This is a genomic window from Actinoplanes sp. L3-i22 (assembly GCF_019704555.1).
Lineage (GTDB): Bacteria > Actinomycetota > Actinomycetes > Mycobacteriales > Micromonosporaceae > Actinoplanes.
Map to the genome: position 1 here is coordinate 8,682,687 of NZ_AP024745.1, position 57,671 is coordinate 8,740,357.

Consider the following 57,671-nt stretch of genomic DNA (forward strand, 5'->3'; position numbering starts at 1 on the left):
GCTGGTGGCCCAGAAACGGCTCGGCGCGGAGACCGCCCGGCTCGCCTGCTACAGCGGCACCGGCTTCGCCCCCGAGCTGGTCGAGGCGGCCGCCCGCGAACCGGAGATCGTGCTGGTCGGGCTCACGGACCTGTACCGGGCCGGGCCTACCTGACGGTCAGGGTCACGCCGAGCGCGTTGGTCCCGGTCGACGCGTTCCAGGTGCCCGGGTTGGCCAGCCGGATGGCGTAGGCCGGCGTCGACGCCAGCCGGGCCGACGGGTCCGGCAGGGACAGCGCGATCGGGTAGGCGCCCGCCTTGCGCGGGGCGGTGAACGTCGCCGTCAGCGTGACCGGCCGCGACGGTGACCACGTGCGGACGTCGGCGGCGACCGGCACGGCCTGGGTCGCCGGGCCGGACAGCACGAGACGTACCGGGCGGTTCTGGGCCGGGGCCGCGTACCCCTCGTTGGTGATCGTCAGGCGGACCGTGACCGGACCGCCCGGCGTGACCGAGGCCGGCAGCGTCGCCGAGACCAGGCGAAGGCGGTAGCCGAGCCGCCGCGACGCCTCGGCGCGACCGGCCGCGCCCCACGAGTCCAGCACGTCGGTGTTGAAGGACGGGTTGAGGTACGTCCAGTGGTACGCCGCCAGTTCGGTGGCCGCCGACGCCCAGCCGGAGCGCGCCGACGGGTCGCAGGTCTCGCCGCCGACCAGCATCGACGGGCTCTGCGCGGCCATCCAGGCGAAGTCCGTGGCGGCCGGGAACGTGCCGTAGTCGTCGGTGCCGGCCAGGAAGCAGTCGTCGTGGATCCCGACGCGGGCCGCCGACGCCGCCGGGACCAGCCGCTTCCGGATCTCCGGCGTGCGCACCTGGATCAGCGCCGGCGTCGCGGCGAGCAGCGCGGTGATCACCTGACCGCGGTCCGACCAGTCCGATGTGGTGAAGTTCGTGGTGTAGTACCACTCGCCCCACCGCCCGACGAAGCCCGCCTGGACCGCGGTGATCAGGTCGGCGTTCGTGGTCAGAATCGGACTAAGCTGCCCGATCTGCCGGACCACCCGGGCGACCGGGGCGTCCCGGTCGTCGTCGGCGCTGTAGGCGAACCGGAGGACCAGTTTCACGCCCGCCTGGCGGGCCGCGGCGAAATCCGCCGCGATCAATGCCAGATCGGCGCCGGAAATGGCGTCCAGGTCGCGGTATTTCTCCAGGTAGACGATGCGATAAACGACGCTTCGCGATTGCGACGTACGGGCGGTGGCCAGCTCACCGGCGTCGAGCGGCACCCACCCGCTGCCGTCCGCCCGCAGGTGCGTCTCCGTCCAGGAGAAGAAGCCGCGCCCCGGATTCGCGAAATCGTCACTCGACACGGCGTACGTCCGAGTCGTGGTCTTGATGGTTTTCGGGGTTGCCGCGCAAGCGGTGCCGGGCACCAGGAGAACGGCGGCCGCCGCCACGGCCGGAAGAATGCGCATGACGGCGACCATCGTCGCGCCGGGACCGGACCTGAGAACTATCCGGGCAGCGGCAGATTCCGCAGCGGCCCTTTCCGGACCTTGTTCGAACCGGTCTTCGGCAGGTCGCCGACGACGTCCACGTAGACCGGGATCTTGTATTTCGCGAGCCGGTCCCGCAGGAAGGCCGGCACGTCCCCGGGTTCCAGCGCGGAACCCTGCCGGGGCACCACGAAGGCCCGCCCGACCTCGCCCCACCTGGGGTCCGGCACGCCGACGACGGCCACCTCGGCCACCCCGGGGTGTTCGAAGATGGCGGCCTCGACCTCCGCCGGATACACGTTCTCGCCGCCGGAGATGTACATGTCCTTGGTCCGGTCGACGATCCGGAAATGGCCGGACCCATCGACGACCGCCACATCCCCGGACCGGAACCAGGCGCCGTCCGCGAATGCCGCCGCGGTGGCCGGCGGGTCATTCCAGTAGCCGGGCGTCACGTTCGGCCCGCGGACCAGCACCTCACCGGGCTCACCCGGATCAGTGTCGGTCAGGTCCGGCCGGACGCACCGCACGTCCGCGAAGAACACCGGCAGCCCCGCCGAGCCGACGTGCTCGCGACTCTCCCGCGCCTCCAGGAAGGTCGCGCCGGGCGCCGTCTCGGTCATCCCGTAGCCCTGGCAGAACAGCAGGCCACGCTCCTGGTATCGGTGGATCAGCGCCTCCGGCACGGACGCGCCGCCGGTCATCAGGCTGCGCACCGAGCCGAGATCCGCGCCGGCCCAGCGCGGTGACTGGCTGAGCCCGGCGAACATCGTGGCGACGCCGAACATCCAGGTGACGCGGTGCCGCTCGATCAGGTCGAAGCAGCCGTCCACGTCCCAGCTCGGCATGATCACCGAGGTGCCGCCCTTGAGGAACGTCGGCAGCAGGCACTGGTCGAGCGCCGCGACGTGGAAGAGCGGGGCGCTGACCAGGGTCACCTCGTCGCTGGCCACGTCGACGCAGACGAGCAGGTTGTAGCAGTTCCAGATCAGGTTGCCGTGGGTGAGCATGGCGCCCTTGGGGTGCCCGGTCGTCCCCGAGGTGTAGAGGATCGCGGCGACGTCGTCCAGCCCGACCGATTCATCCGGATAAATTGGCTCTTTCTCCGGAATTTCATCGCGCGAGTAGGTCACCGGCGCGCTGACCGCCGGCATGCCCGGCGCGTGGATCAGCACCGACGCCCCGCTGTGCTGGAGCTGATACTCCAGCTCCGCGGCGGTCAGCCGGAAATTCAGCGGCACGAAGATCGCCCCCAGCGTCCAGGCGGCGAACATCGTCTCCACGAAGGCCGGATGATTCGGCCCGAGATAGGCGACCCGGTCGCCCCGCCGCACCCCGGAGTCCCGGAGTGCGGCGGCGAGCCGGGCGATCCGGTCGTGCAGCTCGGCGTACGTCACCCGCCGCTCGCCGAAGATCAGCGCGACGCGCCCGGGCGACATCGCCGCCCGGCGCGCCGGCCAGCAGCCCAGCCCCGCGTTGTGCATGGGGACAGGCCTCAGGCGTACTGGCGGTAGACGGTGCGGGCGACGCAGGCCGGCTTGTCGACGCCGTCGATCTGCACGGTGAAGTCGAACGTGCTCTGCGTGCCGCCGGGCACGTCGTCGACGCTGACCACGGTCGCCGCCAGCCGGATCTTCGAGCCGACCCGGACCGGGTGCGGGAACCGGACCTTCTCCAGCCCGTAGTTCACCCCCATCTTGACGCCCTCGACCTTGAGGAGATCCCCGAAGAGCGGGATGACCAGCGACAACGTCAGGTAGCCGTGCGCGATCGGGCCGCCGAACGGGCCGCCCTTGGCGCGCTCGGGGTCCACGTGGATCCACTGGTGGTCGCCGGTCGCGTCGGCGAACGTGTTCACCCGCTCCTGGGTGATCTCCAGCCACTCGCTGGCACCGAGGTCCTTGCCCGCGAGGGCCTTGAGCTCGTCGAGCCCGTTCACCACGGTCGTCATTTCGTGTCCTCTCCAAAAAACAGACGGGCGGCATTCAACTTCAAGATCTTTTCCCGTACGGCGTCCTTCAGCTCCAGCTTCGCGAAGTCCGCCAGCCAGCGATCCGGGGTGATCACCGGATAGTCCGAGCCGAACAGCACCTTGTCCTGCAGCAGACTGTTCGCGTACCGGACGAGCTGCGGCGGGAAGTACTTCGGCGACCAGCCGGACAGGTCGATGTACACGTGCTCCTTGTGCGTGGCGACGGCCAGCGCCTCGTCCTGCCACGGGAACGACGGGTGGGCCAGGATGACCCGCAGGTCGGGGAAGTCCACGGCCACGTCGTCGACCAGCATCGGGTTCGAGTACTTCAGCCGGATCCCGCCGCCGCCGCGCACGTTCGCGCCGATCCCGGTCTGCCCGGTGTGGAACAGCGCGACCGCGCCCAGCTCCTGGATCGCCTCGTAGAGCGGGTAGGCCAGCCGGTCGTCCGGCGCGAAGCCCTGGATGCTGGGGTGGAACTTGAAGCCGCGGACGCCGTACCCGGTGACCAGGCGGTGCGCCTCGCGGACGCCGGCCCGGCCCTTGTGCGGGTCGATGCTGGCGAACGGGATCAGCGTGTCCGGATGCGCCGCGCAGCTCTCCGCGATCTCCTCGTTGGCGATCCGCGGGTGGCCGGTGGCGTGCTCGGCGTCGACGGTGAAGACGACGGCGGCCATCTTGCGCTCGCGGTAGTAGTCGGCCATCTCGTCGATGGTCGGCTGCCGATGGCCGTGCGCCTTGAAGTAGTCCGCTGACGCTCCGAGCAGCTCCGGGCTCAGCGAGCTGTGCCCGTCCTTGCTCACCTCGGCGTGCGTGTGCACGTCGATCGCGGTCAGTTGCGAGGTGTCCATGATCAGTTGCCCGGGGCCGCGGGGGCCGGGATGCCGTAGGTCTCCGCTCGGAAATTCCAGGACCCGGCGATGTCATCGGCCGGCCATCCACCCTCCCGGTAGGCGATCTCCTTCTCGGCCGGGTGCGACCAGAGCGCCAGCTTGTCGCCGCCGATCCCGATCGCCTGCCCGGTGATGGCCTTCGAGGCGTCCGAGGCCAGGAACGTGATCAGCCCGGTGACGTCGTCCACGGTCCCGAGGCCCTCGTCATGGCGCAGCCAGGCCGGATAGGGCTGCCCGGTGCGCTCGGCCTCCTCGATCACCGGCGCGAAGGCCGGGATCGTCTTGGTCATCTCGGTCGCCGCGATCGGCACCACGGCGTTCACCGTGATCTCGCTGCGGGCCAGCTCGAGCGCCCAGGTGCGGGCCATCGCCGCGATCCCGGCCTTGGCCGCCGCGTAGTTCGTCTGCCCGAAGTTCCCACGCTGGCCGGCCGGGGAAGCGATCAGGATGATCCGCCCGCCGCCGCCCTGCTCCCGCATCCGGATCGCGGCGGCCCGGGCACACGTGAACGTGCCCCGCAGGTGCGTCCGGATCACCGCGTCGAAGTCGTCGTCGGTCATCTTCCACAGCACCCGGTCGCGCAGAATGCCGGCGTTGGTGATCAGCACGTCGAGCCGGCCGAACGCCTCGACCGCGGCCGCGACCAGCTGCTCCGCGCTCGCGGTGTCACCCACCGCCGCCGCGACCCCGACGGATCCGGGGACCTGCGCCACCGCCGCGTCGACCGCGGCCCGGTCCACGTCGTTGACCACGACCGACGCGCCGGCCGCGGCGAGCGCCCTGGCATATGCGAGGCCGAGTCCCCGGCCGCTGCCGGTGACGACGGCGACCTTGCCGCTCAGATCCATGTGTTTCAACCTCTCACGAGAACGGTGGGTGGCGCGACGGGTTCGGGCCCCGCAGCCCGTCGAACCCGGCGCGCCACCCCCGATTAACAGGATTCCTGTTGATCCCGAGTCTTGAGGATGATCAGGTTTCCTGTCAATGGGGTAATGTCGCAGCATCTTCACGACCGTTCGGAGGACCCCATGCCGTCGCTGCTCTACCTGGTCAAACAGCTCGAGCTGGCAGTCCGCGCCCGCCTGGACGAGGTGGTCCGCGGGCACGGGATCACGGCGCTGCAGTACACGGCACTGACCGTCCTGGAACGGCACGACGGCCTGTCCGCGGCCCAGTTGGCCCGCGACTCGTTCGTGACGGCCCAGTCCATCGCGGACATGGTCCGCGCCCTGGAGAGCCGCGGGCTGATCCGCCGCGAACGCAACACCGGCAACCGGCGCGAGCTGCTGATCCACCTGACCCCGGAGGGGCGCGGACTGCTGGCGACGGTGGCCGGGCCGGTCCAGGAGCTGGAGGCCCGGATGACGGCCAAGTTGACCGGCGCCCAGGCCGACGAGCTCCGGCAGAGCCTGGTCACCGCCTGGCAGTCCCTCTCCTGAGAAGACCCCGCCCGGCCCCGCCGCCCGGCCCCGCCGCCCGGCCCCGCCGCCCCGCCCGGCCCCGCCGCCCCGCCCGGCCCCGCCGCCCGGCCCCGCCGCCCCGCCCGGCCCCGCCGCCCCGCCCGGCCCCGCCGCCCCAAGCGCGGCACGAGGCAGCCCCGGCCCAACGCGGCCCGGCGCAGCGCGACATGGCCCGGCGCGGACCCGGCCCAGCCCGGGCCGAAGCAGCGCGGCATGGCCCGGCCCGGCACAGCCTGGCCCAGCGCGGCCAGCCCGACCCGACCCCACCCGGCCCGACCCGGCCCGGCATGGCCCGGCATGGCCCGGCATGGCCCGGCATGGCCCGGCATGGCCCGGCATGGCGCAGCGCGGCCAGCCCGACCCCACCCGGCCCGACCCGGCCCGGCCCGGCATGGCCCGGCCCGGCCCGGCATGGCCCGGCATGGCCCGGCATGGCCCGGCATGGCGCAGCGCGGCCAGCCCAGCGCGGCCCAGCGCGGCCCAGCGCGGCCCAGCCCCACCCGGCCCGGCATGGCCCGGCATGGCCCGGCGCGGGGCGGCCCGGCGCGGGGCGGCGCGGGGCGGGGCGGCGCGGGGCGGCGCGGGGCGGGGCGGCGCGGGGCGGGGCGGCGCGGGGCGGGGCGGCGCGGGGCGGGGCGGCGCGGGGCGGGGCGGCGCGGGGCGGGGCGGCGCGGGGCGGGGCGGCGCGGGGCGGGGCGGACCCCGCCCACCCAGGGGGCTGACCGCCTCCGGGATCGCTGGGGGCGCGATCGCCACCCCCGATCCTGCCGCAAATCCGCAAGATCACGCCGGCCCCCTGTGGATAACCGCCCAGTGTGGATAACCCCGGCGGCCCCTCAGCCTCGTGGCAGGATCGGAGCAACCGGCGGGAACGCACTCTCGATGTCACGGGCGGCGGCGAGAGCGATGTGCTCCCCCTGCTGGCGGGCGATGACCTGCACGCCCAGCGGCCGGTTCCCGGCTACCCCGGTGGGCACGGCCACCGCGGGCAGTCCGAGGAAGTTCGCCGTGACCAGCAGGCGGTGGGCTTTCCAGAGCTCGGTGGTGGCGGCCGGGCCGGACAGATCGAAGCCGATCAGGGGCATCGGCTGCGTGGTGACCGGTCCGAGCACGACCGGGTAGCGAGCGTGGAAGGCGCGCCACGCCGCGGCATGGACGAACCGTTCCGCCCAGGCGCCCTGATAGGCCGAGGAGGTGTCGAGAAGTTGCACGTCGACGATGTTGTCCTTGAAGTACTGCACTGTCCCCGCCGACAGCGGTCCGGGGAACACCCCGGGGGTGAGCAGCATCGGCGCGTTCTCCGTGGAGGAGAGCTGCCGCCAGATCGTGGCGCACCGGTCGACGGCCGGCGGCGCGGCCTCCTCGACCTCCCAGCCGGCCGCGGCCAGGGCGGTGGCGGCGGACCGGACCGCGGCGGCCACGACCGGGTCGACACCCCAACCGCAGGGGTCGACGGTGACGGCGACCCGGCGCGGGCCGTCGTAGCCGGACGGGTGTTCCACCGTGACGCTGAGCGGATCGAAGTCGTCGGCGCCGTGCATCACGCCGAAGAGCAGGTCGAGGTCGGCCACCGATCGGGCGAGCGGCCCGTTCACCGCCATGTGCTGGATCGACAACGGCAGTGGCTCGACCGCGCGGCTCGGCGCCGCCACCCGGCCGGCCGACGTCCGCAGCGCGGCGATCCCGGCGGCGTGCCCGGGCAGCCGCAGCGACCCGCCGTAGTCGTTGCCGAGCCCGGCGGCGACCATGCCGGTGGCCACCGCGACCGCGTCGCCGCCGCTGGAGCCGCCCGGTACCCGCGCCGGGTCCCACGGGTTCAGCGTCCGGCCGAACAGGTCGTTGTCGGTGTCCCAGCGCAGCCCGATGTCCGGCATGTTCCCGCGGGCGACCGGGATCGCGCCGGCGGCCAGGAGCTTGTCGACGAAGGTCGCGTTGGCCGGCGGAATGTGATCAGCCGCGAACGGCAGGCCGGAGGTGGTCGCCGACCAGGTCAGGTCGATGTTCTCCTTGACCGAGATCGGTACGCCGGCGAGCGGGCCCGGGTCCTCGCCGCGGGCGATCCGCTCGTCGAGGTCCGCCGCGGCCGCGCGGGCCCGGTCGGCGAGTACCACGGTGACCGCGTTGACCTGCGGGTTCACCTCGGCGATGCGGGCCAGACCGGCATCCACGACGGTGGACGCGGTGAGCCGGCCGTCGCGGACCCGGGCGGCGATGTCGCTCGCGGTGAGCTCGGTGATGGCTCGGTTGTCCATGGCTGATCCTTATCGGTCGATGGCAGACGGAACGACAACGGCAGAGTCGACGGCGGACGGAGCGACAACAGCGGAAGCGGCGCCCAATGCGACGGCGCCCGGCCCCGCGACGGCGCCCGGTGCAGCGGCGGCGCCCGGCCCCGCGACGGCGGCCGGTGCAGCGACGGCGCCCGGTTCAGCGGCGTCTGAGGGCAGGACGGTGCAGGTCAGGCGGGTGTCGGCGAGGCGGATTCGCTGCTGGTTGGGGAGGGTCTTCACGGCCAGCCAGCGATGTTCGCCGGTGCCCGGTGCCGGTACGAACTCCGGCGCGTCGCTGCTGGCCACGGTCAGGCGCAGGGCATGGCCCGGCTGGAGCCGGTAGCCGGTGTGCCCCAGGTCGACCGTCACCGGCACCCCGGCACCGGGGGCGAGCACGGTCTGTTGTCCGCGAGCGATCAGCCGAGCGCTGCCGTCCGGCGCCACGTCGACCAGCCGGGCGAACAGGTCCGCCTCCGGCCCGTCCGACCCGAAGACCGTGCTGAACGTGATCGGGCCGGCCAGGTCCAGCGGTTCCGCCACCGGAGCGCCGGTGAAGGCCAGCACGTCCGGCCGCTCGGCGAGGTGCCGCTCGTCCGGATGCTCGGCGAGGAACGAGAACGCGTCCCCGACCGGCGACGGCACCGGGTCCGCCGCGTCATGTGTCCAGGTCAGGACCGGGGAAAGACCATCGAACAACGGCAGATCGATGTGGTACGACCGGGGCGGCGGCCACGCGCTCGCGACGCGATGCTCCGCGTCTCCGGATCCGGCCAGCTGCCACCGCACCCGTGGAATCGCCCGCTCCCGGCCCCGCAGGAACACGTCGAAGAATTCCACGGCCGGATCCAGGTAACGCGGCAGGAAGGACGGATCGGTATTGCCCGTACCGGGAAGGAAGTGGGTGTTGTTCTCGTGGTCGATCGCTTCGAGCAGGAGATATTCGTTGCGCGCCCACGCCGGCCGCCGCTGCAGCGCGCGATGGTCGTCCCAGGACCACGGCGCGCAGTTGTCCCACCAGCCGATCGTCATCAGGACCGGCACGGCCGGCGCGTCGAACGGGTGACCGGCCGGGAAGCGGCGCAGGTTCACCGGGTGCGGGAACCACACGTCGTAGGAGGCGGAGCGGCTGCCGACCGCCGCGAAGAACTCCTCGACCTGGGCCGCGAACGGGCGGCGGGTCCAGTCGAGCTCCCACTCCAGCATGTCCTGATCGTGGAACATGCTGAGCGGGTAGAACCGGGCAACGCCCATCTCCACGTCGTGGGTGCGCTGGCCGGGGATCGGGCCGGGCAGTTCGCCGAGCCGGGTGCCGGTGACCCGCGGGGCGATCGCCCGCAGCGCCGGGTGGCCGGTGGAGACGGCGGCCCACTGGGTGTAGCCGTAGTAGGAGTCGCCCCACATCCCGACCACGCCGTCGGACCAGTCCTGCTGGATGATCCAGTCGAGAGTGTCGTGCCCGTCGTAGGCCTCGTTGACGAAGAGCAGCGTCTCGCCCTCGGAGCGGAACTTCCCGCGCACGTCCTGGACCACCATGGTGTAGCCGCGCGCGGTGAAGTACTCGGCGATCCGGGGCATGAACGTGTACTCGCCGCACTTGTCGTACGGCAGCCGGGTCAGGATGACCGGGCCGGGCGAAAGCTGATCAGCGGGCCGGTAGACGTCGGTGGCCAGGCGTACCCCGTCGCGCATCCGGACCATGTGCTGGGTGGCGGCCGGGGAGATCGGCCCCGGCCCGGTCCGATTGACGGAAACGGTCATCAGAGCACCTCGAAGAAGCGGATGCACACCTGGCCGGCCTCGCCGCGGGCCAGTCCGACGAAGACCGAGGAGGCCAGCCAGGCGTGCGCCGGGGCGTCGGTGCGGAAGACCGGGCTGGTCCGGTAGTAGTACTCGGTCTCGGGCAGGTCCTCGCCCGCCTCGACCCGCGCGTCGATCTCCGGCGTGGCCCGCCAGAAGCCGCGGTTGACGATGTCGATCACCGCGCCGTCGTCGGCCCGCAACAGGTACCGTGCGTCCAACTCGGTCACCTGGCCGCGGGTGACCGACCAGTCGCCGCCGCCGGCCAGGACCACGCCGTTGAGCCGGGGCCCGGCGACCGTGCCGCCGGTGATCGGGGTGAACATCAGGACCTCGTCCGGGCCCCGGCCCACGTGCACGGTCTCGGCCACGTCGACCCGCGCCTCGAAGGCGAAGACGAGCCGGGGATCGGGCAGTTCAGGCATGATGATCCTCGTTTTCTTTGCTGAAATGACAATCAATTAAGCTGTGGGGCGGCAGAGAGGAGCCGGGATGGGGCGCCCGAGCATGGCCGCGGAGCGGACCGAGCAGATTCTGCAGGCCACCGCGCGTTGCCTGCAGAAGAACGGTCTCGCCGGTACGACCCTGGAACGGGTCGCCGAGGAGTCCGGGCTGAGCCGCAGTCACGTCCGGCACTACGTCGGCAACCGGGACGACCTGCTGCGCCGGTTCGCGGACTGGCTGTACACCGGGTACGAGGCCGAGTTCATCGGCCGGATCGCCGGCGCCGCGAGCCGGGACAAGCTGCCGTTCGCGATGGACTACCTGTTCAGCACCGGTTTCCTGCCGATCAGCGACGACGACACGGTGATCCGCGAGCTGATCACGGCCGGGATCGCCGACGAGCGCATCCGGGTCACCATGCAGGCGCACTACACGCAGGCGATCCAGTCGGTCGAGGACGCGCTCGCCGCGGAGTACCCGGCCTCGGCCCCCGCGGCGCGCCGCTCGGTGGCCTACGGGCTGTGGTGCCTGGCGATGGGCAACTCGATGATGGCCGAGATGCAGCTGCCGATCGCCTCGGGCGGCCTGGTCCGCGCCGCCGCCGAGGCCCTGCTGGAACGGCTCAGCCCGCACACCTGACCGGCCGCGACGAGATGGCTCAGCCCGCACGATCGGCCGCCCGCGAAGAATCCGCACGGCTGACCGCCCGCGAAGAAACCGCACGATCGGCCGCCCGCGAAGAATCCGCACGGCTGACCGCCCGGGACGGGACCCAGCCGGGCCGGGGCACCGACTCGATCAGCCGCTTCGTGTACGCGTGCGCCGGCGCGGAGAGCACCTGCTCCACCTTGCCGGACTCGACCACCTGGCCGCGGTTCATCACCACGACGTCCTCGCAGACGTGCCGGACCACCGACAGGTCGTGGGTGATGAACAGGTAGGCGATCCCGGTCGCGGCCCGCGCGTCGACCAGCAGGTTCAGGATCTGCGCCTGGATCGACACGTCGAGCGCGGCGACCGCCTCGTCGAGGACCAGCAGCCGCGGGTTGGCGGCCAGGGCGCGAGCGATGGCGACGCGCTGGCGCTGGCCGCCGGAGAGCGCCCGGGGCAGCGCGGCGCCGTGCCGCTCGTCGAGCCCGACCAACTGAAGAAGCTCATATATACGGACATTCCGCTCGGAAAACGATAAGTCCGTGTGGAATTTCACCACCTCGTCAAGGCAACTGGACACCGTCTGCCGCCGGTCCAGTGACTGATACGGATCCTGGAACACCATCTGCACGGCGCCCCGATCCACCCGGACCGTCCCCGACGTGGCCTTCTCCAACCCGGTGACGATCCGCGCGCACGTGGTCTTCCCCGACCCCGACTCCCCCACCACGGCCAGCGACCCGCCGTACGGAATGTCGAAGCTCACCCCGTCCACCGCGACGAACCCGCCCTTGAACACCTTGCGCAGGTCCCGAACCTCAAGCAACATGCGGCGCCTCCCCGGCGAGAGCGAGCAGGTGACACGCGGCCTGCCCGGTGTCGATCGGCGACAGCACCGGACGCCGCGCACGACAGAGCGCGGAAACGTGCGGGCACCGGTCCGCGAACACGCACCCGGCCGGCGCGTCGGCGGCCGACTGCGGAGCGCCGGGAATGGTCTCCAGCCGGGATCCCGGCCGCACCGCCCCGGGCCGCGACCGCAGCAGCGCCCGGGTGTACGGATGCCGCGCGTCCTCGTGCAGCCGGTCGGCCGGCAGGATCTCGACGACCTCCCCGGCGTACATGACCGCGATCCGGTCGCACACCGCCGCGGCCAGTTCGAGATCGTGCGAGATGAACAGCAGCGCGGTCCCCCGCTTGTGCCGCTGTTCGTTCAGGATCGCGACGACCTCCTCCTGAGTGGTCACGTCGAGCGCGGTGGTCGGCTCGTCGGCGAGGATCAGCTTCGGCTCGGTGGCCAGCGCGGCCGCGATCACCACCCGCTGCAGGAGCCCGCCGGAGAGCTCGTGCGGCCGCTGCCGCATCCGCCGCTCGATGTGGTCCACGCCGACGTCGGCGAGCAGCCCGGCCGCCCGCCGGCGCGCCTCGGACCGGGCGACGCCCTGGTCACGCAGCACCTCGGTGAGGAAGTCGCCGATCGTCCGGACCGGGTTGACGGTCGCCCGCGGGTCCTGGAAGACCATCGCCACGTCCCGGGACCGCAGACGCCGCAGCCCGGCGCCGTCCAGCGCGTTGACGTCCCGATCGTCGAAGCGGACGGCGCCGGTGACCCGCGCGCCGGCGGGCAGCATCCGCAGCACCGACTTGACCGTCATCGACTTGCCCGAGCCGGACTCGCCGACCAGGCCGACCGCCTCGCCGGCGGCCACCGACAGGGTGACCTCACGCAGGATCACCCGCTCGCCGAGCCGGATGCCGAGTTTCTCGAACGAGAGCAGCGTCATCGCTCACCTCCACCGAACCGCAGGGCGAGGCGCTCGGCGACCACGGTGAACGCCACGACGGTGATCACCACGGCGACCGCGGCCTCGATGGACTGCTGGGGGAATCCCGCCAGGATGGACGGCTGACCGTTGGCGATCATCAGACCCCAGTCCGCGGCCGGTGGCTGCAGCCCGAGACCCAGGAACGAGATCGAGGCGAGGTCGATCATCGCGTACCCGAATCCGATGGCGGCCTGGACCACCAGCAAGGGTGCGAGATTCGGCAGCAGATGCCGAAGGCAGATGTGCCGGCCGGAAAAACCCTGGACCGTCAGGGCTTCGATGTACGGCAGGTTCCGCTCCCGGAGCGCCGCGGCCCGCATCACCCGGGCCAGCATCGGCACGAACGCCAGCGACAACGCCACCACCGGCGCCGTGAACCCGGCCCCGAAGATCGCCGCGACGGTGATCGCCAGCACCAGCCCGGGGAACGCGAACAGGATGTCGAGCAGCCGCGACACCGCCGCGTCGAACCAGCCGCCGAACCAGGCCGCGGTCACCGCCAGGACGGTCCCCATCGTGCCGGCCGCGAGGACCACGATCAGCGGCCCGGCCAGGCTGGTCCGGGTCCCCATGATCAGCCGGGAGAGCAGGTCCCGGCCGAGGTCGTCGGTCCCCAGCGGATGATCGCCGGAGAACGCGGCATAGGCGTTCAGCGGGTCGACCGCGTTCGGGTCGTGCGGCGCGAGCCACGGCGCGAGGATCGCGATCAGCACGACCAGTCCGCAAATGATCGCGGCGACCGCAGGAATGAATCGGATTTTTCCGAAACGTTGAGAAAGCGACCGCCCGGGCAGCGCGAGCGTCAGTGAGGTCATGCCTTCACCAACCGGGGATCGAGGACCGCGTTCAGCAGATCCACCAGCATGTTGACCACCACGAACGCGCTGACCAGCAGCAACGACAGCACCTGCACGACGACCAGGTCCTGCCGGGCGGCGCTCTGCACCAGCAGCGACCCGAGACCGCTCACCCCGAACGCCTGCTCGGCCACCGCGGTGCCGGCGAACAGCCCGGCCACGGTCACCCCGGAGACCGCCAGGATCGGCGGCGCGGCGTTGCGCAGCACGTGCCGGCGCAGGACCGCGCGCCGGGGCAGCCCCCGGGCGCGGGCCGCGGCCACGTGGTCGGCGGCGAGTTCGGCACGCACCTCGGTGCGCGTGATCCGGCTGACGTAGGCCAGATATCCGCCGCTCAGGGCGAGCGCGGGCAGTGTCAGGTGATGGATCCGATCCCAGAGCCCCTCGCCCGACCCGTAGACCGGGAACCACGACAGCTTCGTCGCGAAGATCCAGATCAGCAGGATGGCGGCCACGAACGCCGGCGCCGCCATCAGCACCGTGGTCGTCACCGTCAGCGCGCCGTCGACCACCTTGCCGGCCACCCCGGCGAGCACGCCAAAGGCCACCCCGAAGATCAAAATCAGGATTGCGGCGTACGCGACCAGCAGCACCGTCGTCCCGAGCCGCGCCGAGATCAGCGTGGTCACCGGCTCCTTGAGCACCATCGAGGTTCCCGGGTCACCGCTGAGCAGCCCGGCCAGCCAGTGCCAGTACTGCGCCCAGAACGGCTCGTCCAGGTGGTACTGCGCGCGGATCGCCGCGAGCGTCTCCGGGGTGACCTCGTGCCCGCCGGCCAGCAGACTCGCCGGGTCCCCGGGTGCCAGGTACAGCGCCCCGAAGATCACCACGCTGGCGACCGCGACGGTGGCGAGCATCCCGCCGACCTTGCGCAGGAGGAAACCGATCATGATTTTCCGACCTGCGCGGCCCACGCCGACGAGATGTAGCTGAACGATGCCGGCGCCCCGGTGATCCGCTTGTTCAGGAACAGCCGGTTGTAGGACTCGGCGAGCGTGATCTGCAGCTTCGCCGGCCCGAAGATCGCCTGCGCGGCCACGAACGCCTGCGCCGACGCGGCCGGGTCGGTCGCCGACACCGCGGTCACGATGTTCTTGGTGACGTCGGCGTTCTCGTAGTTCGTCCAGTTGAACAGCGCGCCCTTGAGCACGAACCCGGGGGCGTAGTAGAGCGCGCCGGGCACCTCGAGGTAACCGGTGGTCGCGATGAAGTCGATGCCCTTGCGCAGCGTCGGGTCGTAGAACAGCCCGGAGAACTCGGCCGCCTGCAGCTGCTTGATCGTCATGTGCAGGCCGATCTGCTCGGCCGCGGCCTGCGCGATCGTCGCGGTCTGCAGCAGCGACTGGTCTCCGGCCGGCAGCGCGATGACCAGGTCGGTGCGGCTCGGCGCGGCGTCGGTGACCAGCTGCTTCGCCTTGGCCAGGTCGGCCTTCGAGGTGTCCGGCAGCGCGGCGTACCCGGCGTCGTAGACGCTCTTGGCCGGGCTCCCCGACCAGGCCAGCGGCGGGGTGAACGTCTTGAGCGACTCCCCGGCGCCCTTGAGCACGCTGGTCACGAAGCTGGTCTTGTCGATCGCCAGGTCGAGCGCCTGCCGGATCCGCGGGTCGGCGGCCGGCCCGTCGGCGGCGACCGCGCCGAGGCTGACCGTCTCGGTGCTCGGCCCGAAGTACAGCTTGCCGGTCGTCGAACGCTGCAGCGCGGCGATGCTGCCGGCCGGGGCGCCGTAGACGCCGTCCACCTCGCCGGAGAGCAACGCGCTGGTCAGCGTGCTGCTGTCGGTCAGGAACACGAACTGGAAGCTGGCCGCCTTCGCCGTGCGCTCCGCGTCCCAGTAGGCGTCGTTGCGCTTGAGCGTGATCTTCTGGCCGCTCTGCCAGGTGTCCAGCCGGAACGGGCCGGTGCACATCAGCCCGCCGGTCGCCGTACCGAAAGCCTGTCCGGTTTTGACCGCGTATTTTTCCTGGATGATCGCGCCGGGCACGCCGGCCATGTCCGGCACGAACTGCATGTCCGGCGCGGAGAACTTGACGGTGACCTCGAGCGGGCCGGTCTTGTCGATCGAGCTGACGTTCGCGTAGACGTGCGCGGCGTAGGACGCCAGCTTCGGGTCCATGTTCCGCTTCAGGCTGTAGACCACGTCCTCGGCGGTCAGCGCCGAGCCGTCCCAGAACTTCACGCCGTCGCGCAGGGTGATCACCACGGTGGTGGCGTCCTTCTGGGTGACCGCGCTGGCCAGGCCGGGCGCGGTGGAGAAGTCGGGGTTCAGCCGGAGCAGGCTCTCGCAGAGGTTGGTCCCGACCGTGTTCGCCGAGTAGTCGCCGGTCCGGGCCGGGTCGAGCGAGGCCGGCTCGCCGGAGGGCAGCGCCCAGGTCACGGTGTCGACCTCACCGGTGGCCGCCGGGGTGGTCCCGGTCAGCTCGATCCGGGCGGCGGAGTTCGACCCCGAACCCGAGCCGGATCCGCCGCCGCAGCCGGACATCGCGACGCTCATGGCGACCGCCGACGCCATCAACGCTCTTTTGATGATCATCTAAATATCTCCCTGAACTGGGCGTGAGCTCACGTGAAGGCACCGGAACACCGCGGGGACCACGCCCGGTGATCTGCGGGCTCACCGGCTGTGGCGACGGTCTCAGAGTCGTCCGCGCCCAGTAAATTGTCAATCCTGGAAATCAATCTTTAACGGCTCTGCCAGCAATCCTGCGTTCACCTGGGCGGATCGTTAGGGAGAAGTCCGGCAGAAAAGACGAAAAACCCGGCGCCAGTCGCCGGGGAGCGACTGCCGCCGGGTTCCGGCCGGTGCGGTCAGCGCGGGATGACCGCCACCCCGTTCGCCGGGAGCAGGCCGTCGACGCCCAGGTCGACCGGCTCGCCGGTGCGGTTGATCAGGAAACGGTGCCCGTCCCGGACCGCCAACTCGACCCGCCCGCGCAGCTCCGGGGGCAGCTCGCTGGCCACCCCGGCCGGCTCCAGCAGGCGCGGGAGCAGCGTGGCGAGTCCGGCCGGGGCGAGGCGGGTGGAGACGTACGCCGCGGACCCGGAGCCCACCGCCCGGCGGGTGATCGCCGCCCGCCCGGCCTGGTCGCCGGTCCGATAGCCGGCGAGGATCTCGGTCGCCGGGTCGGTGACCTCGACGTGGTCGGTCCACAGGGTGCCGGTCGTGTCGTCGTCCAGCGCCACGCTCACCCCGTCCGGCAGCGGCCCGAACTCCTCGATCCGGATGCCGAGCAGCTCCCGCAGCGCGCCGGGGTATCCGCCCAGCCAGACGTGGTCGTTCTGGTCCACGATCCCGGAGAAGTAGGTGGTCACCAGGTGCCCGCCGGCGTCCACGAACGCGGCCAGCCGGTCGGCCAGGTAGTCCGGGACGACGTGCAGGATCGGCGCGATCACCAGCCGGTGCCGCTCCCAGTTCGACCCGACCGGGACCACGTCGGCGCGGACGCCCAGGTCGAGCAGCGCCGAGTACCAGTCGAGCGCCTCCTGGTGGTAGCGCAGCCGGTCGGTCGGGTGCGAGTCCTGCTCGGCCACCCACCACGACTCCCAGTCGAAGAGGATCGCCACGTCGGCGGGCACCCGGGCGGTCCCGGCGACCTCGTGCAGCGCGGCGAGCCGCTTGCCGAGGTCGGTCACTGCGCGAAAGACCGCACTCTGCTCGCCCGCGTGGGGCAGCATCGCTGAGTGGTACTTCTCCGCTCCGGCCCGCGACTGCCGCCACTGGAAGAAGCAGACCGCGTCGGCGCCGTGGGCGACGTGGGTCAGCGAGTCCCGGGCCAGCTCACCGGGCTGTTTGGCGAGGTTGACCGGCTGCCAGTTGACCGCGCTGGTGCTGTGCTCCATCAGGAACCAGGGCTGTCCGCCGGCCAGGTTGCCGGTCAGGTTCGCGGAGAAGGAGAGCTCGTCGCGGGCCTGCGGGCCGGGCGTCACGTAGTGGTCGTTGGCGACGAAGTCGACCTCGCCGGCCCAGGCCGCGTAGTCCATCCGCTTCACCCCGGGCATGACCATGAAGTTCGTGGTCACCGGGATGGCCGGGGTGAGCTTGCGCAGCACCGCCCGCTCGGCCCGGTAGTGCTCGCGCAGCGCGTAGTCGGAGAACCGCTGGAAGTCGAGCAGGCAGGCCGGGTTGATCTGGGCGGCGGCCTGCCGGGGCGGGATGATCTGCCCCCAGTCGGTGTAGCGCTGCGACCAGAAGTCGGTGCCCCAGGCCCGGTTGAGCACGGTCAGCGTGCCGTACCGGTGCCGCAGCCAGTGCCGGAAGGTGGTCGCCGCGTCCTCGGAGTAGTCGTGGCAGTTGTGCGCGCCGAACTCGTTGCCGACGTGCCAGGCGGCCAGCGCCGGGTGCCCGGCGTAGCGGGTGGCCAGCTCCCGGACCAGGCGCAGGGCGTGCTCGCGGAAGACCGGCGAGGTGGGTCGCCAGTACTGGCGGCCGCCCGGCCAGACCGTGTTGCCGTGCTGATCGACCAGCAGGATCTCCGGGTACGCGGTGGTCAGCCACGGCGGCGGCGAGGCGGTCGCGGTGGCCAGGTCGGCCAGGATGCCACCGCCGTGCAGCAGGTCCAGCACCTCGTCCAGCCAGGCGAAGTCCCACTGCTCCGGGCCGGGCTGCAGGCGGGCCCAGGAGAAAATGCCGACCGAGACGATCGTGACGCCGGCCGCGCGCATCGCCCGTACGTCGTCGGGCCAGACCTCGCGTGGCCACTGCTCGGGGTTGTAATCGGCGCCGTATTCCAGCCTTGCCTCGCCGGCGCGGCGAAGCCAGCGCCGATTCTCCGCGATACCCACGAGAGATCACCCTACGGCGAGCACGTCCCTACCAGGAGTTCTCCGGGCGGCCGTGACCCGGCCGATAGTAGCGGCGTGCAGAGCAGCGGACCCGAAACCGGTGACGGCGCATGATCGGTCGTTCCACCGGTGGAATCCGCCACCTGTGGTGGATCTACCTGGTAGTGACGTCCGCGCTGGCGGTCGTCTACGTCACCGTGCCGTTCAGCGCCGAGACCCGGTGGATCTACGTGGTGGTGAACAGCACCGCGCCGATCGCCACCTGGATCGGCATGCGCGGGCACCTGCCGCAGCGCCGGGGCGGCTGGCTGGTGATCGGGCTCGGCCTGGCGTTCTCGGCGATCGGCGACGTGATCTTCGCGGCGCACACCGCGGGCGGCAGCGATCCGGCGTTCCCGTCCGCCGCCGACGTGCTGTACCTGTTCGGCCATCTGACCATCGCCGCCGGCACGGCCATGCTCGCCTCCCGCGCCGGCCGGACCGCCTTCGTCGACGCCGCGGTGATCCTCTCCCCGCTGGCCAGCCTCGCCTGGATCCTGGTGGTGCAGCCGACGGTGACCGTCGGGGGCAGCCCGGCGGCCCGGTTCTTCGCGATGTCCGCGCCGGTCAACACGCTGATCGTGGTCTACTGCGCGCTCGCCCTGGCGCTCGGCGTGGAGTTGCGCGCCCCGGGCGTGCGCTGGCTGCTCTCCGGGCTGGTGGCCTGGTTCGTCTCCGACGCGCTCTACACCCATCAGGGCCTGACCGGGACGTACAGCGAAGGGGGTTTGATCGATCTGGGCTGGATGGCGATGCCGATCCTGCTCGGCACGGCCGCCCTGCACCCGTCGATGGTCACCACCACGCCCCGCCGCTCGGTGGTCAACGCGCTGACGCTGACCCGGGCCCTGATCCTGTTCGGCGCCGCCCTGCTGCTGCCCTGCCTGCACCTGTTCTGGGAGCCGGAGTTCTCGGACACCCCGCTGGTGCTCGGCTCGGCGCTGTCGATGGCGCTGGTCGCGGTGCGGCTGGCCGGGCCGATCCACGAGCTGTCCTGGCGGGCCGGGCACGACCCGCTGACCGGGCTGGTCAACCGCAGCCTGCTGATGGACCGGCTGGCGCTGGCGCTGAGCTCGATGCCGCCCGGCCCGGACGCCCGGGTCGGGCTGCTCTTCTGCGACCTGGACCACTTCAAGGACGTCAACGACAGTCTCGGCCACGACGCCGGCGACCAGCTGCTGATGGAGATCAGCGACCGGTTGCGGACCGCGGTCCGGGACTCCGACGTGGTGTGCCGGCTGGGCGGCGACGAGTTCGTCATCCTGATGCCGGACACCACCGAGGAGCAGGCCACCGAGATCGCCGGCCGGGTCGCCGACGAGCTCGGCCAGCCGATGCGGCTCTCCGACGGCACCGAGTTCTTCGCGTCGCTGTCGGTCGGGCTGCGCACCACCGGCGATCCCGAGGCCGACCCGGACGCCCTGGTCCAGGACGCGGACACGGCGATGTACCAGGCCAAGGCGGCCGGCCGGGGCCGGATGGTGCGCTTCGACGCGGAGATCCGGGCGGAGGCGGCGCAGCGGCTGCGGCTGGACGCCGACCTGCGCCGCGCGCTGACCCACCCGGGCGAGCTGTTCTGCGTCTACCAGCCGGTGTTCCGGGTCGACGACGGCCGGCTGAGCTCGGTCGAGGCCCTGGTCCGCTGGGAACACCCGGCCGACGGGGTGCTGCCGCCGGTCGTCTTCGTGCCGATCGCCGAGGCCGCCGGCACGATCGCGCAGGTGTTCGTGGTGGTGCTGGAACAGTCCCTGACCGAGCAGCGCGGCTGGTTCGACCGGACCGGCCGGTGGATCCCGGTCGCGGTGAACCTGTCGCCGCGCCAGCTCGACGGGTCCACCGCCCGGCTGGTGCTGAGCGCGCTGGAGCGGGCCGGCACCCCGCCGGACATGCTCACCCTGGAACTGACCGAGACCGGCATGGCCGAGCCGGAGACCGTCGAGGGCGCGCTCGGGCCGCTGCGCCGGGCCGGGGTGAAGATCGCCGTCGACGACTTCGGCACCGGGTACTCGTCGATGGCCCGGGTGGCCGACCACGGCTGGGACATCGTCAAGATCGACCGGGCCTTCGTCGCCGGCATCCACCGGGACCAGGCCCGTACCTCGCTGGCCGACGCGATGGTGAAGATGGCCCACGCCCTCGGCATGGTGACCGTCGCCGAGGGCGTCGACAACGCCGCCGACCTGCAGGTCCTCGCGCGCCTGGGCTGCGAGTACGCCCAGGGTTACCTGCTCTCCCACCCGGTCAGCGCGGACGGCATCCTGGAGCTGGCCGAGGTCGAGCCGCGCGAGTCGGTGGAGCTAGGCACCGGCCGCGTCGAGCCGGGCGAGCTGGCCGGCGTCGAGCTTGACGTCGAGGGCCGGGAGCAGGTCGTCTAGCTGCGCCGGGGTCTTCGGCCCGATCAGCGGGAGCACCGACGGCGCGGTCTGGTACCGCAGCCAGGCCAGCACCGTGCGATTCGGCGTAGAACCAACTTCCAGAGCGATTTCCTTGAGTACGGCGATTCGCGCGTCCGCGTCCGGCCCGGTGTAGTTGTCCAGCGCCCAGAGCCCGGTCCGCTCGGCCGCCGGGTTGTCGTAGACGCCCTTGAGGATCGGCGAGTACGCGACCAGCTGCAGGTCCCGATGCCCGGCCAGATAGTCCAGCTGCTCCACCCCGACGATCGACGCGGACGTGTTGCCGGCCTTGGCCCGCAGGTAGGAGTGCTGCTGCTGGACCGCGACCGGGGCGGCCCAGCCGTACCTGTCGCACAGCTGCCGGATCGCCTCCAGCCGCCAGGTCCGCACGTTGGACCAGCCCAGGTAGCGCGTCTTGCCGGCCTTGACCAGCCCGTCGAGCGCCGCCAGCGTCTCCTCCAGCGGCGTGTCCAGGTCGTCGACGTGCACGTAGTAGAGGTCGACGTGGTCGGTGCCGAGCCGCTTGAGGCTGGCGTCCAGCGCGTGCCGCACGGTGTCCGCCCCGGCCCCGGCGAAGGTGCGCCGGGCCAGCTCCCAGTTCGCGCCGCCGTCGGCGGTCCAGAGCTCGTCCGAGTACGCCGGCAGGGCGGTCCCCTTCGTCGCGAGGAAGACCTGGTCCCGGCGTCCGCGCAGGTAGCGGCCCAGCAACTGCTCGCTCTCGCCGCCGCGGCTGCCCGGGTGCGCCCACCACTCGTAGCAGTCGGCGGTGTCCAGGAACGTGCCGCCGGCGCCGCGGAAGCGGTCCAGGATGCGGATCGCGTCGGGCTCGCTCGTGGCGCCGCCCATCTGCATGGTGCCGAGGGCGAGCGCGCTGACCTGTGTGCCGGTCCGGCCCAGTTCGATCATTTCCATGCCATCGACGCTAGGGGCTGGAGCGCGCTCCAGGTCAACCGTCCGAGTGATGGAACACACTTTCGATACGAGAGCGTTCCGTTTCCTAACCCCGGGGACTACTGTCCGATATTGAGATACGAGACAGTTCCGTTTCAAAACCCGGGGAGAACGCCGGATGAACGACACCCAAGCACCATCCCAGACCGGGCATCCCCGACGCTGGGCCATCCTCGGCGTGCTGGTCATCAGCCTGCTCGTGGTGGTTCTCGACAACACCGTGCTGAACGTGGCGCTGCGCATCATCGCAGACCCGCAGCACGGGCTCGGCGCCACTCAGAGTGAGCTCGAGTGGGCCATCAATTCGTACACCCTGGTCTTCGCCGGCCTGCTCTTCACCGCCGGCATCCTGGCCGACCGGCTCGGCCGCCGGATCACGCTGGTCGTCGGCCTGTCGCTGTTCGGCATCGCGTCGCTGGTCTCGGCGTACGCGAACAGTCCCGACCAGCTGATCGCGGCCCGCGCGCTGATGGGCCTGGGGGCCGCGGCGGTCATGCCGGCCACCCTGTCGATCATCGCCAACGTCTTCGAGCCGAAGGAGCGCGGTCGCGCCATCGGCGTCTGGGCCGGCGCGGTCGGCCTGGCCGTCGCCCTCGGTCCGATCCTGGGCGGCTTCCTGCTCGAGCACTTCTGGTGGGGCTCGGTCTTCCTGATCAACGTCCCGATCGTGATCGTCGGCGTCTCGCTGGTCTTCCTGCTGGTGCCGGAGTCACGTGACCCGAAGCCGAACCGGATCGACGTGCCCGGCGTGCTGCTCTCCATCGTCGGCCTGACCCTGCTGACCTACGGCGTGATCAAGGGCGGTGAGGACGGCTTCGGTGACGTCCTGGCCTGGGGCCCGCTCGCCGGCGGCGTCCTGGTCCTGGTCGGCTTCGTCCTCTACGAGCGGTCCATCGAGTTCCCCTCGCTGGACGTGAAGCTCTTCAACAACCGCCAGTTCTCCGCCTCGACCGGCATGATCGGCCTGGTCTTCTTCGCGGCCATGGGCTCGATGTTCTTCGGCGCGTTCTACCTCCAGCTGGTCCGTGGCTACGGTCCGCTCGCCTCCGGCGCGCTGTTCGTCCCGTTCGCGGTCGGCCAGATGGTCTTCGCCCCGATCAGCTCGAACATGGTGAAGAAGTTCGGTCCGAAGGTGGTCAGCACGGTCGGCCTGCTGCTGGTCGCGCTCGGCCTGAGCACCTGGCTGCTGATCGGCGCGACGACCCCGATCGTCGTGGTCGCGGTCGCGTTCTTCCTGATGGGCGTCGGCATGGCGAACGTGATGCCGCCGGCCACCGAGTCGATCATGGCGGCGCTCCCCCGGGAGAAGGCCGGCGTCGGCTCCGCGGTCAGCAACACCATCCGGCAGCTCGGCGGCGCCCTGGGCGTCGCGGTGCTGGGCGCGGTCCTCTCCTCGGTCTACCGCGACAACCTGGGCTCGGCCACCGACGGCCTGCCCGGTGCGGCGGCCGACGCGGCCCGCGAGTCCATCTCCGGCGCCTACGCGGTGGCCGCCCAGGCCGGTCCGGCCGGGGCGAACCTGATCCACACCGCGAACGAGTCGTACGTCACCGCGATGCACTGGGCGGCCGGTGGCTCCCTGATCTTCGCGCTGCTCGGCGCTCTGGTCGCGGCGCTCTTCCTGCCGGGCAAGCGGACCGAAGGCCCGCACAGCCCGGTGCTCGCCGAAGAGCAGGGCGTGGCCCTGGTCGAGGCGTAACTCAGCAGTAACAATGAACCCCATGACCAGCACCACGTCGGCCGGCCAGGAGCGCAAGGCTCCTGGCCGGCCCCGCAACGCCCAGGCCGACCAGGCCATCCTCGACGCGGTGCTGACGCTCCTCGCCGAGGGCACCAGCGCGGCGGCCGTCTCGATCGAGTCGGTCGCCGCGAAGGCGGGCGTCGGCAAGGCCACCCTCTACCGCCGGTGGCCGAACAAAGAGGCCCTGCTCATCGACGCGGTCCGGAGCATGAAGGGCCCGCTGCCCGAGCTCACCGGCGCCTCCGCCCGGGCGGATCTGATCGCCCTGGTCACCGCGAACCGGTCGTCCCGGGCCCGGGAGTTCGGCATCGTCACCGCCTGCATCCTGCCGGAGCTGCAGCGCGACCCCGAGCTCAACCGGATGCACCACGCGGTGATGGAGCCCCGCCGCGAGCGGATGCGCGAAATCCTGCGGCACGGCATCGCCACCGGCGAGTTCCGCCCCGACCTGGACATCAACCTGACCGTGCTGATGACCTCCGGCCCGTCGATGATGCTGGGCATGTTCGGCGACGCCACCGGCGTCTCCGAGGAGGACTTCCCGACCCGGCTGGTCGACGCCCTGCTGCGCGGCGCCGGCGCCTGACCGCCGTCACCGGCCCAGACAGCTGCGGGTCAGGGCGGCGATCTCCGCGACATCGCCGTCACCAGCCCAGATAGCTGCGGGTGAGGGCGGCGATCTCCTCGACCGAGGCGATGCCGGTCTGCTGGTCGGGGTGACCGTGGGAGAGGACCGAGAGAGCGACGTCGGTCTTCTCGCCGCTGATCCGGCCGGTGCTGTTGATGATCCAGCGGTTGTCCTCGGACGAGCGGGCCAGCCAGCCGTTCTTCTGCGCGGTCTGCTCGCCGCTGAAGCTCGCCGCGCTGATGCCCCAGGTCTGGTCGGCGTTGACCCCGGCCATCAGGTTCAGGATCAGCTGCTTCGAGGCGGTGGTCAGCGGGCCGCCGGACGCGGTCAGCGCGGACACCATCCGGGTCTGGTCCTTGGCGGTGGTGTGGGTCAGGCCGAAGTTCGGCTCCGGGTCGGTGTCGTTCAGGCCGAGCCGGTGCAGCGCCGTCCGCAGCCCCGGCACCCCGCCGACGGCGTCGTAGACCGCGCTCGCCGCGTCGTTGTCGCTGGCCACGATCATCTTGCGGGCGCGCTTGCGCTCCGCCGAGGTCAGCGCCCGGCCGTCGTCCTGCGCCTGGAGGAGCAGCGCGGCGAGCAGTTCGACCTTCACCACGCTGGCCGTCTCGAACGGACGGTCGCCCTGGAAGTCGTACCGATGCCCGGTCTTGCGGTCGACGAAGGAGACCGCGAAATCGCCCTGGCGCTTGGCCAGGACCCCGGTCAGGCGCGCGGACCGCTCGGCCCAGGTGCCCTTGGCCAGCTTGCGGTTGACCTGGTCGCCCTTCTGCGGCCCGGGGAACACCTTCCCGGGCTCGGCGATCTTGATCTCGGTGCCGAGCGTCTCCAGGTCGCCCTTCCGCGGGGAACCCACGTTCGACGCCGGTGGGAGGGACCGCGCCGGCTGCCCGCTGAGCGCGCCGGCCAGGAAGCCGCGGAAGATCTGGTACGGCATCCCGTCGCCGTTGATCGCCTTGCCGTTCTTCGTCCGGATCGGGCCGGGCTTCTCCCGGCCGACCCAGGTCACCGCGGCCAGGCCGGGCGCCCAGCCGGCGGTCCACGCGTCGGACGAGTCGGAGCTGTTCCCGAACTGCTGGGAGCCGGTCTTCGCGGCGGCCTGCAGCCCGGGGATCGCGCCGTCGTGCTCGACCACCTGGGCCAGCACCGCGCCCACGTCGGCGGCGACGCCGCTGTCCAGCGCCCGGGTGGTCCGCGGCGCGGCCTTGTAGAGCCCGGTCACCGACTGGACGAAGTGCCGGTCCACCCGGCCGCCACCGTTGGCCAGGGTCGCGTAGACGCCGGCCAGGTCGGCCGGGGTGACCGGGTAGCGCCCGATCGCGATGTCCGACCGGGTCCTGCCCGGCGCCAGCTCGCCCTTGAGGTCGACCATGGTGGTCTGCTCGTCGTACTTCTCCGGGATGCCGAGCCGGACCGCGACGTCCCGGATGCTCTGCGGGCCGATCTGCTCGGCCAGCGCGTAGAACGGCGTGTTCAGCGAGTAGACCATCGCGGTGTCCAGCGGGCAGATCGGGCACTGCAGATTGTCCAGGTTGTAGAGCGGGGCGCCGCCCCGGCCGGCGAAGACCCGCGGCGAGGTGCCGTTGTAGTACGACCGGTAGTTGATGTCGTGCTCCTCGGCGGCGGCCAGCACCAGCGGCTTGAACGTCGAGGCCGGCGGCCGTGCGGCCAGCGCGTCGTCGTAGAAGCCACGGCCGCGGTCACCGCCGTAATAGGCCCGCACCCCGCCGTCGTGCGGGTCGATCGCCACCAGCGCGGACCGCAGATCGTCCGGCTGGCCCTTCAGCGCCCGGCCGATGGCGCCGGTCGCGGCGGCCTGCGCGGCCGGGTCGAGCGTGGTGGTGATGTGCAGGCCGCCGGTGCGGATCTGCTGCCGGCTGATGCCCGCGGTGACCAGTTCGTCCTCCACCCGGTCGGTGATCAGGCCGATCGGGCCGCCGATCGTGCTCGCGGTGACCGACTCCTTGGCGACCGCCGGGTACGCCGTCGTGTCCGCCGCGCCGGCCGGCAGCCAGCCGGCCTCGCTCATCGCGCGGAGGATCCACTTCCACCGGTTCAGCGTCCAGCGCGGGTCGACCGCCGGGTCGCCGCGCGTCGGGTCCTTGACCATCGCGGCGAGCACGGCGCCCTGGTACGCGGTGAGCCGGTCCACCGACGTACCGAAGAAGGCTTGTGAAGCGGCCTCGATGCCGGACGCGCCGCGGCCGAAGTAGATGGTGTTGAGGTACCGCTCGAGGATCTCGTCCTTGGTGAACCGGTGCTCCACCTTGAGCGCGAGCGCGGCCTCCTTGGCCTTGCGGCCGACCGTGCGCTCCTGGGTCAGGTAGGCGTTGCGCACGTACTGCTGGGTGATCGTGGAGGCGCCCTGGCCGGTGTCCTTGACGATGTTCGACCAGGCCGCGCGCAGCAGGCCGCGCACCGAGACGCCGTAGTGGTCGTAGAAGCCGCGGTCCTCCGCGGCCAGGAACGCCTGCCGGACGCCGAGCGGGACCCGGCTGAGCGGGACGTCGGTGCGGTCGCTCGTCCCGATCCGCGCCAGCACGGTCTTGCCGTCGCGGTAGTAGAGCACCGACGCCTGCGGGGGCGCCGGGTCGGACGGCAGGTCGACGCTCCACACGTAGCCGGCGGCGGCCAGCACCAGGACCACCTGCAGCACGACCAGGGTGGCGGTCACCCGGCGCAGCCATCGCGGCCACCGCCGGACCCAGCCGACCGGACGGCGCCACGCCAGCTCCCGCAGACGATCCGGACTCCACCGCATGCGATTCTTCCCCTCGCCATGCGGTGGCCCCGATGCCCCGCGTCTGAGTCCAAGACGCGAGCCAGAGTTCGTTTTGGGTGATGAAGGTGGAGAAGCTCACTTTTTACGTTCGGAGGCAACCGATCCGGCCGCGAATCCGTACCGCGCTCACTTCCGGGCCGGCGCGGCGGGCAGAACGCGGTGCCGGGCGCCCGGCGCGCGCTCCGCGGCGGGCCCCTCGACCGCTCCGGTACGCCCGGGCCGAGCCCCCGCCGCCCGTTGCAGCGCCCCGCGCAGCCGCTCCTCCTCGCCCGCCCGGTCGCGGTACCAGGCCAGCGCCCACGCCCGGTGCAGCCGCCAGCCGAGATCGATCAGCACCTGATCGGTGAGCCGGTCCCGGTCCCGCGCCGCCGGGCAATCCCGGTACCCGGGCCCGTCGCACCGCACGCCGAGCAGATAGTCCCCGGACGGGTCGTCCGGGTGCCGGATCGCGATGTCGACCCGCCCGCCGGAGGTGCCCAGCCCGGTCCGCGCCGGATAGCCCCACGAGCGGACCGTCTCCAGCACCGAGTCGACGAACTCGCTCACCCCGTCGGCCAGGTCCAGGCTGGTGTCGCCGGCGCCGTGCTCGACGTAGTCCAGGTACGCGGCGAGCTGCCGGACCCCCTCGTTCTCCGACTCCGGGACGTCCCGGGACAGGATCGAGGTGACCAGCTCCACGCGGTGCCGGGCGCGGGTGATCGCCACGTTCAGCCGGCGCCACCCGTTGGGCCGGTTCAGCGCGCCGAAGTTCGCGCTGATCTTGCCGGACTCGTCGTAGCCGTAGCCGATCGAGAAGATCATCACGTCCCGCTCGTCGCCCTGCACCGACTCCAGGCTCTTGATGAAGAACCCGTGCAACCGGTCGTCGGCGACCGCCCGCTCGAGCGCCGGATGCCCGGCCGCGACCTTCGCCAGTGCCCGTTCGATCGCCTCGGCCTGCGCCACCGAGAACGTCACCACGCCCAGCGTGCGGTCCGGCCGGGTGGTGAAGTGGTGCACGATCCGCTCGGCGACCCGCTCCGCCTCGACCGGGTTGTCCCGGCTGGTCGCCCGCCGGTACACACCGGACACCGGGTACAGCGCGACCCCGGTGTCCGGCCCGCCGGAGCCCGGCGCCGGGAACGTGCTGAGCCGTCCCTGGTAGAACGCGTCGTTCGCGAACGCCACCAGGGCCTGGTGCCGGCTGCGGTAGTGCCAGGTCAGACCCATCCCGGGGAACGCGCCGCAGGCCTTGGCCAGCTCCAGCACCGACTGGTAGTCGAGCACCTCGGTGTCCTGGGCGTTGCTGAACGAGCGGTCGAAGAACGACGTCGGCGGCAGCTGCCGGTCGTCGCCCGCGGTGATCAGGGACTGGCCGCGGTAGATGCAGTTGATCGCGTCGGCCGGGGTGATCTGGGACGCCTCGTCGAAGATGACCGCGTCGAAGCCGATGTCCGCGGGCAGCGACTGGCTCACGGTCAGCGGGGACGCCAGGACACACGGGCGCAGGGCGAGCACGACGTCGCGGGCGCGGGCGATCAGGTCACGGACCGGCAGTTGCCGGTCGGCCTTCATCGCCTCCCGCCGCAGCAGGCCCGCGGCGGTGCTGTCGGCCGGCGGCCGGCGGGCCTCGACCGACGCGATGATCTCGCGCGCCGCGATCGCCGCCAGCTTCTCGTCGGCCTGCCGGAACTCGGTGACCAGCCGGTCCCGGTCCTCGGCGCGCCAGGGCCGCAGCCGGTTGTCGGCCCGGACCACCGCGTCGACCCAGCCGTGCAGCAGCGCGCGTTCCAGCACGTCCGGCACGTCGGCGCCGTCCACCTGCTGGTCGGCGCAGAACTCGACGGCCGCGTCCAGGCCGTGGAAGGTCAGCACGTCCCGGGCGTCCAGGCAGGCGAACCACTCCTCCTGGCCGCTGCTGTCGTCCCGGATGTCGCGCAGGAAGGCGGCCGCCCGCTGGTAGTCGGCGAAGCGTTCGCGCAGGTCGGCCTGCCGGGCGGGACCGAACCCGGCGAGCACGGCCCGGCTCGCCTCGGCCCACTCCTGGGCGCGTTCGGCGAGCCCGGTGATCGGCCGCAGGTCCTTGAGCGCGGCAACCTGCGCCTCGGTGAGCGGCCCGCCGGTGAACTCGCGGGCCTGCGCGGCCCAGTCGACCGACACACCCCCCACTTCAAGATCAATTTCTACGGTACGGCCACCGAGCACCGCCTCGGCCTTCGCCGCCGCCGCCCGCAGCTCGGCCAGCCGGAGCGCTTCCGCGTAGTCCAGCGTCCGCCCGGTCGCCGCGTCGAACGCCCGGACCGTGTCCCCGGTCGCGTGCAGCGCGTCGACGTGCCCGGTCAGCCAGGTGATCGCGTCCTCGATCGGCCCGGACACCAGCTCCGGCCGGGCCGCCGGATAGGGCGCCGGCCGCAGCGTCGCCTGCCAGCGCAGCAGCGCGTCCCGGGCCTCGGTGACCACCTGGATCGGCTCCGGGTCGGGCCCCGGCGCGCAGACGTAGGTGAGCACCGACTCGACGCCGCTCTGCGGGGCCGACGCGAGCGCCGCGGTGGCCACCGCGATCGCCTCGTCGAGGGCCGCGAAGTCGGTGCCACGGCCCTGCCAGTACCGGCCGAGCGCGGTCGCGTACGCGTGCTCGGCCACCGCCAGCTCCTGCCGCGCCCGCTTCCACGCCACCGCCGTGCTCAGCCGGTCGACGGCGTCGCCGAGGTGCGCGGTCGGCAGCACGAACCCGGCCAGCGCCCGCCGGTCCCGCCGGTACGCCGACCGCAGCTTCCCGAATCCACGGTGCACGGTCACGAACCGCTCGGCCAGCTCCTCGACCGGCTGCGCCAGGATCGCCTCGGCGAAGTACGGCCGGGCCTGGATCTCCGCCCCGACCAGCACCTCCAGGGCGCGTCGCAGCGCGCTCGACCCGGTCTGCACGCCGGCCAGCGCGCCCGGCCCGAACCAGAACCGCTCCGGCTTGTGCGGCCGGGCGCCCAGCTCGGCGACCGCCGCCACCCGGGCGATGTCCCGGATCGTGGTCGCCTGCGGCAGCCCCAGCTTGGTGGTGACCCGGTTGACCGCGCGGCGGTGCTTGTCGAGCTGCTCGGCGGCCTTGGCGAAGGTCCGGGCCAGCTCGTCGGCGTCGGCCGCGGTGAGCGTGTCCAGCTGGACCGGCGCGGCGAGGGTGTCCAGCTCGGGCACGATCGGCAGGTCGGCGGCGGACGGCAGGGCGGTCCAGGCGACGCCGGCCCGCTGCTTGACCGCCTCGGCCGCGCCCGCGGCGGCGGCCAGCTCGTCGGTCCGGCGATCGGCCGCCTTGCGGACCGGGTCCAGATCCGGCGCGGTCAGCCAGGAGTCGGCGACCCGGTCCGGCCGCCGGCCGGCGTGCTCGGCGAGCCGCGCCAGCGTGGTCGCGTCGGCCGGCTCGCGCAGGCCGAACGCCCGGGCCGCGGCGTCGGCGATCCGGGCCGACCGGGCCAGCGTGGCGAGCGCCTTCTCGGCCCGGCTCAGCGCCGGGTCGAGCGGCTCCCGGGTGCTCACGTCCCGCCAGGACAGACCGTCGCCGTCGACCATCGCGCGCCACGACCGGGACAGCTGGTCGGTGGCCTCCCGGACCCGGCGCAGCACGTCCGGGGTGAGCGCGTTCGGGGCGATCGCCGGGACCGGCGCGGCCGGGGCCTCGGCGAGCCCGGCGCAGCGGCCGATGATCTCGTGGAGGCTCGCGTTGAGTGGTTGGCGGGTCTCGTTCATCGCGTACGCGAACGAAGTCAGTTTTTCCCGGCGCTCGCGAAGCGCGCCGCGGTCGACCGCCGGGCCCTCGCCCGGGGTCTCCGGCGCCTCGTCGACCGCCGCCGCGAGCAGCGTCGCCACCTCGCGCCGGCCGGCCTGCTGCCCGTGCAGCTCCAGGATGTAGCGGTCCAGCCCGGCCTCGGCGAGCCGGTTGCGCACCACGTCCAGCGCGGCCACCTTCTCGGAGACGAACAGCACCCGCTTGCCGGCGTGCAGCAGCGCCCCGATCATGTTCGCCACGGTCTGCGACTTGCCGGTCCCGGGCGGGCCGTCCATCACGAAGCTCTGCCCGGCCAGCGCGGCGGCCACGCAGGCCCGCTGCGAGGAGTCGGCGTCCAGGACCAGCGGCACGTCCTCGGGCGGGGCCAGCCGGTCCACCTCCTCCGGCCGGATCGGGGTGAACCGGAACTGCTCGGTCTGCCGCCGGTGATCGGTGGTGGCCAGCGCCCGGACCACCGGGTGCGCGAGGATCCGCTCCTCGTTCTCCTGCAGGTCCCGGTAGATCGCCTCCTTGTGGAAGGTGAGGCAGGTCAGGATGACGGTCCGCTCGATGTGCCAGCCGTGCCGCCGGGCGACCGTGTCGGTGAAGTCCGCCCAGAACCGGTCGACGTCCAGCTCGGCGCCGGGCTCCAGCCCCTTCAGCGCGATCCCGGCCTGCCGCAGGCGCAGCGCGAGCGCCGGGTTCAGCACCGGCTCCTCGTCGCGCAGCCGCAGCTCGGGCAGCTCGCCCAGCTCGTTGCTGACCAGCTCGGCCGGGAGCAGCAGCAGCGGGCTGGCGTAGCCGCCGGTCTCGCCGCCGGCGCTCTCGTCGTCCTCGGCCGGCCGCCAGTGCAGCAGGCCCAGCGCGAGATGCAGCACGGCCACGCCCCGGTCCAGGTACTCCTGCTGGGCGCGGCGCTGCATCCGGCGCAGCAGCGGCCCGAGCGACCGCTCGGCGACCTCGGTCCGGAACACGCCGTCCGGCGCGCTCCCGCCCGGGCCGGCCAGGGTCGCCCGCCCGCCCCGGGTCAGCGCGGTCACGATCGGGCCCGGCTCCGGCGAGGTGATCTCCAGCAGGTCGGCGTTCCCGCCGGAGAAGTTGATCAGCCGGTTGTTGTCGCCGAGGTCGACCAGACTCTCGCGCCAGGCCCGCAGCGCCGCATGCACGCCGGCCCGCGCCGGCCTGGGTTCGGGCTGTTCGTCGTCGTCCCGGGGTGCCATGCCCCGATTGCAGCAGCACAAAGGCCTTTCGCGAGGCAAAATCGCGTTCTTCGTCTTTGTCGCTTTCCCCCACACCCGAGCGACCGGCCCGCGCCCGAGCAAACAGCCCGCGCCCAAGCCGGCCGGCCCGCAACCGAGCAAACGGCCCGCGCCCCGCAGCGCCGGCCGGTCAGTGCAGGACGACGGCGGGGGCCGGGCCGTCGCTGGCTTCGGCGAGGCGGGCGGTGAGCAGGCCGGTGTCCGCGTCGGCGCGCAGCGGCCGCAGGTGGGCCGGGTCCAGCGGGGGCACCTCGACCTGGGAGATCAGCGGGTGGAACGGGCGCCGGTCCACCTCGCCCGGCGCGAACAGCGTCTCGGCGAGCTTCTCCCCCGGCCGCAGTCCGGTGTACTCGATCGCGATCTGCTTCCCGGACAGCGCGACCATCTGCCGCGCCACCTCGGCGATCCGCACCGGGGCGCCCATCTCCAGGACCAGCGCCTCGCCGTCCAGCCCGATCGCCGCGGCCTGGATCACCAGGTGGACGGCCTCCTGCGTGGTCATGAAGTAGCGGGTCACGTCCGGGTGCGTGACGGTGACCGGGCCGCCCTCGGCGATCTGCGTGCTGAACGTGGTGAACACCGACCCCCGGCTGCCCAGCACGTTGCCGAAGCGGACGCTCAGGAACGTGCCGGGGCGGCGCCGCGCGGTCCAGGCGGTCAGCCGCTCGGTGATCCGTTTCGAGTAGCCGAGCACGCTGGACGGCGCGGCCGCCTTGTCGGTGGAGATGTTCACGAACCGCTCCACCGACTCGGCCGCCTCCAGGACGTTCAGCGTCCCGATCACGTTGGTCTTGACCGCCTCGGCCGGATAGCGCTGCAGCAGCGCGAGGTGCTTGAGGGCGGCCGCGTGGAAGACCACCTGCGGCCGGCGGGCCCGGAAGATCTCCCGGATCCGGCCGGCGTCGCGCAGGTCGGCCAGGATCACCGACGGGTCGTCGAGGCGGGCCTGCGGGTCGATCGAGAGCTGCACGGCGAGCAGCGACGTCTCGTCCCGGTCCAGCATCATCAGCTCGGCCGGCCGGAAGTGGTGGATCTGCCGGCACAGCTCCGAGCCGATCGAGCCGCCGGCGCCGGTGACCAGGACCCGTTTCCCGGTCAGGTAGCCACCGATCACGGTCAGGTCGGTGTCGATCTGGTGCCGGCCGAGCAGGTCGGTGACCTGCACCTCGCGGATGTCGCCGACCTGGACGCCGTGGTCCATCAGCTCGCTGGCCGACGGCACCACCTTGAACGCCGCGCCGGCCGCGGTGGCCCGGTCCCGGACGTCCCGGACGAGCGCCGCGTCGGCGTTGGCCACCGCGAAGACGACCAGCTCGACGCGGGTCCGGGCGAGGACCGCGGCCAGGTCGTCGCGGGTGCCGAGGACCGGCACGCCGAGGATCCGCAGCCGGCGTTTGCGCGGGTCGTCGTCGATCAGCCCGATCGGGACGTACCGGCCGGACGGGTCGTGCAGCATCGAGTCGACCAGCAGCTCGGCCGCGGATCCGGCGCCGAACAGGATCGCCGGGGCGGCGCTCTGCGGGCGCCGGCGCCGGGACAGCTGCACCCGCCGGACGTAGCGGCCGGCGAGCATCAGGACCAGGGCGACCGCGCCGCCGATGGCCGGTAGGCCGGGTGGGATCGGATGCCGGGAGAGCAGCAGGTCGACCGCGGTCAGGGCGAGCGTCACGACGACCGTGGTGGCGGCGACCGCGCGCACGTCGTCGAAGCCGGCGAAGCGGTAGCGGCCCCGGTACAACCCTCGAGTGTGGCCGACGCCGGCCTGCAGCGCGACGGCCATCAGCATCGCGGCGAGGGCGCCGGCCAGGTGCAGGCGGGTCGGGGCGAAGTCGTACCGGGCGAGGACCGCCGCGAGGAGGCCGACCAGCCACGCGGCGCCGTCCACGAGTAGCGGCAGCAGGCGAGCGGCCCTCATGTCCGGCACTCTAGCAGGACAAATACGGATTAAAACGGACTATTCCGATACCGAAGAAGCGCCCTTTATCCGGTCATATCGTAGCCGCGTGGGCCTGCGGGATTACCTCCGTGTCGCCAGACGGCACTGGTGGTTGCTGCTGGTCTCGGTGGTCGTCGCGCTCGGCGTGGCCCTGGTCGTGAACCTGAACACCACCCCGGTGTACGCGGCACGGGTCACGTTCTTCTTCTCCACCCCGATCGCCGGCGCCTCCGACCTCTATCCCGCCAGCATGTTCAACACCAGCCGGCTGTCCACCTACGCCAAGTTGCTGACCAGCGACGAGGTCGCGACCCCGCTGGCCGGCACGCCCGGCATCGACCTGGATCCGCAGGAGGTCCGGGACGCGATCTCCGCGGCCACGATCGCGGACACGGTGATGATGGAGGTGAGCGTGGAGGACCAGGACCGGAACCGGGCGTTGCTGCTGCTCACCCGGGTCACCCAGCGCTTCGAGACCGCGGTCGAGGACCTGGAGCGGCCGGCGCCGACCGAGGCGTCGACGGTCAAGGTCACCGTCGTCACCGGGCCCGCCCTGGACCCGGACCCGGTCGCCCCGAACACGCTGAACAACTACGCCCTGGCCACGGTCGCCGGCCTGGTGGTCGGCGCGATGACCTCGGTCGGCCGGGAGGTGGCCGACCACACCGTCCGGACCGCGGAGGCGCTGGAGCTGCTCACCGCCACGCCGGTGCTCGCCCGGGTGCCGCTGGACCCGGGCAGCCCGTTCGTCTCGCCGAGCACCTCGGCGCGGACCGAGGCGCTGCGCGAGGTGCGCACCCAGGTGCAGTGCGCGGCCGCCGCCGCCTCGGTGAAGACCCTGGCGGTGACCAGCGCGGTCCCCGGCGAGGGCCGGTCGGCCACCGCGTGCGGGCTGGCGCTGCTGTTCGCCGAGGCCGGGCAGCGGGTCCTGGTGGTCGACGCCGAGCTGCGGCACCCACGGCTGGCCGCGTTCCTGGGCCGGGAGGACTCGGCCGGGCTGAGCACGGTCCTGGACGGCACCGCGATGCTGGAGCAGGTGCTGCAGCCCTGGGGCGCCGGACTCTGGCTGCTGGCCAGCGGGCGGACCCCGCCCAACCCGAGCGAGCTGCTCAGCTCGCCGCGGATGACCGAGCTGGTCGACGACGTACGCAAAAGATTTGATGTGGTGATCTTTGATTGTCCGCCCCTGCTGCCGGTGACCGACGCGGCCGTGGTGGCCGCGCGCACCGATGGGACGCTGCTCGTGGTGCGCGCCCGGCGAACCACGTCGGCGCAGGTCACGGCGGCGGTGCAGGCGCTGCACGCGGTCAACGCCACGCTGCTCGGCTGCGTGCTGAACATGGTCACCCGCAAGGGCCCGGACGCGGTGCCGACCTACGACACCTACCTCTCCGGGCCGAAGCCGAAGCAGCCGCCACGGTCCTGGGGCGACTGGAAAACGCAGGCGGCGGCCTGATGACGATCCTCGGAGCGCGATGATGGAACTGCCCTATGTCTCGGTCGTCATCCCGTGCTGGAACGAGGCCCGGTTCGTCGACGCGTTCCTGGACTCGGTGAAGGCGCAGACCTATCCGGCCGACCGGATGGAGATCCTGCTCATCGACGCGATGAGCGACGACGGCACCCGGGCGATCGTCCGGGAGCACGCGCTGCGCGAGCCGAACATCCGGCTGCTCGACAATCCCGGGCACAGCCGGCCGGCCGCGCTGAACCGGGGCATCGCCGAGGCCCGCGGCGACGTCATCGTCCGGCTCGACGTGCACGCCGAGTACGACCCGGACTACCTGCTCAAGTGCGTGCAGGGCCTGCTGCGCAACCCGCGGGCGGACAACGTCGGCGGGGTCCGGCGGTCGCTGCCGCGCGACGACACCGCGGTGGGCCGGGCGATCGCGGTGGCCGCCACCGACATGTTCGGCTCGGGCGCGGCCCGGTACCGGACCGGCGCGGGCGGCCCGCAGTGGGTCGACACCGTGTTCGGCGGCTGCTACCGGCGCACCGTGTTCGAGCGGATCGGGGTCTTCGACGAGCAGCTGAGCCGGGCCCAGGACCGGGAGTTCAACCAGCGGCTGCGGGCGGCCGGCGGGAAGGTCCTGCTCCTGCCGGACATCTCCAGCACCTATTACGCGCGCAGCGACTTCCGCGAGTTCTGCGCGTGGACGTTCGAGGCCGGCTACTGGCCGTTCCGGGCGTCCCGCTCGGTCGGCCGGTGGATCGGGTCGTTCCGCAACGTCGTACCGGTGGGCTTCGTCCTGACCATGGCGGCCGGCGCGGCCGCCGCGCCCCGCTCGCGGACCGCGCGCTGGGCCACCGCCGGGATCGCCGGCCTCTACGGCGCCGTCGCGCTCGCCTCGGCCGGGCGGCTGGCCTGGCGACATCGCGATCCGGCGCTGCTGGTCGCACTCCCGGTGGTCTTCGTGACCACGCACGTCGTCTACGGGATCGGCTCGATCTGGGGCGCCCTCGACCCGGCGGCCCGGCGCGGATGAGCACGATCCTGCATTACCACCGGGGGCGGGTCGCGCTGCACGCGATCCTGCGGGCGCTGCACGTCTCGGCCGGGGACGAGGTGGTGGTCCCGGCGTACACCTGCGCGGCGGTCGTCGAGCCGCTGCTGCGGCTCGGGATCACGCCGGTCTGGGCCGACATCGACCGGGTGACGCTGAGCCCGGTCGACCTCGCCGGGCAGCTCACCGAGCGCACCCGGGCGGTGATCGTGCAGCACACCTTCGGCTATCCCGCGCCGTTCGAGGAGCTGGCGGTGCCGGTGGTCGAGGACTGCACGCACCTCGGCCCCGGCTCGATCGACGCCGGGAAGCGGGGCGTGGCCGCGTTCTGGTCGTACGGCTGGGGCAAGCCGGTCTTCGCCGGGCTGGGCGGGACGGCGGTCGTCCACGATCCGGCGCTCGCCGCCGAGATGCAGACCCGGTACGCGATGTACGCCAACCCGCCGGCCACCCGTGAGCTGCTCACCGCCGGGCTGATCGCCGCGGGCCTCGGGGTGCCGTGGCGGCTCCGGCCGCACTGCCGCCGGGTGACCGGGGTCCGCCCGACCGATCAGGAGTACGGCTGGCGGATGAGCCGCACGGCCCTGCTCCGGCTGCCGGGACGGGTGATGGCGGCGCGACGCGATCTCGACGTACGCCGCAAGGTGTTGACCGCCTATGAGACCGGCCTGGACCGGATCGGCGTGCTGCACCACCCGCGGCCCGGCCCCGGCGCGGTCCCGCTGCGTCTCCCGGTGCGGGTCTTCGGCAAGGACAGCGTGCTGCGCGAGGCGGCCGAGGCCGGCGTCGAGCTCGGCGGCTGGTTCCGCACCCCGGTGCACCCGCTGACCGGCGACGACCTGGCCGCCGCGCACTACCGGAAGGGCTCCTGCCCGAACGCCGAGTGGGCCGCGAACCACCTGGTCACGCTGCCGATCCGGAGCAGTCTGCGGCCGTCGGACGTGGACCGGGCGATCCGGTTCTTCGGCCGGTTGAAGGCGAAGGGCCATGTCTGACCGCCGGCCGCATGCCCACCGGTGAACGCCTGCGTCTCCGGTCACTGCTGCGGATCGTGCCCGCCGCCGTGCGGCGCGACTTCGTCGCCACCCTGGCCGTCCAGTGGTTCGTGCTGGGCACCGGGTTGTACCTGTTCCACCTGGTCGCGCAGCGGGGCAGCGTCGGCGGGTTCGCCTACTACCAGATCGCCCGGGGCACGGTGAGCACGTTCCAGCCGGCCCTGATGCTCGGGCTCGGCCTGGGCCTGCAGCGCTATCTGCCGCGCACCGAGCACACCACGCGCCGGCTCGCGCGGCACGCGCTCTACGTCGAGGCGGTCCTGGTCACCGTCGTCGGGCTGGTCGGGGTCGGCGCCGGCACCTGGATCGCCGGCCGGCTCGGGCTGACCGGCGGGCGGGACGCGGTCGCCGCCATCCTGATCATGCTGGGCGGCAACTGCCTGTGCGCCGCCGGGCTGGCCGCGCTGCGCGGCAACCACCAGGTCGTCGACTCGAACCTGATCTCCGGGCTGGGGCTCGGCCTGATCCCGCTGGTCGCGTTCCTGACCGCGGACCGGATCGAGGACTTCCTGATCATCCAGGGCATCGGCTCGGCGGCGGTCGGCGTCTGGGGCACCCTGGTCGTGCGGCGGCGCCCGGTGTCCCTTCTGGAAGATCAAGAGCCAGACCTCAAGACCCTCATTGCGTACGGCGTACGCCGCATGCCCGGTGAGGTGGCGCTGCCGACGCTCTACACGTTTCCCACCTTCGCCGTCGCCGTGACCGTGCCCGGCGGCCCGGAGCCGGGCTACGTCGGGTTCGTCACCTCCGCGGTCACCCTGATCTGCTCGCTGTTCGCGATGCTCACCCCGGTGCTGCTGCCCCGGCTCAGCCGGCTGTTCCACCGGGCCGGTGAGGACGCCGGGGTGCGTCAGCTGCTCACCGTGCTGCCACTGGTGGCCGGCGTGCTCGCCGCGGTGCCCACCCTGGTGATCTTCGTGTTCGCGCCGGTGCTGGTGCGCGGGTTCCTCGGCGACGAGTTCGCCGGCGCGATCCCGATGCTGCGGCTCGGGGTGTTCGCGGCGATCCCGCTCGCGATGTTCTACGCGGCCCGGCCGACGATGGAGACGCTGCTCGAACCGAAGTTCATCAGCCGCCTGCTGCTCGCCTGCCTCGCCCTGGAGATCGTGGTGACCGCGATCGGCACGGTGTTCCTGGCGCCGACGCACGCGGCGGTGCTGGGGCTCGCGGCGGCGGCGACCGCGCTCGGGGTCGACGCGGTCGGGCTCGCCGCGTACGCCGTGCGCCTGCCCCGGCGATGACCGCCCCGCCCGCCGCCGCCCGGCCCGGACTGGTCGTCGGGATCGCGTTCGTGGTGGCGCTGGCCGGCCGGTTCACCCTGGCCCGCGCCGGCGTGGACATCCCGGTCGTCAACGACGTACGGGTGCCGCTGTTCTTGATCTTGTTGTTGAGCCTGGCCCTGGAGTCGCACCACGCCGGCCACCACCCGGGCGAGGGCGGTCAGGCCCTGCTCGGCGTCCTGCTCCTGCTCGGCTACCAGGCCGCCTCGGTGCTCTGGGCGCCGCCCGGCGCGGTCACCGGCCCGATCCTCGGCGACCTGTGCGCGATGGCCGGACTGCTGGCCGTCTACTACCACCTGGCCGCCTGGGACCGTGACCGGGTGACCGACACGACGCTGAAGCTGTGTCACGTCGCGGCCTGGGTCTACTTCCTGGCCGCCGCGACCGGCCGGGGCCACCAGTCGAACGGCCGGTGGGCGGCGCTCGGCGGCGGCCCGAACGTCTTCGTCCGGCTGATGGTCCTCGGCATGATCACCTCGCTCTACCTGTACCTGCGCAACGGCGAGCGGCTGATCTGGCTGGTGCCGATCCCGGCGTTCCTGTTCGGCGCGATCGCGTCCGGCTCCCGCGGCGGTCTGGTCGGGCTCTTCGCCACTATCGCGATCGCGCTGCTCGCGATCCGGCCGCGGATCGACTTCGCCCGGATCGCCAGGCCGCTCGCCCTCGTCGGGGTGGTCGGCACGATCGTGGTGATCACCGGCGGGCCGCTGATCGCCGGCTTCGTCCAGCAGCGGTTCGTCAACGCGACCGTCGGGCAGGGCTACACCTCGGAGCGGGACGTGCTGTTCGCGATGGCGTTGCGGTTCTTCCTGCAGCACCCGCTGCTCGGTGCCGGGCTGAACGGCTTCCCCACCCTCAGCGGCCTCGGCGAGGGCAACGTCTACGTGCACAACCTGCCGCTGTCGATCGCGGCCGAGGGCGGGGCGATCGGGCTGGGCCTGCTGCTGCTGGCCTGGCTGGGGCTGTGGCACGGGTACGTCGCGGTGCCGGTGCGCGAGCGCGGGCTGGCCGCCCGGACCTCGGCCTACTGCGGCATCTTCATCGGCGCCACCTGCCTGTTCTCCGGCGACTACTACGACGCCCGGCTGATGTGGATTCTGTTGCTGCTGGCCGCGGTGCACCCGGCACGCGCCCCGGCCACCTCGGTCAGGACCTTCTCGAAGTCCTGAAACAGCAGGTCACGATCGAAATGGTCACGGGCGAGCGCGGTCGCCGCGGTCCGCGCCGCCGCGCAGGCCGCCGGATCCCGCAGGAAGGCCGCCGCCACGTCGGCCGCGCCGCCCGGGTCGTCCGGCGGCAGGACCAGGCCGGCCCCGGTCTCGGCGAGCAGGCCGGCGATCCAGCCGCCGTGGTTGACCGCGACCGGGCGGCCGGCGGCCAGCGCGTCGAGCAGCTTGTTCGACGAGTCGCTGCCCAGCTCGGGACGGTTGATGGTGAGGCCGGTGGCCAGGTCACAGGCGGCGAACCAGGCGACCACCCCGGTCTTGGGGACCGGGCCGAGCAGGAACAGGTTCCGGTTCAGCACGCCCAGCTCGTCGGCGAGGATCCGGATCGGCTCGCGCATCCGGCCGTCGCCGACGATCACGATCCGTACCTCGGGATCGGTGTCGGCCAGGCGGGCGGCCATCCGGACCAGGTAGTCGACGCCGTTGACGACGCCGAGAGCGCCGGCGTACAGAATCATCGGCCGGTCCTGGAGCCACGGTGTGGCCCGGCGCAATTCCTCCCCCTGCTGGTCACCGCCGAACAGCTCACGGTCGCAGCCGTTCGGGACCACGGTGACCGGGACAGCGGGGAACCGGCTCCGGATGCTCGCGGCCATCCCCCGGGAGAGCGCGATGACATGCGCCGACCGGTGATAGGCCCACGCCTCGAGCCGGCGCGCGGCCCAGCGGGCGGCCGGCGAACGCAGCGCGCCCAGGGCGATCGGCACCTCCGGCCACAGGTCGCGGACCTCGAACACCATCGGCACCCGCCGGCGCCACGCGGCATACGCGCCCGGGATCGCCACCGTCAGCGGCGTGCTCGTCGCGAACACCAGATCGTGCGGCAGCCGCCCGGCCTCGAGCGACGATCGACCGACAAACCCCGCAAAAGACAAAATCCGCCTACGGTACGACATCCTGTTGTCGTAAGGAACCGGCAGCCAATGCACCACGATGCCGGACTCCACGCTGATCCGGGTCCGCTCCCCGTCCGGATCCCCGGTGATCACGTGCACCTCGTGGCCACGCTCGACCAGCCGCCGGGCGAACTCGTAGGAGCGCGTCCCGCCGGCCATCCCGGGCGTCTTGAAGTACTGATGGATGTACGTGATCCGCACGGCTCCCCCTAAACGGCCGGCACGCCCTTGACGGTCCGGCCCGCCTCCACGTCCCGGACGATGCGGGCGTTGGCGCCCACGATCGCCCCGTCCCCCACCGTCCGGCCCCGTAGATCTCCCGGCCGTAGCCGGCGCACCCCACGATCACGATGGCCTCAGGCAACGTCCCGCTCCCCGTCCCGTGGTGTGCCGGTGAACTCCGCCATGGTGGACTCGCCCGGGGCGCTGATCCCGGTCCGGCGCAGCAGGACCAGGGCGGTGCGCAGCAGGATCCTGGCGTTCAGCCCGAGGGAGCGGTGGTCGACGTACCACACGTCGATCGCCAGACGGTCCGTCCAGCTCAGCGCGTTGCGCCCGCTGACCTGCGCGAGCCCGGTGACACCCGGCCGGACGAGATGCCGGCGGGCCTGCTCCGGCGTGTACAGGTCAAGGTAACGCATCAGTAACGGCCGCGGCCCGACAAGGCTCATCTCCCCGCGCAGCACGTTCCAGAGCGTCGGCAGCTCGTCCAGGCTGAACGTCCGCAGCGCGCGACCCAGGCCGGTGAGCCGGTCCCCGTCGCTGACCAGCCCGCGCCGCTCGTCCACGTCCCGCATGGTGCGGAACTTGACCAGGGTGAACTCCCGGCCGTGCAGACCCGGGCGGGGCTGACGGAACAGCACCGGCCGGCCGAGCCGGGCGCCGACCACCACCGCCACCCCGGCGATCACCGGCGAGAAGACCACCAGGCCGGCGCCGGCCACGGCGATGTCCAGCGCCCGCTGGACGACGTCGGTCACCGCGGGCCTCACCGGTGCCCCTCCAGGAACTCCGCGATGTCGTCCAGCACCCGCCGGACCTCGCTCCCGGTCAGCGCCGAGCCGCTGGGCAGGGCCAGGCCGTTGCGGAACAGGTGCTCGGCGGCGCCGGACAGCACCGCCCGGGCGCCGGCGAAGACCGGCTGCAGGTGCATCGGCTTGAACAGCGGCCGGGTCTCCACGTTCCGCGCGGCCAGATGGGCGGCCAGGTCCCGGGCGGGCCAGCCGGTCCGCTCCGGGTCGACCACGATGCCGGTCAGCCAGCAGTTCGCCGCCGGGTCGTCGGCGCCGGGCAGCAGCACCCCGTCGACGTGGGCGAACACCTTGGCGTAGCCGTCCCGGACGGCCCGCCGGCGCTCGATCATCTCGTCCAGCCGGCACAGCTGGGCCCGGCCCAGCGCGGCCAGCAGATTGCTCAGCCGGTAGTTGTAGCCGATCTCGGCGTGCTCGTAGTGCTCGGCCGGCAGCCGCGCCTGGGTCGCCAGGTGCCGCGCCCGCGCGGCGAGCTCCGGGTCCGCGGTGAGCAGCATGCCGCCGCCGGAGGTCGTCATGATCTTGTTGCCGTTGAACGACAGCGCCGCCGCCCGGCCGAACGAGCCGGCCGCCCTGTTCTTGTACGGGCTTTTCTTGTCCGGGCTTTTCGCATACGGGCTTTTCGCATACCGGGCACCGAGCGCCTCGGCCGCGTCCTCGATCACCGGCACGCCGTGCCGCTCGGCCGCCGGGAGGATCCGGTCGTAGTCGGCGCACGACCCGTACAGGTCGACGGTCAGCACGGCCTTCGCCTCGCCCAGCAGGCCCGGCAGCAGATCCGGGTCGAGATTCCCGGTGGCCGGGTCGCAGTCCACGAAGACCGGGGTCGCGCCGGTGTAGGCGACGGCGTTCGCGGTGGCCGCGAACGTCATGGTCGGCACGACGACGACGTCACCCGGGCCGACGCCGATGCCCAGCAGGGCCAGGTGCAGCGCCGCGGTGCCCGAGTTGACCGCGACGGCGTGCGGCACGCCGACCCGGTCGGCGATCTCCCGCTCGAAGAGGTCCAGATCCGGGCCGGCCGGGGCGACCCAGCCCGAGCGGAGCGCGGCCAGCACGTACTCCTGCTCCAGGGGCCCGATGTCCGGACCGGACAGCAGCACGGTGCGATTTTCGGCAAGCATCCCCCACCACCTGTCCTACCGGCGCGGGGGGATGCGTGCGGCTCGGCGTCCTCGCCAGCCATGCTAGCCGGGGCCGGGGGCCCTCAGCCGCTGGTCGCCCAAGCTGGGCTCAGTTGCCCCGAATCATTAGTTACCGGGCAGCCAGCTCGGTGTGAAGTCGATGGCCCAGCCCACGACCGCGCCGACCAGCGCGATCCCGAGCCCGATCAGCATGCCGACGCCGAGCGCCTTGAACCGCTCGTTGTTCGCCAGGATCACGCCGACCGCCCCGGTGACCGGGGCGATGCAGCAGCCGCCGGTGCCGTAGAAATACATCCACTGGTGCGGATCGTCGGTACCGGTCCACAACCAGTTCGCCGCGAACAGGCCGAGACCGACGTGCAACGCGAGCACGAGAATGCCGACCAGCACCGCCAGAGATCCCTTAGCCACACGGGAACGTTAGCCGCACCCGTCCCACCCGGCACACGGGCGGGGTGCCCAGTCTCGGCTGAATCCGGATTTATAACCGCAAACCAGACTTCCTCTTTGGACGTTTTCCGGTGATTTCAAGTGATTTCCGATGCTTCTTGATCAGGGCCGCCCAGACCGCGCCGGCATGCCGCTGCACGATCATCGCGGTCAGCGTCACCAGGCCCGCACCGAGCCAGGCCACCGCGAACCCGAGCAGCGGCCGATCCGCGAACGCCACCCCGCCGAGATAGCCGAGCAGCGCGCTCTGGGTGGCCCAGACCGCCGCGCCGACGAGGGTGAACCCGGCATATCGCCGCGCCGAATAGCCCACCGCACCCGCCGTGAACGCCGTCGCCGAACGCACCCCCGGCACGTACCGCCCGAGAATGATCAGCGGCGCCCCGTGCCGCCGCATCACCGACAGCACCCAGTCATGAATCGCCTCACCCCGTTTGCCCCGCCGCAACCGCCGGGTCACCGCGGGCCCACTCCGCCGCCCGATCAGATAGGCCAGCCCGTCCCCGGCGAGCACCCCGGAAGCCGCCGCGAGAATGACCCAGATCAATAGCGGACGCCCGGTTTCCGCCACTCCGACACTGACCACCACGATGATCGTCTCGCTCGGAATGAACGGCAGCACCACGTCGAACATCGTCGCGGCCAGCACGATCACCAGCACCCAGCGGCTGGTCGCCAGCAGATCGACGTACTGCGAGAACATTCGGCACCTCCCCCGCTGTGCCGAGATTCCCAGCCCCGGGCAGCGCCGAAATGACATCCACGAATACGCCGAACGTCACCCGGACAACAGCGTCCCCTCCCACCAGAAACCTTCCGGCCTCCCCGCAAAGAAACCCTCCGATTTCCCGGCGAGAAACCTTCTGGTCGGCGCGAGGCCGCTTTCCCCCACCCTCAAACCTGCTTCGGTACGCCCATTGCCCCCGCCCACCAAGCCGACCCGACTCCCGCCCCGCCCGCCGCAGCCTGTCCGGTCCAGGCAGCGCCCACCTAGCCGAGCCCCGGCCCGCCCAGCCGAGGCAGCGCCCACCGAGCCGAGCCCCGGCAGGCCGGGACGGGCCGCCCCAGGCCGCCCGGCTCAGGCCGCATCGGCTGTCCGGGCCGCCGGGTCAGGCCGGCACGGGCCGCCGGGCGAACGACGCGACCGACATCGCCGCCACCGCGAGCAACCCCGCCACCGGCGCGAACGTGAACCCCGCCCGGATCGACTCGCCCACCAGCGGGCCGGTGATCGCCGCGCCCGCCGCGCTCCCCACCGTGAACGCCGTGATGATCCAGGCGAACGCCTCGACCGCCGTCCCGGCCGGCGTCAACCGGTCCGCGGTCAGGAACACCGCGGTCAGCACCGGCGGCAGCGAGAACCCGGCGACCGCGAGCAGCACCGCCATCCACCCCGGGTCGGGCACCAGCAGCAGCGGCACGAATCCGAGCGCCAGTCCGGCGGTGACCAGCGGCAACCGCCCGGGCCCGCCGGGCCGCGCCCGCATGTAGAACAGTCCACCGGCCAGCGCCCCGACCGCCTGTGCGGCGAGCAACCACCCGCTCAGCGACCGGTCCCCGGCCGCCTCGGCGTACCCGGTGACCACCACCGGCAGGCTGCCGATCGCCGCCCCCGCGCACATCACCCCGAGCAGGATCACCACGAACCGGGCGACCCGCAGCGGCCCCGCCCAGTGCCTACTCGCGGCCACCCCCCGCCAGACCCGCACGGCCGGCGTCGACGCGAACACCGCCACCCCGACGAGTTGCAGCAACGCGGCGACGACGAGCCCGGCGGGTGGCCCGGCGATCCCCACGGCGAGCAGCGTCACGAGCGGCCCGGTCACGTAGATGACCTCTTGGACGGCGATGTCCAGGGAGTAGGCCGCGGCGACCGCGTCCGCCGCGACCAGCTCCGGCCAGAGCGCGCGCAGGCAGGCTTCCAGCGGCGGCGTGCCGAGGCCGCCCAGGACCGCACCGGCCACCGTCGGCGCGATCGCGTGCCCGCTGAGCGCGACCAGCAGGAAGCCGAGGCCGGAGAGCAGCGTGGAACCCCAGAGCACGGGCGGTTGCCGCCAGCGGTCGACGATGCGGGCCAGAATCGGCGCGCTCACCGCCATGCCCGCAGTGTAGGCGCCGACGACCAGGCCGGCGACGGCGAGGCTGTGCGCCTCGCGGGCGAACAGAAGAAGAGCCAGCGGCGCCGAGGCCATCGGCAGACGCCCGATCTGACTCGCGATCAAAAGCCTTGCGACGTACGGCGTTTTCAGCAGTTTCCCGAGTGCGGACATGCGCTCTTTCGTCTCCGTTGAGGGGTCGGGTCGCGGCGTGGTCGGTTTCGGACACGACTCCACGCCGCGACGCGGTCAGCGCGCGGGGAGATCGTGGGTGGAACCGGCCGGGCGAGTGCCTCAGGGGGCGAAGTCGGCCCGATCGTGGTCGGAGCCGTAGAGCGGCAGATCCGGCGTGACCCAGACGGCGTACGCAGCGGCGACGGCGTCGAGTGGGTTCACGTGAGCAGCGTACCGGAGCGGGCGGCTCACGCCGTACCCCGGGAATCTCCGCAATCGGAAGCGGACCGGGAGGTCGGCGCGGACCGCAACCCCGGCGGCGGCCCCGACCGTGCCAGATCGTTTCAACTGTTGACGCGGGAGCAACGGGATCCGTAGCCTGAATGGCGTCTGAAACGTTTCATCATTTGGAAGAAAGCGGGACCGCCCGATGAGCCTCCCCCTGGACCAGATCAAGGAGACGCTGCGCGCTCAGCGCATCGAGACCCCTTCCTGGGCGTATGCGAACTCCGGCACCCGCTTCAAGGTCTTTCCGCAGCCCGGCGTCCCCCGCGATCCGTTCGAGAAGATCGCCGACGCCGCCGTCGTCCACCGCCTGACCGGAATCGCCCCGACGGTCTCCCTGCACATCCCGTGGGACCGGGTCGACGACTTCACCAAGCTGGCCGAATATGCCCAGGAGCTGGGCGTCACCCTCGGCGCGGTGAACTCGAACGTCTTCCAGGACGAGGACTACAAGCTCGGCTCGGTCACCAACCCGGACCCGCGGGTGCGCCGCAAGGCCACCGACCACCTGCTGCAATGCGTCGACGTGATGGACGCGACCGGGTCGCGCGACATCAAGCTCTGGTTCTCCGACGGCACCAACTACCCTGGCCAGGACGATATCCGCGAGCGGCAGGACCGGCTGGCCACCGCGCTGGGCGAGGTCTACCAGCGGCTCGGCGACGAGCAGCGGATGCTGGTCGAGTACAAGCTGTTCGAGCCGGCCTTCTACACCACCGACCTGCCGGACTGGGGCACCGCGTACGCGCACTGCCTGGAGCTCGGCCCGAAGGCCCAGGTCGTGATCGATACCGGACATCACGCGCCGGGCACCAACATCGAGTTCATCGTCGCGTTCCTGCTGCGGCAGGGGAAGCTCGGCGCGTTCGACTTCAACTCGCGCTTCTACGCCGACGACGACCTGATGGCCGGCGCCGCCGACCCGTTCCAGCTGTTCCGGATCATGTACGAGATCGTCCGCGGGGACGCGTTGAACCCGGCCTACGGGATCAACTTCATGCTCGACCAGTGCCACAACATCGAGGCGAAGATCCCGGCGATCATCCGGTCCGTCCTCAACATCCAGGAGGCGACCGCGAAGGCGCTGCTCGTGGACCGGGAGGTGCTCGGGGCGGCGCAGCGGGACGGGGACGTGCTGGGGGCGAACGGGGCGCTGATGGACGCGTTCAACACGGACGTACGGCCGTTGCTGGCCGATCTTCGGGCGGAGAACGGGCTGGACCCGGATCCGATGGGGGCGTTCCGGCGGTCCGGGTACCTGGCGAAGATCTCGGCGGAGCGGGTGGGCGGCGAGCAGGCCGGTTGGGGCGCCTGAGCAGCCCCTCCGTTCGACATTTCGGTCAGCCCACCGCATCTTCCTCAGCCCAGCCACTTCGCCTCTGCCCCGCCGGCCTTCTAGTTTGCGAACGGCCTGCCGCGGGCCGCTGCGCGGCGCGGGCTGCCTGGCTCGGGCGGCTGCCTGGCGCGGGCTGCCTGGCGCGGCTTTCTTGGGCGGTACTTTCGGGCCGGGTCTTTCGGCGGGTGGTTTCCTCTTGGTCGGGCGGATAGCGTCGGTATCGGCCGAGAGGAAGCCATGGCGGACAAACAGGTCGAGAGCACCGCGCTGGGCGTCGGCACGATCCGCGCCATCGAGAGTCACGAGAGTTCTGAGCTGCGCCTTTTCGAGGACCCCGTTGCCGAGGGGTTCCTCACCGGCACGGTCGCACGGATCGTCCGGAACGGACCGGCCCGCCGCGTCTTCCGCCGCCTGATCGAGGCGGCCGCGCCCGGCATCTACGGCAGCGTCGTCTGCCGTACCCGCCTGATCGACGACGCCTGCGCCCGCTTCCCCCAGGTCGTCCTCATCGGGGCCGGCCTGGACACCCGGCCGTACCGTCTGACCTCGATGTTTCCCCCGGCCCCGGTCTGGGAGATCGACCTGCCCACGGTCCAGTCCGCGAAGAAGGCCGCCGTCCAGCGGGTCCTGGGCACGCTGCCGTCGAACGTCCGCTACCTCCCGGCGGACCTGACCGAGAACCGGCTCGGCGACCTGCTCCCGGCCGCCGGCTTCGACCCGCGCGCGGCTTCGCTGCTCATCTGCGAGGCGGTGCTGCAATATCTGCCGCCACCCACGGCCGACACCATTTTCGCGTATGCGGGGAGCCTCCCGCCCGGCAGCCGCCTGATCTTCACGTACCTGCCGGAGGAGGTCCTGCACGCCCCGCGCCACGCCCGCCGGGTCCGCTGGTTCCGCTGGCAGACCGCGTTCGATCCGGTCCGGCTGCCCGCGCTCCTGGCCACCCACGGCCTGACCTTGACCACCGACCTGGGCCGCGCCGAGTTCGAGTCCCAATGCCTGACCCCGCTCGCCCGCTCCCTCCCCGTAGCCGAACTGGAACGAGTAGCCATAGCCGAAGTCCCCACGCCATAGCCCGCGCCACCGCCACCGCCACCGCACCTGCCCTGCCGCCCGGCGGCCCCGCCGCGCCCGCGCACCCGCCCTGCCGCCGCGCACCCGCCCTGCCGCCGCGCGCCCGCGCTGCCGCCCTGCCGCCGCCCTGCCGCGCCACCGTTCCCGCACCGCTCGGCCTTCTCGACGCCCAGCGCGCCGCGCGGTCGAGACAGGGCGACCGGCGAAGGTGCGGCGAGGTGCGAGTGCGGCTACCCATCGGACTCCCGAGCCGACGGCGAACGAGGCGCAGGCCCGCCGCGCACACTCGCCAGCCGAACCGGGCCGCGCGAAGGCACAGCCGGAGGCGCTGTCAGAGGCGGCGGATTACCGAGACGACCTTGCCGAGGATGGTGACGTTGTCGGCGGGGATCACCGGGTAGTTCGGGTTCTGCGGGACCAGTTCGATGTGGTCGTCGCGGCGGCGGAACGTCTTGACCGTGGCCTCGCCGTCGATCATGGCGGCGACGATCTCGCCGTTCTCCGCGACCGGCTGGGAGCGGACCACGACCACGTCGCCGTCGCAGATCGCGGCGTCGATCATCGAGTCGCCCTTGACGTTCAGCGCGAACAGCGTGCCGTGACCGACCAGGCCGGTGGAGACGGTCAGATGGTCCAGCACGTGCTCCTCGGCCAGGATCGGCGCGCCGGCCGCGATGTCGCCGAGGACCGGGATGGTAACGGCCGGGTCGGAGCCGGCCGAATCGGGCGCGAACTGGTCGCGCACGTCGACGGCCCGGGAACCGTTCGGCTGCCGCCGCAGCAGCCCGTGCCGCTCGAGAACCTTGAGATGATGCGCCACCGACGACGGCGAGACGAGCCCGACCGCCGCCCCGATCTCCCGCACGGTGGGCGGAAAGCCCCGCTCCCGCACCGAATCGCGAATCACCGCGAGAATGCGCTGCTGTTTCGCGGTGATCCGCGGCTGCGACCCGTCGGACCCGGCATCGACGCTCATGTCCGCACCTTACCCCATGATTAGATCAGATGTACTAATCGTGACCGGAACCGCACGTTCGAGTGCACCTACGACTCACGAGCAACCGCCGCCCGGATCTGGCCGAGCCACTCCGCCGCGAGCCGCCGCCCGTCCGGAAGTTGATCACCACGCTCCCATCGCCAGGTCGTGATCATCGCGAGCACCAGGGTCCGGCAGTCCCGCAGCAGCTCCCGATCGATCCCCGGATAGTGGTCGCCGACGTCCTCGGGCGCGTGCGCGAGGTCGAACTCGACGGGCCCGCGGCAGCACGTCTCGAGGTCGATGAAGCGTGGCCCGTCCATCGTGGCCAGCAGGTTCCCGGGATGCGGCTCGCCGTGCAGCAGCTGCTCGGCCGCGCCCCGGCCGGCGATGGCCCGCCGCAGGCCCCGCAGGGTGTCGCCGAGCAGCTCCCGGTCCGCGGCGGCGAGCTCCGGCGTTCGGTCCGGTTCCGCCACGAGCCGCTGCGCCCACTCGACCCGATCCATGAAGTGCGGCGCCGGTACGCCAACCCCGCGCATCCCGGCGTGCAGCCCCCGGAGCGCCTCCGCATACTCCCCCGGCGAACACTCCTGAGCAGGCTCGTAATAGGTCCACAGCGTGATCAGGTAACCGTCACGCGCGTAGACCCGCGGCTCCACCCGAGGATCCAGCGCGGCCACCGGACTGCCGGCCTCGGCCAGCCGTTGCGCGAGCTCGATCTCGAAATACGCGATCTGATCCGTCGCCGGCGCCACCCGGGCCAGCACGTCGCAGGGCAACAGCCGCAGCGTCAGCTTGTTCGAGTTCTGGAGCACGACCGCGTCGCCGGCGTCGAGACCGAGCGACGAGGCGGTCGCCATCGCCGCGGCCACCGCCCGCGAGACCTCCGAAGTCTCCACGACCACCCGTCTCCCTGAACCAGCTTCGCGCGGACCCCGCCCCCGGCCGCCGCCTCCGCCTCGGCCGCCGCCATTCCAGCACGCCCCTACGACGTCGACGGAGCCGGCGCACGAAGCACCGGATCAACGCACGAAGAGCAGGAACAGCCCGGCCCAGGTACATCCGATCATGAACAGCACCAGCGGCAACTCGCCGGCGAGCGTGGCCAGCGTCGACCGCCCCGGCACAGCGACCGCAACCCCCGCCGAGTCACCCCCGACCACGAGCCCGGACACGGCAACAGGCGCCGACGCGGCAGCGAGCGGCAATCCCGCAACGGGCAGCGGCCCGGCGGGCCGCGACGCGGTTGCGGGCGGCAACGCGGCGGCGAGCGGCGGCCCGCCGACGGGTGACGCGGCGGCGGTGATGGCCGCGTCGTGGGCGACGATCACGCCGAGTACATGTCCGACCAGGATCAGCGCGACCTGCGCGACCGCGATCACCGCCGGGATCGGCACCACGTTCCACGCCGCACCCGGCGCCACACCCCACTGCTGGACCAGCAGAACAACACCCCGCGGCGCCTCGACCACCAGCAAAGACAGGTAATGGGCCAGGGTGTAACCCACCGCGATCGGCACCAGCGAGGCGGTCACGTCAAGCTTTCCAGCAATTTTGCGTACGGCGATCAGCACGCCCGCACACACCAGCACCAGCGCCCCGCTCGCATAGAGCGAGGCATGCCCGGCACGCTGCGTGAACCCGGCCCAGACCGGCGACCCCGAAGCGCTGTCGAAGACCGTCGATCCCCACCACACCGCCACGAAGGCCGCCAGCCCGCCGGCGAACGGCAACGGAACGGCGAGACCACTGAGCGGAACCCGCCACCGGAGCGGACTGAGCCGCCCGGCCAACTCCGAGTAGAGCTCGAAGCAGTCACCCCGGGCGAACCACTCCTCGCCCCGGAGCAGCGCCATCCCGAGTTGCGCCACCGCGTACCCAAGCAGGCAGCAACCGATCACCAGCGGATCCGTCCGATCCGGGGCGACCAGCTCGAACCAGACGAACGCCAGCAGCCACAGAACGCCCGGCCACGCCGCGGCCCCCGGTCCCGGCCGCAGCCCGGCGCGCGGGAACCGCAGCAGCCGGGCGAGCGTCCGCAGCGGGTTGACCGCCCGCCACACCGGCCCGAAGAGCACGCTGAGCGGCACCAGCCCGACCCACAACCAGACGAACAGCGCATGCGCCGCCGGGTTCGCCGAGTTCCGCGGGCCGAGCAGCGCGTTCCCCACCAGGTACGCGGAGAGCAGCAGCACGGCGATACGCAGCGCCGGCAGCCAGCCCGCGGTCCGCACCGGCCGGATCGTGCCCCCGCCCAGCCGCGGCCGGGTCCACAGCACCGCCGCGATCAGAAAGGAGAGCACCACGGTCGCCGCGCCGGCCTGCAGCACCAGGTCGAGCGGCAACGGCAGGTCGGACGAGCTACCGACACCATGAGCGAGCAGCACGCCGGACGAGCCGCCTCCATGAGCGAGCGGCACGCCGGACGAACCGCCTCCATGAGCGAGCGGCAACAGCACGCCGGGTGAGCTGCCTCCAAGGGCGAGTGGGCTCACTTCACTTCGAGCTGGAGGAGCAGCGTGTCCGGGTGGGCCTCGACGTCGAAGAGCCCGGCCTGCGAGGCGACGAACACGATGCACGTCGGCTGGCCGGGCTGCACCGGATACTCCAGGTCGTAGCCGTGCACGTGGATCTGCGCGGCGGCGTCCACCGAGACACCGAGCCGGACCTGGCTGCCGAGCGGCACGCTCACCCGGTGCGGCGCCGGCGAGGCCTTACCGCCCTGCAGCGCCACGGTGGCGACAACCTGATCCGGGACCGCCGAGCCGCACGCGGCCGGGGCGGCGGCCTGCGCCGCCGGTGCCTGCGCGCACCCGGGCAGCAGCGCGAGCGCCGCCAGCAGGAACGGAACGAGCCGCAGCGATCGCCGCCGCGGACCGGACATCGCCGGCGAGAGCGCCGGAGCTGCCGGGAAGACCGACGAGAGCAACGGAACCGGAGCCGGCAGCACGGCCGACGAGGACAACGACAGCGGCGGAAGCTGCGCCGGCAGCACGGCCGACGAGTCCGACGACGGAAGCGGCGCCGACCTCGCGGCCGGAGAGGCCGACGAGCGCGGTGCCATCGGAGGCGCCGAGCGCGGCGACCGGCGCCGGGTCAGCGACAGCACCGCCAGCTGCAGGAAGGTCGCGATCGACGCCGACGACACCAGCAGCACGAACGCCGCGAACAGCGACGAGGCCGAGACCAGGCTGGTCGCGGTCATCAGGGTGTTGACGCCGATGACCGCCGGCAGGACCAGGAACGCCGACGACACCAGTAGAAGCAGCCCGATCAGCACCTTCACACCTCCTCCTGGGCGACCGCCGCGCGTTCCTGGGCGACCGCCGCGCGCTGCGCCAGCGTCCGCAGCACCGACGCGCCGGCCACCGCGACCCCGGCGCCCAGGCCGAGGGCGAGCACGACCAGCACCCGTTCCACCACCGGCGGCCCGGCGAACGGCAGGACCGCCCGGTGGAACGCGGTGACATCCGGGAAGACGAAGACCGCGGTCAGCGCGGCGCCCGCACACACCGCGAGCAGCCCGGCGGGCCGGCCACGGAGCGCGACCCAGGCGCCGCCGAGCAGCAGCGGCCAGCTCAGCAGGTTGATCCCGGCCGCGTTGAGGAACGTGCCGGCGAGCGGCGCCGACTCGACCGCAAGGGTGGATCCGGTGACGTGCGCGACCGACGCGGCCATCGCGATCCCGCCGGCCGCGGCGAGCAGCAGGTCGGCGCGGTGCAGGCGGCGGGCGATCACGGGTACGGCCACGGCCGCCACGATAGCCAGCCCCCACCAGGGCAGCGGATTCGGCGGACGCTCACCGGTGAGGACGCCGGTGACGGTCACCGGGGTGCCGTTCGCGTCGAGCGGGAGCGACCAGTCCGCCGTACGGCCGAAATCGATGTTTTTGTTTTCTGGGGTTGATCTTGAATCTGCCCAGGTCAAGGCGGATCCCGGGGCGACGACGCGGTCGATGCCACCGATCGTGATCGGGCCGCCGGTGTCGTTGGTCAGGCGGAGCTTGGCGCCGTCCTCGATCGCGACGACGGTCAGTCCCGGGATCGCCGGTGTGATGGCCACCACGCGACTGCGGGCGTCGGTGGCCACGAGACCCCCGGCGTGCGCCGACGCCGGCCCGGCAGCACCGAGCACGATCGCCCCGGCGACCAGCGCGAGCACCGCCAGACGTCGGACCACCAGTCGCCCCAACGCCGATCGCCGCAGGGCCGGTCGCTGCAACACCGGCCGCTGCAACGCCAGCCGCCGCAACACCGATCGCCACGGCGCCAGCCGCTGCGACGCCGGTCGCCACGACGCCAGCCGCTGCGGCGCCGACCGCCGCGTGGTCGGTCGCCGTGACGCCGGGAACGGTCTCATACCGATCGGCTCATTCCGGCTGGAGGAACTGGATGCTGCGGGTGACCAGCACCGTTGCCGCGCCGGTGAACGCGGTCAGGGTGAGCAGGCCGCTCACCATGTGGATGTTCCACCCGACCGTGCCGGTCTGAATCTGGCCGACCAGCAGCACCGCGCCCCAGACGGCCGGCGGCGCGACCAGCCCGAACGCGAGCCAGCGAGCCGTGACCGGAGCGCTGACCAGGTGATTCGCCACGCGGAGCACCAACTCGACGACCGGCGCGGCGAGCGCGACGGTGAGCTGCGGCCACCAGGGCGCCTCGGAGTCGAACATCAGGTGCATGAGCAGCGCCGGGATGGCGACGAGCGCGGTCGGCAGGCCGATCGGCAGCGGCCAGCGGCGGCCGATCATCAGGATCGGAACGAGCAGCAGAACCGTGCTGAACAGGTAACCGTGGACGAGCTGACCGTCCGGGGAGAACACGTTCGGCACGGCGACGCCGGTGCCCAGATGGCGGAAGCCGAGCGCGCTGGCGTGCAGGGAGTAGATGTGCAGCGGCAGCACGGAGAAGAGCGCGGAGATCCCGACCAGCCAGGCGCTGCCGAAGCCGAGCGTGCGACCCGGGACGGTGGCCATCATCAGCGCCGGGCCCATCGCGACCAGCACCATGCCCAGGATGATCAGCTCATGGCTGGGACTGACGAAGATCTCCAGGTTCTTCTCGATGCCGAAGATGTTGTGCCAGAGCGTGTCGACACCCCCGCCGACCAGCAGGGAGGCCATGCCGAGGAGCGGGATCCGGAGGGCGTTGGGCAAGGAGATCAAGCTTTGGTACGTCGGGATCGCTGGCAGTCTCGACCGCATGATCCAGAGGAGCGTGAACCCGGACGCCGCGATGCCGGAGTAGAGCACCCCGTGCCACGGGGTCCAGAACGTCTCCAGCTCGGGCGTGGTGGCGTGGGCATACGCGTCGAGCTGCAGGCCGATCACCAGCCAGGCGCTCGCGACCAGCAGCACCCATCGCTCCCGCGCGGTGAACGCGGCAAATCCGGGCGCAGCCTCGGTGGGCTGCGGCCGTTCCACGGACGTTGTCACGTTTCCCCCTCCGTTCGAACCGGGCGAACGTAACCTACATCGCCGGTGTTACATGGATCGATCAGATACCGGACCTGTGGACAACGGATTGACGCGGGACGCCCCCGGCCTGTGGATAAGGTGTCTGCCGTGGCGAACCTGCGGGAAAACCAGAAGCTGATGACCCGGCGGCTGCTACTGGATCATGGCCTGGCGCTGTTCCACGAGAAGGGCTACGCGACGACCACGATCGACGAGATCGCGGCCGCGGCCGGCACCACCCGGACCACGTTCTACCTGCACTTCCCGTCGAAATCGCAACTCATGCGGGCGCTCATCACGGATGTCGACGCCATCCTGACCGGCGCGGACGAGCCGCCGCTGGCCGAGGTCGTCGAGCGCGGCGACCGGGACCTGATCGAGCAGTGGATCGGCCGGAAGTTCGATCAGTGGGAGTCGATCCGGCCCTACCTGGTCGCGACATACCAGGCGGCGGTGCTGGAACCGGAGATCGCCGCCGCCCTGGAGACCTGGTTCCTGGCGACGACCGGGGCCATGCACGAGGGCCTGAACCGCGCCGGCCGCTTCGACCCGGCCAGCCGGAACATCCGCTGCGTGCTGGCCTTCGGCCAGTTCGAGTTCCTGGCGCGGCGCTGGCTACGGACGGGTTGGACCTTCGACCGCGACATCGCCCTCAAGTCCCTCACCGACTCCTGGCACCACCTACTGGCATAGCCCACCGCCGCAGCCACCCCCATCCGCGAGCGCGCCCACCGCTACAGCCACCTGCACCACCAGCCCGCCGCCGCAACCGCGCCTGCTGCCAGCGCGCCCACCGCAGCCCCCAGCGCGCCCGCCGCAACCGCCCGCGCCGCCGCGCCCGCGACCGCCGCCGTCGCCCGCGCCGCCGCCGTCTTCAGCCGAGGCGGGCGAGTTGCTCCTCGAGGTGGAAGATGTGGTCGAGCACCAGCATGCCCTCGTCCGGCCGCAGCTCGCCGAGGACCGGGAAGAACTCGGCCATAGCGGCCTGCCAGCGGGCGTTTACCTCGGTGCGGGCCATCGCCTCCTGAGCCGCCGCGAAATCGTCGGTCTCCAAAGTCCCGACCAGCAGCCCATCCGGCCGCAGGAAGAGCCGGTAGTTCCGCCAGCCGGTCGCCTGCAACGCCTTGATCATGTCCGGCCAGACAGCGGCATGCGCTTCCCTGTAGGCGTCCAGCTTTGCGGGATCGACCTGAAGCGTGAAACAGACGTGGGTCACCTCATGAAACGTATCAGTCAGCAGGTCGAGTGGAACAGCCCTCCGACCGCTGCCCCCGCAGCCAGCTCGTTGTAGATCCGCACCGCCTCCTTGGTCTCCGCAACATGCACCTCGACATCCCGTTCCCGGAGCAGCTCCATCGTCGCCGGGTCGACCTGCAGCACCAGGTCCATCCCGCGGGAGAGCACCACCGTCGTAGCCCCGTTCTCCAACAATTCGACGACGTCAGCCGGCTGGATGCCGGGCTCATGCCGCGTACCGGTCTCATTCCAGTCCCAGGCGCGCCCACCCCCGGGCCACAGCTTGAAGTCCTTGCCGTCAGGAAGCCCCTCGACCGTCATCACTCCCCAGGAAACCGCAAGAACCCTCGGCGAATCCGCCATAGTCATCCCTCCAAGCCCACCAGTCACCACTCGACCTCGAACCACCACTACCACGCCCCAGCAGGCACAAACCCCCGCCCCAAACGCAGATCTTCGCCCCACACACAGAGCCCACACCCTGTTCCCGCACGAAGCCTTTCGCTCCGCCGCCCCGGCCGAGGCCAGTCGCCCGCCGTGGCCGTAGCCCGCACCGCCCCGCCGAGGTCAGCCGCCTGCCGTGGCCGTAGCCCGCACCGCCCCGCCGAGGTCAGCCGCCTGCCGTGGCCGTAGGCCGCACCGCCCCGCCGAGGTCAGCCGCCTGCCGTGGCCGTAGCCCGCACCGCCCCGCCGAGGTCAGCCGCCTGCCGTGGCCGTAGGCCGCACCGCCCCGCCGAGGTCAGCCGCCTGCCGTGGCCATGGCCTGCAACGCCTCGGCCAGTCGCGCCGCCGCGGCCGGAAGCGGATCCTGAAGCCAGGCCAGCGTCATTCGCCGGCCTTCGTCCGGGCCGCCCCGAACCGGCAGCACCCGAACCCCCTCCGGCACCGTTCCGGCCAGCACCGGCGGGATGGTCGTCAGCCCGCACCCAGCGGCAACCAGGTGCAGCTTCGCCAGCCAGTCGCGGGCCACGTGCGCGATCACCGGCCGTTCGTCAAGCCCTGGCCACACTCCCATCAGCCGTTCGTTCCCGGAACTCTGACCTGCGATCCATTCCTGGCCACGCAGGTCTGCGACGTCCACGAACGAGCCCCCGGCCAGCGGATGCGTCGCCGGCACCGCGACCATCAGGCTGCGGTCGGTCAGCACCCGCGTCCGCAACGGCACACCGTCCGTGTCCGGCGGCCGGTGCGGTGGCTCAGTCGCGACCACCGCGAGATCCAGGCTGCCCGCGCGCAGCGCCCGGATCAAGGCCGGTGTCGAGCCTTCCCGGCTGGTCACGGTCACCGCTGGATGCGTACGCCGCAACTCACTCAACACCCGTGGCACCAGCCCAGCCCCGGCACTGGTGAACCACCCGAGCCGCACCCGGCCACCCGCTCCCGGCAGCCCGGCCAGCTCCCGCGCCGCCGCGTCGACCTGTTCGGCCACCGCAACCGCACGGCGCAGCACGATCCGTCCAGCGGGGGTCAGCCGCACCCCCTCGTGCCGCCTCTCCAGCAGGTCCGCCCCAACAGCCCGCTCGAGAGTCGCAATCTGCCGAGAAACCGCAGATTGCGTATAGCCCA

At 72.2% G+C, this 57,671-nt stretch carries 47 protein-coding genes (2 of these 47 cut by a window edge); 14 read left to right on the forward strand and 33 right to left on the reverse strand.

Annotated features, from left to right (window positions below):
• Positions 1-154: the 3' portion of an ATP-binding protein gene (locus L3i22_RS38940; protein WP_221322467.1), read on the forward strand. It extends 1,331 nt beyond the left edge of the window; only the last 154 of its 1,485 coding nucleotides appear in the window; its start codon lies beyond the left edge, outside the window; its stop codon occupies positions 152-154.
• Here the strand turns inward: L3i22_RS38940 and L3i22_RS38945 are convergent.
• Genes L3i22_RS38945 through L3i22_RS38965 form a run of 5 tightly spaced genes read right to left on the reverse strand, consistent with a single transcriptional unit; the run spans position 147 to position 5,188 of the window.
• A complete protein-coding gene (locus tag L3i22_RS38945) occupies positions 147-1,454 on the reverse strand; it encodes a DUF4832 domain-containing protein (RefSeq protein ID WP_221322468.1) in 1,308 nt (435 codons plus the stop codon). The two genes, L3i22_RS38940 and L3i22_RS38945, sit on opposite strands and share 8 nt — an antisense overlap.
• A gap of 38 nt (positions 1,455-1,492) precedes the next feature.
• Positions 1,493-2,959, reverse strand: a complete 1,467-nt coding sequence (locus L3i22_RS38950) for a long-chain fatty acid--CoA ligase (RefSeq protein ID WP_221322469.1) — start codon at positions 2,957-2,959, stop codon at positions 1,493-1,495.
• A gap of 11 nt (positions 2,960-2,970) precedes the next feature.
• Positions 2,971-3,426: a MaoC family dehydratase gene (locus L3i22_RS38955; protein WP_221322470.1), complete on the reverse strand. Its 456-nt coding sequence runs from the start codon at positions 3,424-3,426 to the stop codon at positions 2,971-2,973.
• Positions 3,423-4,298 carry an amidohydrolase family protein gene (locus tag L3i22_RS38960; protein WP_221322471.1) on the reverse strand — a complete coding sequence of 292 codons (876 nt, stop codon included), beginning with the start codon at positions 4,296-4,298 and terminating at the stop codon, positions 3,423-3,425. The genes L3i22_RS38955 and L3i22_RS38960 overlap by 4 nt, the downstream gene beginning before the upstream one ends.
• A 2-nt stretch (positions 4,299-4,300) precedes the next feature.
• A complete protein-coding gene (locus L3i22_RS38965) occupies positions 4,301-5,188 on the reverse strand; it encodes an SDR family oxidoreductase (RefSeq protein WP_221322472.1) in 888 nt (295 codons plus the stop codon).
• 144 nt (positions 5,189-5,332) lie between these two features.
• Here L3i22_RS38965 and L3i22_RS38970 point away from each other — a divergent pair, with 144 nt between their 5' ends.
• Positions 5,333-5,779, forward strand: a complete 447-nt coding sequence (locus tag L3i22_RS38970; RefSeq protein ID WP_221322473.1) for a MarR family winged helix-turn-helix transcriptional regulator — start codon at positions 5,333-5,335, stop codon at positions 5,777-5,779.
• Positions 5,780-6,636: 857 nt separating this feature from the next.
• Here L3i22_RS38970 and L3i22_RS38975 read toward each other — a convergent pair.
• Genes L3i22_RS38975 through L3i22_RS38985 form a run of 3 tightly spaced genes read right to left on the reverse strand, consistent with a single transcriptional unit; the run spans position 6,637 to position 10,292 of the window.
• The gene (locus L3i22_RS38975) at positions 6,637-8,052 is read right to left on the reverse strand and encodes an amidase family protein (protein ID WP_221322474.1); all 1,416 of its coding nucleotides are present in this window, start codon (positions 8,050-8,052) and stop codon (positions 6,637-6,639) included.
• A 9-nt stretch (positions 8,053-8,061) separates the two neighbouring features.
• Positions 8,062-9,828, reverse strand: a complete 1,767-nt coding sequence (locus L3i22_RS38980) for a CocE/NonD family hydrolase (RefSeq protein ID WP_221322475.1) — start codon at positions 9,826-9,828, stop codon at positions 8,062-8,064.
• Positions 9,828-10,292 (reverse strand): DUF3237 domain-containing protein, encoded by a 465-nt coding sequence (locus L3i22_RS38985; RefSeq protein WP_221322476.1) that lies wholly within the window; start codon positions 10,290-10,292, stop codon positions 9,828-9,830. Before L3i22_RS38985 ends, L3i22_RS38980 begins: the two co-directional genes overlap by 1 nt.
• 67 nt (positions 10,293-10,359) lie before the next feature.
• Here L3i22_RS38985 and L3i22_RS38990 point away from each other — a divergent pair, with 67 nt between their 5' ends.
• Positions 10,360-10,950, forward strand: coding sequence for a TetR/AcrR family transcriptional regulator (locus L3i22_RS38990; protein WP_221322477.1), 591 nt, complete (start codon positions 10,360-10,362; stop codon positions 10,948-10,950).
• Positions 10,951-10,969: 19 nt separating this feature from the next.
• Here the strand turns inward: L3i22_RS38990 and L3i22_RS38995 are convergent, their stop codons facing one another.
• The 6 genes from L3i22_RS38995 to L3i22_RS39020 all read right to left on the reverse strand — a co-directional run bounded on the left by L3i22_RS38995 (position 10,970) and on the right by L3i22_RS39020 (position 18,424).
• Positions 10,970-11,791: an ABC transporter ATP-binding protein gene (locus tag L3i22_RS38995; protein WP_221322478.1), complete on the reverse strand. Its 822-nt coding sequence runs from the start codon at positions 11,789-11,791 to the stop codon at positions 10,970-10,972.
• Entirely contained in the window at positions 11,781-12,746 is a 966-nt protein-coding gene (locus tag L3i22_RS39000) for an ABC transporter ATP-binding protein (protein ID WP_221322479.1), read from the reverse strand. The genes L3i22_RS38995 and L3i22_RS39000 overlap by 11 nt, the downstream gene beginning before the upstream one ends.
• On the reverse strand, positions 12,743-13,603 hold the full coding sequence (locus L3i22_RS39005) for an ABC transporter permease (protein ID WP_221322480.1): 861 nt from the start codon (positions 13,601-13,603) through the stop codon (positions 12,743-12,745). The genes L3i22_RS39000 and L3i22_RS39005 overlap by 4 nt, the downstream gene beginning before the upstream one ends.
• On the reverse strand, positions 13,600-14,535 hold the full coding sequence (locus L3i22_RS39010; RefSeq protein ID WP_255657505.1) for an ABC transporter permease: 936 nt from the start codon (positions 14,533-14,535) through the stop codon (positions 13,600-13,602). Before L3i22_RS39010 ends, L3i22_RS39005 begins: the two co-directional genes overlap by 4 nt.
• Positions 14,532-16,175, reverse strand: a complete 1,644-nt coding sequence (locus L3i22_RS39015; protein ID WP_221322481.1) for an ABC transporter substrate-binding protein — start codon at positions 16,173-16,175, stop codon at positions 14,532-14,534. Before L3i22_RS39015 ends, L3i22_RS39010 begins: the two co-directional genes overlap by 4 nt.
• A 275-nt stretch (positions 16,176-16,450) precedes the next feature.
• Positions 16,451-18,424, reverse strand: a complete 1,974-nt coding sequence (locus tag L3i22_RS39020) for a beta-galactosidase (protein ID WP_221322482.1) — start codon at positions 18,422-18,424, stop codon at positions 16,451-16,453.
• Between the two features lie 110 nt (positions 18,425-18,534).
• Here L3i22_RS39020 and L3i22_RS39025 point away from each other — a divergent pair, with 110 nt between their 5' ends.
• On the forward strand, positions 18,535-20,838 hold the full coding sequence (locus tag L3i22_RS39025; RefSeq protein ID WP_221322483.1) for a bifunctional diguanylate cyclase/phosphodiesterase: 2,304 nt from the start codon (positions 18,535-18,537) through the stop codon (positions 20,836-20,838).
• Here the strand turns inward: L3i22_RS39025 and L3i22_RS39030 are convergent.
• The gene (locus L3i22_RS39030) at positions 20,761-21,768 is read right to left on the reverse strand and encodes an aldo/keto reductase (RefSeq protein ID WP_221322484.1); all 1,008 of its coding nucleotides are present in this window, start codon (positions 21,766-21,768) and stop codon (positions 20,761-20,763) included. The two genes, L3i22_RS39025 and L3i22_RS39030, sit on opposite strands and share 78 nt — an antisense overlap.
• 157 nt (positions 21,769-21,925) lie before the next feature.
• Here L3i22_RS39030 and L3i22_RS39035 point away from each other — a divergent pair, with 157 nt between their 5' ends.
• Together L3i22_RS39035 and L3i22_RS39040 are read left to right on the forward strand one after the other, a co-directional pair.
• Positions 21,926-23,506, forward strand: coding sequence for an MFS transporter (locus L3i22_RS39035; protein ID WP_221322485.1), 1,581 nt, complete (start codon positions 21,926-21,928; stop codon positions 23,504-23,506).
• 22 nt (positions 23,507-23,528) lie between these two features.
• Complete coding sequence (locus tag L3i22_RS39040; protein WP_255657506.1) at positions 23,529-24,134, forward strand: TetR/AcrR family transcriptional regulator; 606 nt, start codon at positions 23,529-23,531, stop codon at positions 24,132-24,134.
• Between the two features lie 58 nt (positions 24,135-24,192).
• Here L3i22_RS39040 and L3i22_RS39045 read toward each other — a convergent pair whose 3' ends face one another.
• From L3i22_RS39045 to L3i22_RS39055, 3 genes are all read right to left on the reverse strand, one after another.
• A complete protein-coding gene (locus L3i22_RS39045) occupies positions 24,193-26,934 on the reverse strand; it encodes a transglycosylase domain-containing protein (RefSeq protein ID WP_221322487.1) in 2,742 nt (913 codons plus the stop codon).
• 147 nt (positions 26,935-27,081) lie between these two features.
• Positions 27,082-31,911: a DUF4011 domain-containing protein gene (locus L3i22_RS39050; RefSeq protein WP_221322488.1), complete on the reverse strand. Its 4,830-nt coding sequence runs from the start codon at positions 31,909-31,911 to the stop codon at positions 27,082-27,084.
• Between the two features lie 169 nt (positions 31,912-32,080).
• Positions 32,081-33,865, reverse strand: a complete 1,785-nt coding sequence (locus tag L3i22_RS39055; protein WP_221322489.1) for a polysaccharide biosynthesis protein — start codon at positions 33,863-33,865, stop codon at positions 32,081-32,083.
• A gap of 88 nt (positions 33,866-33,953) precedes the next feature.
• On the opposite strand from L3i22_RS39055, the gene L3i22_RS39060 reads away from it, so the two are divergent.
• From L3i22_RS39060 to L3i22_RS39080, 5 genes are read left to right on the forward strand one after another with little or no spacing between them, the layout of a single operon-like run.
• A complete protein-coding gene (locus L3i22_RS39060; RefSeq protein WP_221322490.1) occupies positions 33,954-35,342 on the forward strand; it encodes a polysaccharide biosynthesis tyrosine autokinase in 1,389 nt (462 codons plus the stop codon).
• 22 nt (positions 35,343-35,364) lie between these two features.
• Positions 35,365-36,372, forward strand: a complete 1,008-nt coding sequence (locus L3i22_RS39065; RefSeq protein WP_221322491.1) for a glycosyltransferase family 2 protein — start codon at positions 35,365-35,367, stop codon at positions 36,370-36,372.
• Complete coding sequence (locus L3i22_RS39070) at positions 36,369-37,385, forward strand: DegT/DnrJ/EryC1/StrS family aminotransferase (protein ID WP_221322492.1); 1,017 nt, start codon at positions 36,369-36,371, stop codon at positions 37,383-37,385. Before L3i22_RS39065 ends, L3i22_RS39070 begins: the two co-directional genes overlap by 4 nt.
• 11 nt (positions 37,386-37,396) lie before the next feature.
• Positions 37,397-38,686, forward strand: a complete 1,290-nt coding sequence (locus L3i22_RS39075; protein WP_221322493.1) for a lipopolysaccharide biosynthesis protein — start codon at positions 37,397-37,399, stop codon at positions 38,684-38,686.
• Positions 38,683-39,894 (forward strand): O-antigen ligase, encoded by a 1,212-nt coding sequence (locus L3i22_RS39080; RefSeq protein ID WP_221322494.1) that lies wholly within the window; start codon positions 38,683-38,685, stop codon positions 39,892-39,894. Before L3i22_RS39075 ends, L3i22_RS39080 begins: the two co-directional genes overlap by 4 nt.
• Here L3i22_RS39080 and L3i22_RS39085 read toward each other — a convergent pair.
• From L3i22_RS39085 to L3i22_RS39110, 6 genes are all read right to left on the reverse strand, one after another.
• Positions 39,798-41,048: a glycosyltransferase family 4 protein gene (locus tag L3i22_RS39085; RefSeq protein WP_255657507.1), complete on the reverse strand. Its 1,251-nt coding sequence runs from the start codon at positions 41,046-41,048 to the stop codon at positions 39,798-39,800. The genes L3i22_RS39080 and L3i22_RS39085 overlap by 97 nt on opposite strands.
• Before the next feature lie 155 nt (positions 41,049-41,203).
• Complete coding sequence (locus tag L3i22_RS39090) at positions 41,204-41,839, reverse strand: sugar transferase (RefSeq protein WP_304523439.1); 636 nt, start codon at positions 41,837-41,839, stop codon at positions 41,204-41,206.
• Positions 41,836-43,002: a DegT/DnrJ/EryC1/StrS aminotransferase family protein gene (locus L3i22_RS39095; RefSeq protein WP_221322496.1), complete on the reverse strand. Its 1,167-nt coding sequence runs from the start codon at positions 43,000-43,002 to the stop codon at positions 41,836-41,838. The genes L3i22_RS39090 and L3i22_RS39095 overlap by 4 nt, the downstream gene beginning before the upstream one ends.
• 126 nt (positions 43,003-43,128) lie before the next feature.
• Complete coding sequence (locus L3i22_RS39100) at positions 43,129-43,434, reverse strand: hypothetical protein (RefSeq protein ID WP_221322497.1); 306 nt, start codon at positions 43,432-43,434, stop codon at positions 43,129-43,131.
• 70 nt (positions 43,435-43,504) lie between these two features.
• A complete protein-coding gene (locus L3i22_RS39105) occupies positions 43,505-44,134 on the reverse strand; it encodes a DedA family protein (protein WP_221322498.1) in 630 nt (209 codons plus the stop codon).
• A 448-nt stretch (positions 44,135-44,582) separates the two neighbouring features.
• A complete protein-coding gene (locus L3i22_RS39110; protein ID WP_221322499.1) occupies positions 44,583-45,743 on the reverse strand; it encodes an MFS transporter in 1,161 nt (386 codons plus the stop codon).
• 430 nt (positions 45,744-46,173) lie between these two features.
• Here L3i22_RS39110 and rhaI point away from each other — a divergent pair, with 430 nt between their 5' ends.
• A complete protein-coding gene (rhaI, locus tag L3i22_RS39115; RefSeq protein WP_221322500.1) occupies positions 46,174-47,343 on the forward strand; it encodes an L-rhamnose isomerase in 1,170 nt (389 codons plus the stop codon).
• Between the two features lie 258 nt (positions 47,344-47,601).
• Positions 47,602-48,438, forward strand: a complete 837-nt coding sequence (locus L3i22_RS39120; protein WP_221322501.1) for an SAM-dependent methyltransferase — start codon at positions 47,602-47,604, stop codon at positions 48,436-48,438.
• Positions 48,439-48,769: 331 nt separating this feature from the next.
• On the opposite strand, the gene lexA is transcribed toward L3i22_RS39120, so the two are convergent.
• The 6 genes from lexA to L3i22_RS39150 form a co-directional block, all read right to left on the reverse strand.
• A complete protein-coding gene (lexA, locus tag L3i22_RS39125; protein ID WP_221322502.1) occupies positions 48,770-49,414 on the reverse strand; it encodes a transcriptional repressor LexA in 645 nt (214 codons plus the stop codon).
• A 68-nt stretch (positions 49,415-49,482) separates the two neighbouring features.
• Complete coding sequence (locus L3i22_RS39130; protein WP_255657508.1) at positions 49,483-50,313, reverse strand: phosphotransferase; 831 nt, start codon at positions 50,311-50,313, stop codon at positions 49,483-49,485.
• 123 nt (positions 50,314-50,436) lie between these two features.
• On the reverse strand, positions 50,437-51,834 hold the full coding sequence (locus L3i22_RS39135) for a hypothetical protein (protein WP_255657509.1): 1,398 nt from the start codon (positions 51,832-51,834) through the stop codon (positions 50,437-50,439).
• A gap of 71 nt (positions 51,835-51,905) precedes the next feature.
• Positions 51,906-52,700 (reverse strand): hypothetical protein, encoded by a 795-nt coding sequence (locus L3i22_RS39140; RefSeq protein ID WP_221322503.1) that lies wholly within the window; start codon positions 52,698-52,700, stop codon positions 51,906-51,908.
• Positions 52,697-53,593, reverse strand: a complete 897-nt coding sequence (locus L3i22_RS39145; protein ID WP_255657510.1) for a hypothetical protein — start codon at positions 53,591-53,593, stop codon at positions 52,697-52,699. The genes L3i22_RS39140 and L3i22_RS39145 overlap by 4 nt, the downstream gene beginning before the upstream one ends.
• A 190-nt stretch (positions 53,594-53,783) precedes the next feature.
• Positions 53,784-54,848: a hypothetical protein gene (locus L3i22_RS39150; RefSeq protein WP_221322504.1), complete on the reverse strand. Its 1,065-nt coding sequence runs from the start codon at positions 54,846-54,848 to the stop codon at positions 53,784-53,786.
• Positions 54,849-54,977: 129 nt separating this feature from the next.
• Between L3i22_RS39150 and L3i22_RS39155 the strand changes: the two genes are divergently transcribed.
• Positions 54,978-55,562: a TetR/AcrR family transcriptional regulator gene (locus L3i22_RS39155; RefSeq protein ID WP_221322505.1), complete on the forward strand. Its 585-nt coding sequence runs from the start codon at positions 54,978-54,980 to the stop codon at positions 55,560-55,562.
• Positions 55,563-55,743: 181 nt separating this feature from the next.
• Here the strand turns inward: L3i22_RS39155 and L3i22_RS39160 are convergent, their stop codons facing one another.
• From L3i22_RS39160 to L3i22_RS39170, 3 genes are all read right to left on the reverse strand, one after another.
• A complete protein-coding gene (locus L3i22_RS39160; RefSeq protein ID WP_221322506.1) occupies positions 55,744-56,085 on the reverse strand; it encodes an L-rhamnose mutarotase in 342 nt (113 codons plus the stop codon).
• A gap of 17 nt (positions 56,086-56,102) precedes the next feature.
• Entirely contained in the window at positions 56,103-56,474 is a 372-nt protein-coding gene (locus L3i22_RS39165) for an Mth938-like domain-containing protein (RefSeq protein WP_370644282.1), read from the reverse strand.
• Positions 56,475-56,844: 370 nt separating this feature from the next.
• On the reverse strand, positions 56,845-57,671 hold the 3' portion of the coding sequence (locus L3i22_RS39170; protein WP_221322507.1) for a LysR family transcriptional regulator. The gene runs 88 nt beyond the window's last position; the window shows 827 of its 915 coding nt (coding positions 89-915); the start codon falls outside the window, past its right edge; its stop codon occupies positions 56,845-56,847.

What these genes read in the sequence shown, in the direction of transcription:
- L3i22_RS38945 (WP_221322468.1), bottom strand. Translation starts at nt 1,454, where the DNA reads ATGCGCATTCTTCCGGCCGTGGCGGCGGCCGCCGTTCTCCTGGTGCCC.
- L3i22_RS38950 (WP_221322469.1), bottom strand. Translation starts at nt 2,959, where the DNA reads ATGCACAACGCGGGGCTGGGCTGCTGGCCGGCGCGCCGGGCGGCGATG.
- L3i22_RS38955 (WP_221322470.1), bottom strand. Translation starts at nt 3,426, where the DNA reads ATGACGACCGTGGTGAACGGGCTCGACGAGCTCAAGGCCCTCGCGGGC.
- L3i22_RS38960 (WP_221322471.1), bottom strand. Translation starts at nt 4,298, where the DNA reads ATGGACACCTCGCAACTGACCGCGATCGACGTGCACACGCACGCCGAG.
- L3i22_RS38965 (WP_221322472.1), bottom strand. Translation starts at nt 5,188, where the DNA reads ATGGATCTGAGCGGCAAGGTCGCCGTCGTCACCGGCAGCGGCCGGGGA.
- L3i22_RS38970 (WP_221322473.1), top strand. Translation starts at nt 5,333, where the DNA reads ATGTCGCAGCATCTTCACGACCGTTCGGAGGACCCCATGCCGTCGCTG.
- L3i22_RS38975 (WP_221322474.1), bottom strand. Translation starts at nt 8,052, where the DNA reads ATGGACAACCGAGCCATCACCGAGCTCACCGCGAGCGACATCGCCGCC.
- L3i22_RS38980 (WP_221322475.1), bottom strand. Translation starts at nt 9,828, where the DNA reads ATGACCGTTTCCGTCAATCGGACCGGGCCGGGGCCGATCTCCCCGGCC.
- L3i22_RS38985 (WP_221322476.1), bottom strand. Translation starts at nt 10,292, where the DNA reads ATGCCTGAACTGCCCGATCCCCGGCTCGTCTTCGCCTTCGAGGCGCGG.
- L3i22_RS38990 (WP_221322477.1), top strand. Translation starts at nt 10,360, where the DNA reads ATGGGGCGCCCGAGCATGGCCGCGGAGCGGACCGAGCAGATTCTGCAG.
- L3i22_RS38995 (WP_221322478.1), bottom strand. Translation starts at nt 11,791, where the DNA reads ATGTTGCTTGAGGTTCGGGACCTGCGCAAGGTGTTCAAGGGCGGGTTC.
- L3i22_RS39000 (WP_221322479.1), bottom strand. Translation starts at nt 12,746, where the DNA reads ATGACGCTGCTCTCGTTCGAGAAACTCGGCATCCGGCTCGGCGAGCGG.
- L3i22_RS39005 (WP_221322480.1), bottom strand. Translation starts at nt 13,603, where the DNA reads ATGACCTCACTGACGCTCGCGCTGCCCGGGCGGTCGCTTTCTCAACGT.
- L3i22_RS39010 (WP_255657505.1), bottom strand. Translation starts at nt 14,535, where the DNA reads ATGATCGGTTTCCTCCTGCGCAAGGTCGGCGGGATGCTCGCCACCGTC.
- L3i22_RS39015 (WP_221322481.1), bottom strand. Translation starts at nt 16,175, where the DNA reads ATGATCATCAAAAGAGCGTTGATGGCGTCGGCGGTCGCCATGAGCGTC.
- L3i22_RS39025 (WP_221322483.1), top strand. Translation starts at nt 18,535, where the DNA reads ATGATCGGTCGTTCCACCGGTGGAATCCGCCACCTGTGGTGGATCTAC.
- L3i22_RS39030 (WP_221322484.1), bottom strand. Translation starts at nt 21,768, where the DNA reads ATGGAAATGATCGAACTGGGCCGGACCGGCACACAGGTCAGCGCGCTC.
- L3i22_RS39035 (WP_221322485.1), top strand. Translation starts at nt 21,926, where the DNA reads ATGAACGACACCCAAGCACCATCCCAGACCGGGCATCCCCGACGCTGG.
- L3i22_RS39040 (WP_255657506.1), top strand. Translation starts at nt 23,529, where the DNA reads ATGACCAGCACCACGTCGGCCGGCCAGGAGCGCAAGGCTCCTGGCCGG.
- L3i22_RS39045 (WP_221322487.1), bottom strand. Translation starts at nt 26,934, where the DNA reads ATGCGGTGGAGTCCGGATCGTCTGCGGGAGCTGGCGTGGCGCCGTCCG.
- L3i22_RS39050 (WP_221322488.1), bottom strand. Translation starts at nt 31,911, where the DNA reads ATGGCACCCCGGGACGACGACGAACAGCCCGAACCCAGGCCGGCGCGG.
- L3i22_RS39055 (WP_221322489.1), bottom strand. Translation starts at nt 33,865, where the DNA reads ATGAGGGCCGCTCGCCTGCTGCCGCTACTCGTGGACGGCGCCGCGTGG.
- L3i22_RS39065 (WP_221322491.1), top strand. Translation starts at nt 35,365, where the DNA reads ATGGAACTGCCCTATGTCTCGGTCGTCATCCCGTGCTGGAACGAGGCC.
- L3i22_RS39070 (WP_221322492.1), top strand. Translation starts at nt 36,369, where the DNA reads ATGAGCACGATCCTGCATTACCACCGGGGGCGGGTCGCGCTGCACGCG.
- L3i22_RS39075 (WP_221322493.1), top strand. Translation starts at nt 37,397, where the DNA reads ATGCCCACCGGTGAACGCCTGCGTCTCCGGTCACTGCTGCGGATCGTG.
- L3i22_RS39080 (WP_221322494.1), top strand. Translation starts at nt 38,683, where the DNA reads ATGACCGCCCCGCCCGCCGCCGCCCGGCCCGGACTGGTCGTCGGGATC.
- L3i22_RS39095 (WP_221322496.1), bottom strand. Translation starts at nt 43,002, where the DNA reads ATGCTTGCCGAAAATCGCACCGTGCTGCTGTCCGGTCCGGACATCGGG.
- L3i22_RS39110 (WP_221322499.1), bottom strand. Translation starts at nt 45,743, where the DNA reads ATGTCCGCACTCGGGAAACTGCTGAAAACGCCGTACGTCGCAAGGCTT.
- rhaI (WP_221322500.1), top strand. Translation starts at nt 46,174, where the DNA reads ATGAGCCTCCCCCTGGACCAGATCAAGGAGACGCTGCGCGCTCAGCGC.
- L3i22_RS39120 (WP_221322501.1), top strand. Translation starts at nt 47,602, where the DNA reads ATGGCGGACAAACAGGTCGAGAGCACCGCGCTGGGCGTCGGCACGATC.
- lexA (WP_221322502.1), bottom strand. Translation starts at nt 49,414, where the DNA reads ATGAGCGTCGATGCCGGGTCCGACGGGTCGCAGCCGCGGATCACCGCG.
- L3i22_RS39165 (WP_370644282.1), bottom strand. Translation starts at nt 56,474, where the DNA reads ATGACTATGGCGGATTCGCCGAGGGTTCTTGCGGTTTCCTGGGGAGTG.